The following is a 54928-nucleotide window of genomic DNA, read 5'->3' as shown; positions in this document are numbered from 1 at the left end:
GATTTTTCCGATTTTCATTGTTTGCTCCTAAATTGCGCATTAAAATCGCTTATCTCTTTGGCTAGTTTTCTAATCTCACTCTCATCCATCTTTTTAACAAGATCACGCATTAGCACATTTACCTTCTCTTTGTTTTTATAAGCGTTTATCATCTTGAAAATTTCATCCTCGCTCTTTGTTAGAAGAGATGGTCCAATGATGCCATTTGCGTAGTCGTCGTGGCAGGCTGAGCACTTTGTGATGAAGTCCTTGCTAAGTCTGCCCTTTATAAGCCTTAAATTTATAGTTTGAAGCGGGCTTTTTACCATGGCAAGCGCTCCGATCTGGCGGCTTACGTTGTTGTCTTCAAGACCAAATTTGACGCTTTTTTCGCCGTGCATATCGTATTTTATAAATTCATTTTGCTTATTTGCGCTCTCATTATTTTCACTTTTTTCGACCTTTATGCTAGCACTTGTCGCTACTTTTGCGCCTTGCTCGCTAGCAGCCTCTTGCGCTTTGTCCTCGCTCTTTTCACAGCCGACAAATATCAACGCAGCAGCTATTAAAGGTATTATTACTCTCATTTTTTCTCCTTGTAAATTTCATCATAACTCATCTTTGGGGCGATATTTATGATCTTTGCTGGGCAGACCTCAGCACAAACACCACAACCAACACAGCCATTTTTTATAAGTGGTAAATTTGCCTCGCTCATCACTATCGCGCTATCGCCAACTGGACAAAGCGTGACGCAAAGATCGCAAATTTGACCGATCTTGCCTTTTATCTTATCTTTTAGCGCCTCTTCTCTGTCATTATAGGCTTTGCGATCAAGCAGATGTTTAACGCCAGCTTCGCTTAAATTTTCTCTTTTCACGCTCAAACAGGCAGCCGTGTCGCTTAAAACTGCAACGCCCATTTTGACATCGCCCACGACCTTTGTGGCGTGATCGAGCGCCCCGCTTGGACAGGCTAGCACACATGGGAAAAGGTCGCACAAGTAGCAGCCTCGCTCTTTGGCGTCAATGTGAGCTGAGCCACTTGAGTAGCCATCTTCTATATCAAGTAAATTTATGCTGTGATAAGGGCAAACTTGCACGCACTGACCGCATTTTACGCAAAGATCATCAAAGTCATCAACAGCACCTGGCGGCCTAAGATAGAGCTTATCGCCACTACTTTTTGGCAAAAACTTGCCTATGGCGTATCCAGCCACCGCTGCGGCTGAGCCAATTATCATAAAATTTCTTCTATCCACGTTTCGCCTTTAAAGCGTTGAAATTTGAAACATCAAGCGGTTTTATCCTAGGCGAACTATCTTCAAGTAGCTTTATCGGCTCAGAAAATGGAGCGAGTTTAGCTAAGAAATTTAAGACGCTAAAGACGCTTGAGCCGTAGAAAAACTGCAAATTTGGATAGTACTGCCAGAGCTGATCGATGTATGAGAGGTGCAAAAATGGCGTGTCGCCGTAGCCATCTTTATCTCTATCAAAGCTCTCATACTCGTCATAATAATTCTTGCTCCATCTATTTAGTAGCATCTTTTCGCCTGGGGTGTCGTTTACGACGATGTCCATGTTGCCGATAAAGTCGTTGTTTTCAAAGATGCTTGTGCCTTGCGTAGCGTGAAAATAGACGCCAACTACGTTGTGTAAAATTTTATTGCCTATAAAATTTATAGTTGATCCAGGCTGAAACGGCGAGTTATCAAGCAAGATGCCACGCGCATTATAGACAAGGGTGTTATTTTCTATCGTAAAGTCAGACACGTCCTTTAGCCCGATGCCGATGCCAAAAGCGCCGTCACTATCCATAACGAGATTGTTTTTTATATTTGAGCCAGCCGAATACATAAAAAACATACCAACAGCGTTGCCGATAAATTCGTTATTTTCGACTAAATTTTGATTAGCATACATGAAGTGAAGCGAGTATCTGCTGCCAACTGCCTTGTTGCTTAGAAATTTATTGTGACTTGCGTACCATGCGACCATGTCACGGCTGTCACGGATATTGTTGTGCTCAATCAAATTTTCATGGCTATACCAAAGTCTCACCGCATCGCCTCTAAAGCCAAGGCTAGCGCCCTTTTTTGAGGTGATATTGTTTTCAGTGATCTTTGAGCTACTGCACTCTTTAAAATCGATCCCAAAAAGCACGTCGCTTATGTCGTTTTTAGAAATTTCTACGTTATTTGCCTTGTCACAGCCTATGCCAGCGTCAAGCTCGCCAAGGTCGTTGCCACTGCCACTTATCTTTAAATTTTTAAGTGTCACATTTGAAGCGATGATCTTTACGACCGTGCCTTTGCCGCTCCCTTTTATATGGGCATTTTTGCCCTCACCGATGATGCTAAGGGGCTTATTTATCGTTATGCCACCTTCATAAACGGCGTCGCCTAGCTTTATCACATCGCCAGGGCTAGCGTTATTTATCGCATCTTGAAGGACGTTTGCAAAGCCAAAAAGTGGCAAAAAGGCAAGGGCAAATTTACAAATTTTACGCATTTAGCTCTTTTTTCTTTGAAAAGACCGCAAGTATGCAAAGCACGCTCATCACCATCATCACCCAAAAACCGATAGTTGGATAAGAGTGCGTAGTAAAGTGCGCCACGCTACCATCGCCTAAAACGGTTGGCATAAATGGCTTGATTTTAAAGGCGCCCCACTCTTGCATGTTGTGTCCGTACCAGTATAGCCAGCCCACAAATGCACTCATAAATAGCACAGGTGCGATGATGGTTGGCACCATGAGAAGTGAGTTAAATTTACCGTCATAGTATAAAAACGCAAGCATGCAAAGTGTGGCGATAAGTAGATAATAAGGTGCGATCGCTCGCTCTAAATTTCCGCCATGCTCCATAGGATACATGCCGATGTAGTGGTTTATCGTATTCATCTCGTGCACATCGCCACTATATCCATCTACGTGAAAATATACTGGGATGCCATCTGGAAAGGCTGCCTTTGGATAGTTTGGCGCTTCAAGAGATACGTACCAGATAGGAAAAGATGGTGTGCCGATCTCTGCTTTTTGCTCGATCATCTTATGAAGATCACTTGCCACCTCTTTTGGTAAAAGGTGGTTTTTATACTGAAATGAGCTATAAAGATCGTAGATAGTGTAAGCATAAGATGGTAGCTCGTCGCCATTAGCTATACGCTCTTTTGCTCCGTGCCAGCCAAGAACTGGCAGAGTAAAACAAACGCTCATGATGATTAGTGCAACAATGGTATAAATTTTATATTTACTCATAATCTCTCCTTTAAATTTTAAAATTTAGCCTGCGAAAAAGTTAAATTTTAAAATTTAAAAGGGGCAAAAAATGCCCCTTAAAACTACATACCTGCGTTTTCGTCTATCCATTTTAGATACTGGATGATATTTTTGATCTCTTCGTCGTTCATGTGCTGATTTGGCATTCTAAGTTTAAAGAAATCAATCATCGCTTTAACGTAGTCGTCGTTATAGAATTTAGCAGGATCTTTTATGAAGTCTGCTACCCATTTTTCGCCGTTTTCATGTCTTAGCAAGACACCAGTTAGGTCTGGACCTGAGCTTACTTGACCGATAACGTGGCAGCCATTACATCCGCCTTTTAGATAAGCTTCTTCGCCTTTTGCAGCAGCTGGGCTCATCGGAGTTGCGATCTCTTTAGCTAGGTTATTTTTAGCTCTTAGACCAACGTCGGCAGTTTTTACCATGTATTGCCATACTTGATACTCCCAAAGGATAGCGCCATTTACGTCGCCTTTTTTGTAAGCTTCGTCAGCTTTAGCTTTTACCTCTTTGATATGGCCGTATTGATCAAGTGCGTCATCAACCAAAGCTTTTACTTTTGGATATTTCTCATAATGTTTCTCTTTTAGGTATTTAACAACCTCTTGGATAACATCATCAGTTGCTTTGTTAGTTGCGATTACTTTGTCGTACTCAGCTTTTAGAGCCTCTGGGCTTAGAGTTTTTAGCTTGCTATTTTTTGCAGATTCATATTTTTTATTTGGATCTTTAACAAGTAAGTAACCCATCATCTCTAGGTGAAGTGCTGAACAAAACTCGGTGCAGTAGTATGGGAAGACGCCTTCCATATCAGCTACGAAATTTACTGAAGCAGTTTTGCCAGGCTCAAGTGAAGCGTGGATGTTGTAAAGGTCGATGCCAAAGCCGTGAGTCTCATCTTGAGCGCGCTCTAGGTTTGTTAGGTGAATTGTTACGTTATCGCCTTTATTTACCTCGATGTGCTCTGGGTTGATGTGACTTCTGATCATTGTTGCATAGACAGTTACGTTTTTGCCGTTTCTCTCAACTCTTTCTTGACCAGCTAGAGTTACATATGGGCTTGCTTCGCCTGTTCTTGAGTTTGTACCCATGTTGTAAGTAAGCGCTGGAGTTAGCTTGCTAGCAGCTATTGAAACAACGTCGTGTGGCTCACCAAGTGGGATCGGCATATCATAGATTAGCTCCATTTTTGGACCATTGATGTCGATTAACTGGTGGTTTTGTGGGTGAAGCGGGCCAACTGGGTTGAAGCGATCGATTGAAAGTTTATCAAGAGCGATTGCATATTTGCCAACTGGTTTTGCTGATTTGCCCTCCATTGTGTCAAGGTGACCGATGTTGTAATGAACATTTACTTTATCAAGCACTTTTAAATTTTTGTAGTCCCATTTTACGATTTGACTATCAACGTAAAGTGAAGTATATACTACGCCATCTTGTGAGTCAAATGATGTATGCAGTGGTCCAAGGCCTAGTTCGACTTGTCCGTGCATTGTCTTTTCTCTATCTAAGATAGGTATGCCGTATGGGTCAGTGCCAGCGTACTCTTTTTTGTCGATTAGCTCTTTGATCTTTTTAAAGTCATAAACTGATGCGTGAGTATCAAGCTTACCGCCAACGATGATGTATCTACCATCTGGTGTTACATCACAACCGTGTGGGCTCTTTGACTCTGGGATCAAAAATAGGGCTCCAGCTTTTACAGCAGCTTCTATCGTAATCACTCTATGACCATTTATAACTTTGTAGTTTTTCTTGTCTTGTGCAAGTTTTTCTAAAATTTGCCAGTTATAAACGTGCAAGAAGTCGGTGTCATTTCTACTAGCACCTGCCTCAAATGGAGGAAGACCTTTTTCGATACCACCTGTATACATCTCAGTGTTTATTGAGTTTGTAAAGCCCCAGCCATAGCTCTCGCCCTTACCAGCGTCGCTTAGGTCTTGCCAGTATGGAGGAAGCTCAAGAGAGAAAGATGCTTTCTCGTCGATCTTGCCTTTTGGATAGTCAAATTTCCAAAATGTCACAGCGCCTCTATAAACGGCTTCGTAGTCGTCCATTGAGTGATAGTTGTCATCAAGTGGAGCTGCGTACTGGCTAGCTTCGATGACGTACTCGCTGTTTGGAGTGATGAAGCTACCGCCGTGCTCACTCTTCATGATAGGATTTACGACCATTTGAGTTGTCTCAAAGTCTTTTAAATTTATAACAGCGATCCTTGGGTTTGCCTTGTCGTTGATAAATAGATAATCACCAACATACTCACCATTTTTCTCAGTGAAATTTGGGTGGTGTGTATCGCCCCAAGTTATCTCTTTGCCCCTGATGTTGCCTTGTTTTAAAACGGCTTTTGACTCATCGTCATAGCCATATCCTTGCCAAGGCTCTGGGGTGAAAACGCCGATGTATTTGTAAATTCTCATCGACGGAACGCCATAAACTAGCACTTGACCACTCTGCCCGCCAGATGAAAAGACGATGAAATCATCTTTTTTACCGCTTGGCTGGTAAGTCTTAGCAGCTGCAAGGACATCTTTTTCGCTTAGCCCGCGCTCTTTCATGACTTTTTCAAGGTCACTACTAGCAGCACAAGCAGCAGTTAAAGATAGTCCAAGCAGTGCAGCACTTGCGACACAAAATAACTTTTGCATTTACTCTCCTTTTTAAAATGAATTTATCTCTAAACTCTTTGTCTTATTACCTAGATCCACGCCAACAAGCACGTTTTTATCTATAAAAATTTCTTTTATCTCGCCGCTAAAAAGCTCTTTTTTGCCCTTTAGCTTAAAGCTTTTGTCAAATTTATAGATCGCTCCGTCCTCGCTAGCTACTAAAACCTCATCTCCCGCGCACGCAAGAGCTGAAATTTTAGATCTTAAAACTTGTTTTTTAGCTCCACTTTTAAGATCTAAAATTTCTCCGTTTCTAAAGCCTATGAAAATTTCATCATCGCTAAATTTACAAGCACTAATGGGCGCAAAGCCAACGCTTTTTTGCTCTTTTGCGTTAAGCTTGCTATCAAGCAAAAATACCTTGCCATTAAAGCTTGTAAAAAACACTCCCTCGCCAAGCGATAAAAAGCTAGAAATTTTATAAACATTGTTAAAATTTTTTGATATAAATTTTTTAGAACTCTTGTCAAAAATAGCGATCGTTACGATATTTGCCATATCGCAAGCGACGTAAATTTTCTCTTTATCTAGCAAGATATTTGAAACCTTACAGCCAACATTTGGCAGTGCAAATAAAAATTCCTTCTCGCTAGCTACCCTTACAACCTCGTTGTTTAAATTTGCAACGTAAAAAGAGCTCTCATCAAAAGCACATCTTTGATCTTTGTAAATTTTCTCCTTTAGCCCTAGGCTTTTTGTCTCGCCATCTTTTACAAAGATGATGTTTTGACTATTTTCATCGACGAAGCAGCCCTTACTCTCAGCAAAAAGCGCTATCAAAGATAAGCTAAGACATAGCAGAAATTTCATTATCTAGGTTGCTTTCATCGTAAATTTAAAATTAACAAAAATATACATATTCATATCTTAAAAGCAAATTAGAAGTTAATTTGTTTTCTTAAGCTTTTAAAGAAAAATATCAATAATTTTTTTTAAATTTTGCTATTTACAATAAATAGACTTTGGAATTTAATGGATAGAAATATATTTTTGATAAAATTTATTATCTATAAAAATTCGTATTTTAGGCTTTTTTGCATTAAAAATTTAAATTATAAATATTTCTTTAAAAAAATTATTTAAATTATATAATTATATTAAGAAATGAAAAATTTCTCTCGCCTTTTGAACAAAGCTTAAATTTTAGATTTTTGATATTTTTTGCTTAAATTTGCTGATAACTTAAATTTGTTTAAATAGGCTATAATCCACCAAAAAAAGGAGAGATAATGCTAACACATTTAGATGAAAAAGACCGTCCAAAGATGGTCGATGTAAGCCCAAAAGATCCAACTAAAAGAGTAGCAACAGCTAGTGGGATCATCAAAATGAGCAAAGATGCCTTTACGGCGATCAAAGAAAACACAGGCAAAAAAGGCCCAGTCATCCAAACAGCCGTTGTCGCTGCGATAATGGGCGCTAAAAAGACAAGCGAGCTAATACCTATGTGCCATCCACTGGCCATTTTGGGCGTGGATTGTGACATCGAGGAGCTGCCTGAAATTTGCGCTTTTAAGCTTTTTGTAAGCGTAAAGATAGAGGGTAAAACAGGCGTCGAGATGGAGGCGCTAACAGGCGTAAGCGTGGGACTTCTTACTATTTATGATATGGTAAAAGCCATAGATAAAGGTATGGAGATCAGTAGCATCGTACTAGAGAGCAAAAAAGGAGGCAAAAGTGGCGAGTATATGCGATCTAAATAATAAAAAACCAAAGATCGACTACCCAACACACTGGGAGTACAAAGTGATCTTTGATGCGAGTGATGAGGCAGAGGCAAAGGTGAAAGATATAGTAAAAGATAGGGAATTTAAGCTAGTTTTTTCTAAATTTAGCAAGGATAAAAAGTACGCGAGCTATGATCTAACCGTGCTAGTTTTGAGCGAAGAAGAGAGGCTCGAGATATTTTCAGCCCTAAAACACGAAGCAAAATACGTTTTATAAGGTAAAAATATGGATAAACTTGAGCAAAATTTACGTGATTATAAAGATAGCGAGGGGCTACTAACTAGCATAAAGGCTCTTTGCAACGACTTTTTTAAGGACGTCTCAGACAAAGATGAAAACGCACTGCCTGATCTTTTGAAGCAAAAGATGAATGAGCTTTACAACAAGATGGACAAAGAGAGCCTCATAAATGCCAAAAATCTAAAAAGCGCGATGGAGGGGATAAATCAAGCTCTAGTTAGCGGCGAAGAGAAGGAGCTTTATGAGCTATTTGATAAAAGAGATGAGACAAATAGAGCCATCGAGGCAAAGCGTGAAGAGATAAAAAATAGGCTAAAAATTTCATTTGAAGCGGCTGAAGAGGTCGTAAAAGATAGAAATTTTGGCGAAAAAGAGGAAATTTTAGAGCTTTTAAACAATGCGATCATTAGAGAAACGAGAATGCTTGGCATCTTAAAAGAGAGCGCTCAAATCGCTTTTCTAACGACGCTTGAGGGCGCAAAGGACGTAGAAGAGACCGCTGGCGCGATAGCTAAAAATATGACCTATTCTGCGATAAGAGGTGGGGAGTTTAGCAAGGAGCGCATCCTTGAAATTTCAAAAAATATCATCAGTGCAGCGGGGAATTTAGCAAATGAGGGACACATCTTTGCAAAAGAGCTCATAAAAGGCGCGATAAATGGCACAAGAGATGGCATTTTAAGAGCTATTGAAAAGCTAAAAGATGAGGCTAAATTTGCTCCAGACGAGCTAAGGCTAAACTCACAACTTTTAAATTTAAAAAACGTAGATGAAGAGTTTATAGCGCTTCTTAAAGAGCTTGAAAACGAATTTGATGGCGTAGCTAAAAGCGAAATCGAAAGCGTGATAAATAGCGAGCTTGACACAAATCTAGCAAAATTTAAACGCATAAGCGATCAAGCGATAGAGCAGATCAGCTCAAGGCTTGAAGAGCTAAAGTCAAACGGCGTTGCAAAGCTTGTGAGCGAGGCAAATAATAAATTTGAAGCTCTAAAGCAAGAGCTAAACGACAAGAGCAAAAAGCTAAAGCTAAATTTTGACGCTAATGACAAGCTTGAAGGCCTCAAGCAAGATATCGCGGAGTTTGAGAAAAAGGCGAACGACAAGCTTGAAGATATCAAACAAATGGATATAAAAACAGAAGCTAAGAAATTTGGCGACAGAGCCTATCAAGCCGCAAAAGACTTTTTAAACGTCATAAAAAAAGATAAAAAAGATGAGTAAATTTGCCAAGCTTTTTGGCAAATTTATCATTTTGGCTAGGTCTTAGCCCAGCCATTTTACAACTTAAATTTATAAAAATAGATAGAGCAAAAACGCACCCAAGATCAAGCGGTAGATGACAAAAGGTAGCATCCTGATCCTTGAGATGATCCCCATAAATAGCTTCACGCAGATATAAGCACTAACTGCACTTATGATGACGCCAAGGGCGATGTCACTCCAAGGCAAGGCGTTTGGATCTTTTATAAGCTTGATACTCTCAAGTCCGCCAGCTAGAATGATGACTGGGATCGAAAGTAAAAATGAGAAATTTGCACTACCTTTGTGGCTAAATCCTAAAAATAAAGCTGCTGTCATCGTTATACCTGATCTTGAGACGCCAGGGATGAGCGCCACAGCCTGTGCTAAACCGATGATAAGAGCAAATTTTATGGTCATTTCGTATTCGCTTTTATTTGTCGAGCGAAGATCAGCAAAGTAAAGTGCGATGCCAAAGATGATAGTTGTAACTGCGATCACAACGCCGCTTCTTGCGTACTCTTCGATCACGTTGTTAAACAAAAGTCCAAAAATCCCCACTGGGATAGTGGCAAATCCAACGCACCAGACAAGCAGGCTATCGCCCACCATCTTTCTTTGCGCGATCGAGGCAAAAAAGTCGCGAAGTAGCTTAAAAATCGTATCTTTAAAATAAAAAAGTATCGCGCTTAGCGTACCAACATGCACTGCCACGTCAAAAGCAAGACCTTGATCTGGCCAGCCAAGTAGCTTTGGCACCAAGATGAGATGAGCCGAGCTTGATATCGGCAAAAACTCGCTTATGCCTTGCACCAAGGCCAAAACGATAACGTGAGAAATTTCCATAAAATGCCTTTTTTTGATTTTAGATTGCAGCTGGGGATTTTACTCCCCAAAGTTAAATTTTATATAAGTTCGCTAGCAAAATTTGCAAGCTTTTGCGGAGTAAATCCGAAGTGGTCAAATAGCTCGTTCGCCTTACCGCTGGCGCCAAAGCTGTTCATGCCATAAACTGCGTCAGCAAATTTATACCACTCATAGCCAGTTGCGGCCTCAACTGCGATAATGGTTGTATTTTTATCTAAAATTCTAGCCACATACTCAGCTGGCTGCTCGCAAAGTAGGTCAAAACAAGGCGCTGATACGATGTTTGCACCGATACCCTGCTCAGCTAGAAGTGCGGCTGCTTTTACGCAGAGTGAGACCTCGCTGCCGCTTGCTATAAATGTGATTTTCGCATCTTTTACCGAGCTTAGCAGATATGCGCCGTTGCTAACCTCACCAAATTCGCCTTTTGCAAGTGGGTCAAGCCCTTGGCGACTAAGCACAAATGCGCTTGGAGCGTTTAAATTTAGAGCCGCTTGCCAGCTAGCTGCGTTTTCGTTGCCATCAGCTGGACGGAAAGTGTAGAAATTTGGCATCGCTCTAAATGTGCTAAGCTGCTCGATAGGCTGATGTGTCGGACCATCTTCGCCAACGCCGATGCTATCGTGTGTGAAGACAAAAAAGTGCTTGATGCCCATTAGCGCTGCTATCCTCGCACTTGGCTTTAAATAGTCGCTGAAGATGAAAAATGTCGCTGAAAATGGCAAGAAAAGGCCGTATCTAGCGATGCCGTTGTTAATAGCTGCCATGGCATGCTCTCTGATGCCGTAGTGGATATTTTTACCATTTGGGAAGTCACCCATGCCCTTTAGCTCAGTCTTGTTTGACGGAGCAAGATCTGCGCTACCACCGATAAAGCCAGGGAGTTTTTTAGCTATCTCATTTAAGATAACGTGGTTTGTATCTCTTGTGGCTAGTTTTTTGTCGCTAAAGTCTGGAAATTCGATCTTGCTAAAGTCTGGATTAAGAAGTGAGTTTAATAAATTTTTGCCTTCAATGCTTAACGCCTCAACCTTTTTGTTCCACATCACCTCTTCAAGATCGCCCTTTTCAACTGCGCCTCTAAATCTTAAAAGCACGTCCTCGTCGATAGCAAATTTCTTCTCAGGGTCAAAGCCAGCTGCGGCCTTTGCCTTTTTGATGATCTCCTCGCCAAGCGGTGCGCCGTGGCTGTGGTGGCTGCCTTCAAGCTCCATTGCACCACGTGCTATGTGCGTGTTTGCGATGATTAGATATGGCGACTCTTTCTCGCTAGCTTGCTCTAACGCAAATTCGATCTGGTTGAAGTCATGTCCGTCGATGCGTGCGACCTCCCAGCCCTGTGCCTCAAATCTTGCCTTGACGTCCTCGCTAAATGCGATCGCTGTGTCGCCCTCGATCGTGATGTTGTTTGAGTCGTAGATGAGCACAAGGTTGTCTAGTCTTAAATTTCCTGCGATTGAACATGCCTCGTAGCTTATGCCCTCTTCAAGATCGCCGTCGCCGCAAAGGCAGTAAATTTTATGATCGATTATTTTATTATCTGGCTCATTTAGCACGTTTGCAGCGTATTTTTCTGCCATGGCTAGGCCAACTGCATTTGCTACGCCTTGACCAAGTGGGCCAGTAGCCACCTCAACGCCTGGAGTGTGAATTTCTGGGTGTCCTGGGGTGTTTGAGCCAAGCTGGCGAAATTTCTTAAGCTCATCTAGGCTTAGATCGTAGCCAGTTAGATGTAAGAAGCTATAGACCAAGCTTGATGCGTGACCACCGCTAAAAACGAGCCTATCTCTGTTTAGCCATTTTGGATTTTTAGGGTTGTGTTTTAAAAAGTTGCTTAAAACCACCATGATATCGGCTAGGCCCATAGGAGCACCTGGGTGTCCGCTGTTAGCGTTTTGCACCATATCAGCGCACAAAAATCTTATAGTATCGGCTTGTTTTTTTAGCATATGATCTCCTTTTATTGCGTCAGATTATACAAAAAAGTGATTAAAACTTGCCTTGCGTTTTTGCCCAAAATGTCTAAAAAGTGATATAAATTTACGAAATTTACGCACTATCTTAGATGCTTGTCTGTAAGCCCTAAGATCATCTTTGCAATGTTTGCATCTATCTGCTTTAGTGCCTCTTCTATCTCGCAAATAAGCTCATCTTTTTTCTTTTTTGCGCCAGATAGACCTAGTAAATTTGTAAATGAGTTTTTAGCTAGATCGTTATGCACGGGCTTTCCAGCGGCCGCTTCGTCGCTTGTAAGATCGATGATATCGTCTTGTATCTGAAAAGCAAGCCCAAGCTTTAGGCCGATATCATAAATTTTATCGCACTCTTTTTCGTCTAAATTTACTATCACAGCGCCCATTTTTAGGCTAGCAGCGATGAGCTTTGCGGTTTTGTGGATGTGTAAAAAGACTAGCTCATCAAGGCTTAGCATCTTGCCAGAGAGGCCAAATTTAGCCTTTGCTCTTTTGATGTCCTCTTTGTTTGTATTTTCAAAAAAACAATCCAGCGCCTGCCCTAGCACCATGCCGCTAACACCAGCATTCTGGCTTAAAATTTCAACGCACTTTATACGAGTGTCGGCTGGTAAATCGGCACGTGAAATTTCATAAAAAGCATGCGTATTTAGCGCATCTCCTGCAAGTATCGCAGTCGTCTCGTCGTATGTTACGTGAAGCGTTGGTGTGCCGCGCCTTAGGCTTGCGTTATCCATAGACGGCAGATCATCGTGGATGAGCGAGTATGTGTGCATCATCTCAAGCCCCAAAGCCACTCTCATCGCCTTTTGCGTGAGGCTTTTATCGACATTTTCGACCACACCAAGAAGCAAAAGCGCCCTAAAGTGCTTGCCTCCAGCCTTTAGCATAACGCCAAGTGCCTCCTCGTAGTAAGGATGAAAGCTAGGCGCCTTTGGCAAATTTGCATTTAGAAATTTTACGAAGTCCTCAAGTAGGCTCATTTTGGCACTCTTGCAAAGAACTGAAAGTCGTTTCTAGTAAATAAAAGCACGAAATTTTGCAGATCGCTTATCTTTTCTAAAAGCTCCTCGCGGCTGCTCACGCTCTCTTTGTTGTAGCCTAAAATTTTATCGCCGATCTTGATGCCAAAGATGTCGGCATTTGACTTTGGCTCGACCTTAGTAACTACTAAATTTTTATCAACCGTGATACCATAATCCACCAAAACTTTATCATCTAGCAAGCTTTCAGGCGACTTTGGCATGACATTTAAATTTGGCAGATCAAGGCTTGAAGGAGCGTCAATGTCGAGGCTTTGGTTAAATTTCACATCCCCGCTTACTGGCACTTGAAAGAGTAGCTCCTGCCTATCACGCTTCACTATGATGTCCAGTTTTGCGCCCTTTGGAGCAAAAAGCACCATCTCATTTAGCTCTCTTAGGCTCTTTGGCTTGATACCATTTACACTAACAAGCTCATCATCAACCATCATCATCTTGCCGCGGCCTAGTGGATCAACAAGACCCACAAAAAATTTATCCTCTTTTTGTAAGAATTTCACGCCGATATCGCCGTAATATACATCATCGTAAGATACAAAGTGCTTTAAATAGCGGTTTGGTATAAATTTATCAGCTCCAACAGCTATGCCTATCATCTTGCAACAAGGCGTGTTTATCTCGCCAGTCGCGTTATACTCGAAGCTTAGCGTATCAAAGTCGCCTAAATTTTGCCCCAAAGACTTGATGTGACCCATGACGGTGTTGTTTGCATCGTTTAAAATGCCAACCCAAGTGCTCTTTTTGATGCGCTCCTCGTTGGTCTCATCAGCCATCACAACAGGGCTTAGCTCCTTGCTAGAGCGCACTAAGAAAAGCTGCAAATATGGGTCAAATTTGACATATTCTCCAAGCGGGGCTCCGTCACTTTTTGGCACTGCGATCAAATTTTTAGTGATAGCCACGCCAAAGTGTTTATTTACCGAGACGATTGAGTTTTTGTTCTTTTCAAAGCAGGCGTTAAAGTCCTCTTGAGTAGGCCTAGGATCGGCGTTTAGGCAAAGTGCTGATAGCAAAAATGCAAGGGCAAATTTATATTTTAATCTCATTTTATCCCCATCGAAGCAAGGCCGCCAAGCATCCTTGAAGCGGTGTTTTTCTTATCGGCCTCAACTGATTTTAGCACGTCATTTACGGCGCTTATTAGCAAAATTTGCATACTCTCTTTATCTTCAAGCAAGCTATCATCTATGCTGATATCAAGTATCTCGCCGCTGCCGTTTGCTCTAACACTCACCAGTCCACCGCCACTTTTTGCTCCAAATTCTTTATTTTTGCTCTCTTCTTCCATCTGCTTGGCCTGCTTTTGCACATCCTCAAGCATCTGCCCCATCTTTGAAAAGTCAAATCCCTCAAACATCGCCTACTCCTTTATGATCTCGTTTTTGTTATTTACATGCACGATGGTTGGCTTAAATTTCTTAGCCTTTTTAAATTTCATACTAGCATAAGCCACGATGATGACCACGTCGCCAACGCAGACCTTTCTAGCAGCTGCGCCGTTTAGACAAATTTCGCCTTTTTTGCCCTTTATCACGTAGGTGGCAAATCTCTCGCCGTTATTTACGTCTAAAATTTCAACCTTTTGATTTTCTATCAAATTTGCAGCTTTTATAAGCTCCTCGCCGATGCTGATCGAGCCAACATAGTTTAAATTTGCGTCTGTTACGACGGCTCTGTGGATCTTACTAGCTAAAATTTCTATATTCATTTTTACCTCTTTAAAAGCTCTTTTACTACTTCTTTGTCGCTAAATGGGTGCTTGACGCCCTTTATCTCCTGATATGGCTCGTCGCCTTTGCCAAGTATGACAAGCGCCCAGCCAGGTTCTAGCTTGCTAATGGCTAGCGCGATCGCCTCTTTGCGGTTGGCGTTTCGTATCAAATTTTCATTTTGGCTCATGCCAGCGCAAATTTCATCGATTATGCTCTCTGGCTCTTCGCTTCTTGGATTATCACTTGTAACGATGCAAATTCTTGCGTATTTTTGGGCTATCGCTCCCATTTTAGGGCGCTTTGTCCTATCTCTGTCGCCGCCTGCGCCAAAGACCGCGATCAAATTTAGATGTCTAAGCGAGTTTAGCACCTTTTCGATGCCATCAGGCGTATGGGCAAAATCCACGATGACTAGCGGATCGGTGCTAACGACCTCCATCCTGCCACTCACTCCCCTAAATTTACTTATCGCCTTTGAAAGTGCGGCCGCTTCTGGGCGCTCTAGCAGGCAAACAGCTCCAAGAGCGGCGATTAGGTTATAGAGATTAAACTCGCCTTGAAGGCTTGAGTCTATCTCCACATCGCCATTTGGCGTCTTGATAACTGCGTCTATGCCGTCTTTTAGCCCATAAACTATCGGCGCAAAGCTAGCTGGCTTTTTGAGTGCGTATGTGTAGGCGTTTTTTGGGTTAAATTTAACTCCACCATCGTCAATGTTTATGAGTTTTACGCTCTCATCGTCAAAGAAGCTTGATTTTACCCTAGCGTACTCCTCCATGCTCTTGTGGTAGTCTAGGTGATCTTGCGTTAGGTTTGTAAAAATTTTAAGAGCAAAATTTAAGCTCTCTATGCGTTTTTGAGCGATCGCGTGTGAGCTAACCTCCATCACGAAGTACTCACAGCCCTGTTCGCTGGCTGCTTTGAGATATGAGAGCGTCTTTAAAATGGCACTTGTCGTAAGCGCCTTGTCATCTATCTGCTCACCCTCTATAAAAGCCCCTCTAGTGCCACTTAGCCCGCATTTTTTGCCTAACTTTCGCAGGGTCTCGTAGATAGCCGCAGCCGTTGTGGTCTTGCCATTTGTCCCTGTGATGCCAACTATCTTTAAGCTTTCATCTATTTTTAAAAGCTTTTTGCACTCTTCAAGGGTGATTATTTTAGCGCCGTTTTTTGCCGCAGCCTCTGCAAATTTCGCATTTGCAGTAGTTTGCACAAAGTATGCACCCTGTTCGCACTCGTTTGAGTCATCTGTTATGAAGCTATTTTCTACTGATATTTTCATCGTTTTGTCTTTTTTGTATCTCTTTAAAAAGCTGATCTATACGCTCGTCGCCGCCAAACATCACCGCCGCACTCTCAAGGTAGTTCATGCTCATATCGATGAAGTCATTTTTTATCAAATTTCCTAAAAATTCCAAAAAATCGTCTTTGTTTGAGATCATGACCTTCGTTGAGAACATGATGTTTTCAAAGACCTTTTTAAAGCTGCCGTCCTTATAAACAGCCCTTTTAAAGTCCTCGTAGCTGATCGCGTCTTGCTCTTCAAAATACTCGCTCTCCTCGTCTCTGGACTCTAAAATTTTTAAAATTTCCTCCATGCCCTCGTCGTCCTCGCCAGCTCTTACCTTAGCCATGTAGTAGTCAAACAAGAGCTTTGCCTCCTCGGCATTTTCCTCGCCAAGAGAGCAAATTTGTATCAAAAATAGCAAATTTTTCTCTTGCGTCTTTTCGTAGGCTAGTGAAAAGTAAAAGATCGCATCTTTAAATTTAGAGCGTTTGAAATATTTTATGCCTATTTTTTTATAATCTATCAATGTCAAATTCCTCGCCTATTGGGACATTTATGACCTCAAGCTCTGGATGAATGTCTATGCGAAGCTGCCTTTCGATGCCGTATTTTAGCGTGGTTGTGCTAGCTGCGCATCCGTGGCAATGCCCTGTGAGTCTTACATAAATTTTGCCGTTTTTTATGCCAAGTAGCTCCATGCCGCCGCCGTCATTTTCAAGCATCGGTAGCACCTTTTGCAAACTCGCAGTCACTGGTTTTAAAAGCTCTTCATCACTAAATGGGATCATATTTTTTCCTTAAATTTTTTAGCTATTATAGCAGATAAAGTGCAAACAAACGTTTTTTAGGCTTTTTCTGGGGGCATTTTGGCTTTAAATTTTGGTGGTTTTTTGTGAGAAAAAAGGGCAAATTTGCCCTTTAAATTTAGTTTAGTAGAAGTGATTTTATATCTATTTTATGCTCTATCATCTTACTTTCAAGCATAAATTCTTGCGTAGCTTCAAGCGCTTTTATATCATCAGCCGTGATCTTTGAGCTAAAGTCGTACTGAGGATACATACTCTTTACCGCCTCTATGCTAAGCCCAGTCTCTTCAGCTGTAAATTTAAGCGCCTCATCCTCGTTTGATTTGATGTAGGCCAAAATTTCATCCTGAGCCTTTTTAAATTTCTCAACTACATCTTTATGCTTTTTATAAAACTCTCCGCTTGTTGCCGTGACGATGACTGGTGTGATGACGCCTTTGCCAGTTGTCACTACATTTAGGCCTGATTTTTGAGCGTTGTAGGCCGCTGGTCCTGCAAGAAGCGCTGCATCGACGCTGCCGTTTTCAAGTGCAGCTTGCGCAGCTGGGATACCCATAGAGATGAACTCTACGTCGTTTATGCTAAGTCCGCCAAGAGCTAGGTATCTCACCAAAAGCTCGTTTAAGATGGTGCCTTTTGGGCCTGCTACTTTTTTGCCTTTTAGATCTTTTGGCGACTTGATGTTTTTATCTTTAGAAAATATAACAAAGGCCTCTGGTGCCCTTGAATAGGCGCTTATGATCTTTATATCAGCCTTATTTGCCGCTGCAAGTATGACCGAAGTGCCGCCAACGCAGTTTAAAAACTGGAGCGAATTTGAAGCGAGCGCTTGCGTTTGCTTAGCACCCGAGGTGATTTCGGAGTATTCGACCAGCATGCCAAAAGACTTTGCGTAAAAGCCTTTAAATTTATCGACGATCGATGGGACGTTTAGCGGCGATTTGACGTAGGTCATGCCGATCTTATCTAAGCCCTCGCTTGCGTTTGCAACTAGACAAAGCAAAGAGGCCGCGCACAAAACCTTAAAAAACTTTCTCATACTTGCTCCTTTTAAAAATTTTCAAGATTATATAATCTTTTGCTTCATTTTGGTTTTAATTATCATTTTATTTGCCTAAATTTCACTCAAAATTTTGCGTTTTATCGCTATTAGCTCCTCGCTTAGCAGATCTCTTGGCCTTGCTAAATTTGATAGCTCGTAGCTTGACTTTATCCCGCCCTTTTCAAGCAAGATGATCTCATCAGCCAAAAATAGCGCCTCGTCGATGTTATGAGTGACAAAAAGGATGGTTTTGCCAGCTTGTATTTTTAGGATTTCAGCTTGCATGCTAGCTCTCGTAAATGCATCAAGCGCGGCAAATGGCTCGTCCATTAGGATCAAATTTGCCTCATATGCAAGCACCCTTGCAAGCGAAACACGCGAGCTCATACCGCCAGAGAGCTGCGAAACTGCGGCAAATTTAAAGTCGCTAAGCCCTATCATCGATATCAAGCTATCTATCTTTTCAGCCTCGATATCCTGCTTTTTAAGAGGAAAAACGATGTTTTCATATACGTTTAAAAACGGCATGAGACGGGGCTCTTGAAAGACAAAGCCGATCTTTGCTTGCTCTTTAAATTTTATCTCGCCCTGACTTACGCTCTCAATACCAGCAACAAGCCTTAAAAGCGTAGTTTTGCCACAACCGCTTCTGCCAAGTATGACAGTGATCTTATCTTTTTTTATGCTCAAATTTAGCTCTTTTAAGACATCGATACGCTTTTCGCCTATAAAAAAATGCTTGGATAAATTTGAAATTTCTATCATTTCTCACCTCGTAAAAGGCTAAATTTCGCTATCAAAAGCAAAAAGAGCCTATCTATGAGCACGCCGCAAATGCCGATCGTAAAAATGCCCACAAATATCCTATCCGCATGTGAGAGCTCCTCTGCATCAAGGATTAAGTAGCCTAGCCCGCTTGAAGCCGCTATCATCTCCGCTCCGATGATCGCGCGCATGGCGTAGCCAAAGCCTATTCGTATGCCGACAAAGATATCTTTTAGCGCGCTTTTTAAGATGATCTTGTAAAAAATTTCAAATTTGCTAAAACCAAAAATTTTACCGACTTCGATGAGCTTCACGTCGCAGCTCGTTAGCCCCTTTTGGATGCTTAGAAACATCGGGAAAAACGAGGCTAGGATGATAATGATGATCTTTGGCGTCTCGTTTATACCAAACCAAAGCACCAAAATGGCGATCAAACTAAGCGGCGGGATATTTCTAAAAAACTCCAGTATCCACTCGTAATAAACACTGATCTTTGGCAAAAGTGCCGCTATACCGCCAAGCACGAGCGCTAGGGCAAACGAGAGAGCATATCCTGCAAATATACGCTTAAAGCTGATGATCGTATGCGTAGCAAGCTCGCCGCTTAGGCTCATGCTATACATCGTCTTTAGCGTAGATAGCGGACTTGGCAAGATATACGGCGTGAAAATTTCTAGCTCGCAAACGACCTGCCAGATGGCAAAGATCACTAGGATCAAAACACTCTTTTTAAAAATCTCCCTCACAGCCCATCTCCGTTGTGACAGCCGTTTTCGCAGTATAAAAGCTCGATGATCTGGTAGTTTTTAAGCTCGCTAAATTTATATGAAAGGGCGTTTTCTATCCTTTCTTTGCTGCTAAGACTTAGTGTTTTTACGCCCAAATTTGTAAAAAAGCCCGGCGGTATCGGACTTTTCTCGATGTTGCGCATCTTTAAATTTATGGCGTTTTGCTCCCTAAAGCTTCTCCACGTCAAAAATGTGGTTCGCGCTAAATTTAGCCCTCTGCCAAGCTCTGCCAAGTCCTCGCAGGGCGTCGTCATGTAAAGCCACTCGTCCTCTTTTAGCTTTGCGCTAAGCTCAAGCGCGCTTTCTATTAAAATGGGGTTTAAATTTGAGATGAGATCGGCCTGCTCTTTGAAATTTGCCCTGATGAAATTTACAGCTCTCGGACAGCGACTATCGTAAATAAGCTCACTTTGCGCAAGAGCGTTTTTGTATGCGTTTTTTACGCTTTTAACGTGGTCCTTTTCGCACTCTACTACGCTAAAGCCTTTGTCTTGCAAAATTTCTTTAAGTGCAGCAAAGTCGTAGATGTTTTTTACAACAGGATTTAACCAAACCACTTTTTTCATAAGAGCTCCCGTTAAATTTAAAGCAAAATGTAATAATTAAAATCAAAATTGTATCACTTGAAAGTAAAAAGATGGCTTTGGAGGTTAAATTGATAAGAAAATAGCTAGACTCTTACGTCTAAATTTCGCTTTTTCTGGCTTTTCTCCATCAGTTTTAGTATGTCTATGCCGCTTTTTTCAAGGCGCATTAGCTCCTTAAGGTAGGCAAATTTCTCATCTTTATTGATATCGTAGGTCGCTAGTTTCTCGCTTCGACCGATCACCGAGGCATAGACCTTGTTGCCATCAAGCTTGTCCGTGTTTTGCACATTATAAAGCGACAGCACGCCCTCTATCACCTCTTTAAATTTCGCGCCGCTCTTCATGCCAGCCTTCATCAGCGTCAAAAATCTCTGCCTGCTCTCATCGTCAGTGAAATTTATACTTTGCATTGTCTCATATTCGATCGGTGGCTTGTTCGTGCTGGTTAGCATTGAGATAGCCTTCTTGCCTATCGTAATACTCTCCACGCCGACCCTCTCGCCAAGATATTGCCTCAGCGCATAATCCAGCCACCTATCCTTAAATTCTTCTACGCTCATGTCCTTATCAAGTATCTCAAAGCCCTCCACGTGGCTCTTGTGTCTAAGTCCAAGCAAGGTGCCGTTATCATCTTTTGACGTGTACTCTTTCGCAAAGAGATCGACGTTTGTTGGATAGTATCCGATGATCGATTCGTAAAGTCTTCCAAAGCCAAGCGCCTCGGTCTGACTAACAAAGCTTTTAAGCTCGTTTATCTCATCTTGTCTCATTTGCTTGTCGTATCCCATGAGCTTGCCCCAGATACTTATCTTGCCATTAGCGGCCATGCCTGTGAGTGAGTTATCTCTAGCAAATTTTAGTGGCTCATCATCTTTGCTAAATTTGCTCTCGCTCGTGCGACTTAAATTTATCTGCTCACTGCTTTGGTTGGTCTTTTTGGTTAAATTCTGAGATGAGAAATTTAAGGAATTTTCGTCTGAAGTTGGTTTAATATGGCTAGCGCCTTGCTCTCTAATGTTTTGAAAGCCACTGTATAAATTTACATTAGCTCCATTTACACCACCTATCATCTCAAGTCCTTTGTAAGATAGTTAAAACAAATATCGTCTCTTTCAGAGTAAAATTTAGAAATTTGTAGAGTTTGACTTGTAAATTTAGGCTGGCTTGAGACTGGATAAATTTGGATATTTTAGAAGGCTGGAATTTAGAATTTACTTTGTAGAATTTGCATCTATCGGTTTTTGATTGTATCTGGTTCATATATTTTGGTTTAGTTTTATCGTATCTAGTCTATATATTTGGTTGTTAATTTACCATATACAACTCCGCATATTTGTCATATCATAGGCTATTTCAGATCAAATTTATGTCATCTTCTTGGTCACCCTAGTTACATTGGCCAAGCCCTTTTTGTAGTCTATCAAAATTTAGAATTTTGCAACTTTTTGGATTATAAATTTTAAATTTGTTTTTTTGAATAATTTAAATTTGAGATAGTTTATCTGGATAATTTACCCTGCTTTTGGTTTTGCATCTTAAATATATAGTCCCTAATCCTAAAACATCGCAAAATAGCTTATAGATTTAACCTAGAAACACTCAAAATAGAAATAACCCGCCCAAAGCAAATATCACAAAAAATCACCGAAGTAAAATTTAAAAACTACTAGATCTAAATTTAGAAATTTATGGCGTTGGCTTTAAAATTTAATAGATAAGTTGAGCTAGAAATTTAAAACCTCATTTTGAAAGTTTTTGGCATAAATTAAAGAGTGTCTGCTTGCGTTTTTTGTGCTTACAAACCGCTATAAATTTACTTACACCAACTATTTTAACCTATCACAGCAGCTCATCTAAAAGCCACGAAATAAAAATTTATAATGCTCCGACTTGTAAATTTGCCATAGACTAAAATGGATAAATTTAAAACAAAATTTTTAAAAAATAAACGTAAAAAGAAAAATTTAGAAAGAAAAGAGAGCCAGATAGGCTCTCTGGGGATTATTCAGCTACTAGCTCTATATAAGCCATCTCAGCCGCATCGCCTCTGCGAACGCGAGTTTTGATGATTCTTGTATAGCCACCGTTGCGCTCTTTAAATTTTGGAGCTACTTCAGTAACTAGCTTATTTGTAGTCTCTTTGTCTTGCAATGAAGCAAATACTGCTCTGTGAGCGTTAGAGTCGCCCTTTCTAGCTCTTGTGATAAGCTTTTCAACATAGCTTCTAAGCTCTTTTGCTTTTGGTAAAGTTGTCTCTATCTTTTCGCTTTTGATGATAGCTATCGCTAAATTCTTAAGCAATGCAGATCTATGAGATGACGTTCTACCAAGTTTGCGATATCCGTGTTTATGTCTCATCTATTGTCCTTTTATTCTTTTGCACTCATTTGTGATTTTAGCTCGGTTATTTTCTTTCTGAGTTGCTCTTTGCTATCTTTTAACACATCGACACCAACTGGATAGCCTATCTCTTCCATAACCGCTTTTATCTCTTCAAGAGATTTTTTACCTAAATTTTTAAGCTCTTTAAGCTCATTTTCGTCCATCAACGCAAGCTCACCGATAAATCTAATATCGGCTTTGTCAAGGCAGTTAAAACTTCTAGCGCTTAAATTTAGATCTTCTACACTAGAAAGTAGCTTTGAGAACTCGCCGCTTGCACTTGAACTAGCAACTGGGGCGCTAACATCAATATCTAAAATTCCTTTAAATACTGACATTTGTTGATACATAGCTTCTAAACAATTTTTAAAAGCTTCTACTGGACCAACTTGACCATCTGTTGTAATCGTAAATACGATTTTCTCGTAGTCTGGGTCATCTTCAACCAAGACGTTTTGTATATCGTAAACTGCTTTTTTAACTGGTGTAAAGAAAGCGTCAAGTGCGATAAAGTCGTCTTCGATCTCTTCTCTGATCTCTTCACTAGGAACATATCCGATACCTTTTTGGATGATAACTGAGAAATTTAACTCAGCATCTTCGTTGATAGTCGCAAGATATGCATCTGGATTAACGATCTCAACTAGGTCGTTATTTAGGTCAGCGCCAGTTATCTCTTTTGGTCCTTTAAAGCTATACTCTATAACTTCACGCTCACTGCTGCTTTTTAATTTAAATCTGATCTTCTTCAAATTTATAATAAAAAATGCTACGTCTTCAAGCATGCCGCGCATACTATCAAATTCGTGGCTAACGCCTTTTATCTTTACACCAATAGGGGCAAAACCTACCGTACTTGTGTAAAGAAGGCGGCGAAGCGGGTGAGCCAAAGTAACAGCATAACCTGCTTCAAAAGGATATGCTGTGATGTTAGCTACATTTTCGCTAACACTTTTAACTTCAATTTCAGTTGGCATATAAGCTGATGTAGTAATCTTTCTCATCTTTATACCCTCTATTATTTCGAATAAAGCTCTACTATAAATCTTTCCTCAACAGGAATGATAACCTCTTCTCTTTCTGGATTTCTAGTGAAAATTCCAAATTTTTTCTCTTTTTCCACATCTACCCATGCAACGATGCCAGTTTGAGCTGTAAGATCGATCGCACGAACGATTTGTGGATTGTTTTTAGATTTCTCAGCAACTTCTACTTTAGAGCCTGGCTCCACTCTGTAAGATGGGATATCCACTCTCTTGCCATTTACTAAAATATGTCCATGAGTTACAAGCTGGCGAGCAAAACGACGAGTCGTTGCAAAGCCCATTCTGTAAACAACATTGTCTAATCTCTGCTCTAGTAGTTGAACCAAAAGAGCACCAGTGTTGCCCTCGCGGCGTGCTGCTTCTTGGAACAATCTTCTAAATTGTTTCTCTGAAACGCCATACATAAATTTAGCTTTTTGCTTCTCGCGAAGTTGTAAGCCATATTCGCTTATTTTTGCTCTTCTTTGTCCGTGTTGTCCTGGTGCATAAGGTCTTTTTTCTAAAGCACTTTTACCAGCAAGTCTTCTTTCGCCTTTTAACGCAAGAGACACACCAAGACGTCTTTCTAATTTTTCAACAGGTCCTGTATATCTAGCCATAATAATTTCTCCTAATTTTCTCTAATTATACGCGGCGGCGTTTTGGCGGTCTGCAACCATTGTGTGGTAAAGGTGTGATATCTTTGAAGAAAGTTACTTTTATACCTTCAACACCACCTACACTCTTAACAGCCGTTTCACGTCCGCTACCTGGACCTTGAACCTTAATGCCAACTTCTTTAATGCCGTGCTCTTTTGCTTTATTTAAAGCATCTTCTACGGCTTGTTGAGCTGCATAAGGAGTTGATTTTTTACTACCTTTAAAGCCTAAGCCACCTGCACTACTCCATGCAATAGCATTTCCCATCTCATCAGTTACAGTTACCATAGTATTGTTAAATGTTGCACTGATATAAACGATACCTTTGGCTATACTTTTTCTAACTACTTTTTTCTTAACAATTTTTCTTTTCGCCATTTATTATCCTTTAACCCTTGCCTTACTTAGTAGCCGCACCGACAGTTTTACGTCTGCCTTTTCTGGTTCTAGCATTAGTTTTAGTCTTTTGACCACGAACAGGAAGACCTTTTCTGTGGCGAAGACCTCTATAACTTCCAAGATCCATAAGAGCTTTGATATCCATAGCAACTTGTTTTCTCAAGTCACCCTCAACGACGTGGTGCTCTTGAATTTCTTTACGGATAGCTGCTGCTTCGTCTTCGCTAAGCTCATAAACTCTCTTGTCGTAAGAAATTCCAGCTGCGTCAAGAATTTGACGAGATTTATAAAGACCTATACCATAGATATAAGTCAAACCATACTCAATTCTCTTTTTGTTTGGTAAATCTACACCTGCAATACGTGCCATGCCTTATCCTTGTCTTTGTTTATGTTTTGGATTTTCGCAGATAACACGAATTATGCCACTACGTTTGACAATTTTACATTTGTCACACATCTTCTTTACAGAAGGACGAACTTTCATTTTAGTCTCCTAAAAATTTATTCCACTTTTTTAGGGGCTGCATCAGGTCTAAAGAAAGAATTTAAACCAACTATTTTCAAAATAAGTGGGGAACTTTGAAAATAATTCTTCATACAGCTTTTCGCAAAGCTTGGATTTTACCCAAAACCAGCTTTAAATTTACTTAGCATATTTGCCAAGAGCCTAAATTTACTTATATCTATAAGTGATCCTGCCCTTGTCTAGGCTATATGGCGTAAGTTCTACTTTTACGCGGTCGCCAGGCATTATCTTTATATAATGCATTCTCATCTTTCCAGCGATATGACATAAAATTATATGTTTGTTGTCAAGCTCAACTTTAAAAGTTGCATTTGGCAGTGCTTCAACAACATTTCCATCAATCTCAATGACATCGTCTTTTGCCACAAACTCTCCTTTCTTTAAATTTTTTTGCTATAAATTTTACGCTTGGCTTAAAATTTCGGCTTTGCCATTAACTATCGCCATGCAATGCTCATAATGGCTAGTTCTCAAACCATCTTTTGAGGTTACTTTCCAGTTATCGCTTCCTAAAACTGGCGTGCCATCTTTTTGGCAGATCATCGGCTCTATACAAAAAACCATCCCCTCTTTTATCTTTGGTCCAGCTTTTGGATTGTTCCCTTCAAGATAATTTGGAATTTCTGGCTCTTCATGTGGCCTTTTGCCTATGCCATGACCGCAATATCCGCGCAAAGGTACATATCCTCTACCAAGAATAAATTTCTCAAGCTCGTAGCTAATCTCTTTAAAATGCATACCAGCTCTTATAAAATCAATCGCATAATATAGCGCGTCTTTTGAGCAAGCGATCAAAGCTTCGTCTTCTTTTGAAATTTTACCAACTCCAAATGTCCTAGCTGAATCACCAAAATAACCATCTAAATTTGAGCCAATATCTACACTAACGATATCACCCTCTTTTAGTTTGTACTCGTTTGGAATTCCGTGGATCACCACTTCATTGACGCTTATGCAAGCTGCATTTGGAAAGCCGTAAAGCCCTTTAAAAGCAGGTTTTGCTCCAGCGGCTCTTATCATATCTTCACAAATTTTATCTATCTCAAGAAGTGAAATTCCAGGTTTTATGATCGTAGAAACATGATCAAGTGTTCGAGCGACGATCTTATTCGCCGCTCTCATTTTCTCTATTTCAGCTGGTCTTTTTAGCGTGATAGCCATTTTATAGACCTACTGCACTTAGAGTTTGATATTTGTTTGTATAAGACTGAGCTTCTATACGTCTCATCGTATCAAGTGCTACTGAAACCACGATAAGAACTGATGTACCACCAAAATAAAATGGTACGCCCATAGTCTTTACAAGTACCCAAGGTAATGTTGAAATGATACCCAAGTATAAAGCACCACCTAAAGTTAGCCTGCCAGCTACTTCATTTAGATAGCTAGCTGTACTCTCGCCTGGTCTAACGCCTGGGATAAATCCGCCTTGTTTCTTTAAATTTTCACTTATATCTTTTGTATTAAACACGATAGATGCGTAGAAAAACGCAAAGAAGATGATAAATAAAAATGTCAAAACGTTAAACATATAGCCATTTGGACTTAAAAAGTCGTTGATAGCCTGGATTACTGGATTTGTGCTAGCCTGCAAAATAGTGCTTGGAAACATCAAAATCGCACTAGCAAATATCGGTGGAATAACGCCACTTAAATTTACTTTGATCGGTATATAGTTCATTATACGTTTGTTTTGATTTTCCATTATTACTTTTCTTGAGTAAGAAATAGGGATACGTCTTTCGCCCATCTCGACAAAGATAATAGCACCAATAGTCGCTAAAATGATCACCAAAATAGCGATGACTGTTAAGAAATTCATCTCAGAAGTATTTACCAAATTTACAGTTCCGCCGATCGCACTAGGTATGCCAGAGACGATGCCCGCAAAGATGATAAGACTTATACCATTGCCTATACCGCGCTGTGTGATCTGCTCACCTATCCACATAAGTAGCATAGTGCCAGTTAGCATAGACACAGCAGAGATCGCGATAAATAAATTCATATCTATCATGATAGCTTGCTCGCCACCACGACCGCTTAAGCTTTGAAGTCCGATAGAGACGCCGATTGATTGTACAAGAGTGATAACGATGGTTGCATAACGTATGATTTGCATATATTTTTGCATACCGTCGCGCTCTTTTTTCATCTGACCTAACTTTGGAAATGTCGCTGCTAGAAGCTCCATGATGATCGAAGCTGTGATATAAGGCATGATACCTAGAGATATGATACTTAAACGCTCAGCGGCCTTACCACTAAACATATTAAATAGACCCAAGGCGTTGCTATTGTTTGAATTGAAAAATTCTTTAATTACGTCGACATTAACACCAGGAACTGGCACATAAGCCAGTATCCTGTATGCGAACAAAAATGCCAACGTGATCAAAATCTTGTTGGTCAGTGTTTTATCCATTATTTTGTTCCGCTAACGCTAACGTTCTCGTCTTTGATCTTTGAAGCAAGAGCTTTTGCGCTTGCACCGATTAGTTTTATCTTAGTAACGCTCTTTGAAATTTTATGAACGCTAGCTATTGTTGCGATTGAAATTTCCGCAAGTTCTTTTATAGCTGCGATCTTTTCAACATTGATAACATAAGGTTTTTCAAATTTAGAAGCAAAGCCTACCTTTGGAAGACGTCTTTGAAGTGGTTGTTGTCCGCCCTCAAAACCTCTTTTTTCATTATAGCCTTTTCTTGCTCTTTGACCTTTGTTGCCTTTGCCAGCAGTTTTGCCATTGCCACTGCCTTGACCACGACCTATTCTTTTAGTTGCATGAGTTGAACCTGCAGCAGGTGTTAATTTTTCTAATGCCATCTTAACTCCTTTCTCTTAGCTTTTTAGCAAACTAAGTGCTTTTATAGTAGCACGAACGACGTTTGCTGAGTTGTTTGAGCCAAGTGATTTAGTAAGGATATCCTTAATACCTGCAAGCTCGATAATAGGACGTGCACTACCACCAGCGATAACACCAGTACCTTCGCTAGCTGGGCGAAGTAACATTCTACTTGCGTTATATTTTACCTCTACATCGTGAGGGATAGTTGTGCCCTTGATCTTAACGTGGATAATATTTTTAAATGCGTCGTCAATCGCTTTTCTCATCGCATCTGGCACCTCTTTGGCTTTGCCATATCCAAAGCCAACTAGGCCATTTCTATTACCAACAACAACTAAAGCTGTAAATCTAAATCTACGACCACCTTTAACAACCTTTGTAACCCGACCGATATCGACGATTACTTCTTCAAATTCTTCTCTATTATATTTTTCCATCGATTTTCCTTTGGGTTATAGCTTGATGCCATTTTCTCTTAAAGCTTCAGCAAATGCTGCGATAACGCCATGGTATAGATAACCATTTCTATCAAAAACTGCAACATCTATCTTCTTAGCTTTTAAAGCCTTAGCAAATTCTTTAGCTAAAGTGACCGCACCTTCTTTGTTTGCTTTTATGCCTAGTTTTCTACCATCAACCGCAGCTAGTGTAGTAGCTGTAACGTCGTCAATCGCTTGAACGTAGATAGTTCTATTTGATTTGAAAATAGAAACTCTTGGGCAAGTTGCAACACCAGAAATTTTACCTCTGATTCTTCTTTTTCTCTTAATTCTAAGAGCGATTTTTCTTTTTAGTACTTTTGCTGTCATTTACCGCTCCTTACTTCTTAGATGTCTTGCCCGCTTTGCGGATGATACGTTCTTCTAGATATTTAACGCCCTTGCCTTTGTATGGCTCAGGTGGTCTAAATCCTCTAACTTGTGCAGCCACTTGACCTACTACTTGTTTGTCGTCACCTTTGATAGTAATAACGTTTTTATCAACGCTAGCTTCAACGCCTGCTGGTAGCTCATAGTTGATAAGGTGTGAAAAACCAAGAGATAGCTCTAAAATTTTACCTTTTGCAGCTGCTTTGTAACCAACGCCGTTGATCTCAAGCTGGCGAGTAAAGCCATGAGTGATACCAGTTACGATGTTGTTAGCAAGTGCTCTATATGTTCCCCAGTAAGCTCTGCTTTGGCGATCTTCGCCCTTTGGAGCAAAAACTATATGACCATTTTCTATCTTGACATCAACGTGACCTTTTGTGTCAAGCTCTTTTAAGTGATTGCCCTTTTTAAATTTTAGGACATTATTTTCAACGCTAACGTCTACACCACTTGGGATAGCGATAGGCTGTTTTCCAATACGTGACATTTTTTTCCTTTACTTGTCTAGGGTGTTCCTACATTTACGAATAAACACCACAATGCCGTAAATTTGATCGTCAAATTTGACGAAACCTTCATTTGAATTTCAAAATTTAGCTTTGGCGAAATATAAAATTTCACCTAGCTAAAGTTAAATTTCTAAATTTAAAACAACGCCAAAATGCTGCTTTACTATTACCAAACGGTACAAAGAACCTCGCCGCCAACGCCAGCTTTACTTGCCTCAATACCGCTCATAACGCCTTTGCTTGTGCTAACGATAACTGTTCCGTAACCATTTTTAAAACGCTTAATGTCGTCTTTACCTTGATAAACACGGCGACCAGGTTTTGAAACCCTTTTAAGCTCGTTTATAACGCTTCTGCCGTATTCATCATACTTTAAAACTACGTTTATAAATTTCTTGTTACCTTCTTCAATAACGTTGTAGCTCTCTACATAGCCTTTTGCTGCAAGGATAGAAAGAGTAGCCTCAACAACCTTAGAATGAAGCAATTTCGCAGTCTCAAGTCTTCTCATACTTGCATTTCTAATGCGTGTTAATCCATCTGATATTAAATCGTTCAACATTTCTCTTCCTTACCAACTTGCTTTTTTAAGACCAGGTATTAGGCCTTCGTTAGCCATTTTTCTTAGGCAAACACGGCAAATTCCAAAATCTTTATAAACAGAGTGCGGACGACCGCAAATTTGGCATCTAGTATAGCCGCGAACCGCAAATTTTGGCTTGCGTGCAGCTTTTGCTATCATTGATTTCTTTGCCATTTTACTTTCCTTTTGCAAACGGCACACCAAATAGCTCTAGCAATTTGAATGCCTCTTTATCGTTTTTAGCCGTAGTAGCAATCGTAATATTCATACCATGAGTTCGTAAAATTTTATCATACTCAACCTCTGGAAACATTAGCTGCTCGCTAAGACCGAAGTTATAGTTTCCACGTCCATCAAAGCCATTTTTTGGAAGACCACGGAAGTCTTTAACTCTTGGAAGAGCAACACTGATTAGCTTATCTAAGAAAGCATACATTTGCTCTTTTCTCAAAGTTACTTTGATACCAACAGGGAAACCTTCGCGAACTTTAAAACCAGCAACTGATTTTTTAGCATCAGTGATAACTGCTTTTTGTCCAGCGATAAGTGAAATGGTATCAGCCATATTTTGAAGCACTTTTTGATCTTTCGCAGAGTCTCCAGCACCTACACTGATCACGATCTTCTCGAGCGCAGGGATAAGCATTGGATTTTTGATGTCAAATTCTTTTACGAGAGCTGGCTTGATAGTTTCGTTAAATTTATCTTTTAATCTACTCATATCTCTTATCCTTCAACTTTCGCGACGTTTGATATGTCAATTGGCATCTCTTTATTTACGTGACCACCATTTGGAGTTTTTTCGCTTGGTTTGATAGCTTTTTTAGCTACTTTGCATCCCTCAACTATAACCTGACCTTTTTTTGCAAGAACTGCTAAAATTTTACCAGTTTTGCCTTTATCGTCACCAGCGATGATCTTTACAGTATCGCCTTTTTTGACTTTAAATTTTACATTAGCCATTATAAAACCTCCGGAGCTAGCGAAACAATCTTCATAAAGTTAGCATATCTAACTTCACGTCCAACTGGTCCAAAAATACGAGTGCCGACTGGCTCTTTTTTGCTATCAAGTATAACAGCTGCGTTCTCGTCAAAGCGGATTAGCGAACCATTATCTCTTTGAACCTCTCTTTTAGTTCTTACAACAACAGCTTTTACAACCTGTCCTTTTTTGATCTTGCCATTTGGAAGAGCTTTTTTAACAGAGCAAACTATGATATCGCCAAGTGTAGCGTATCTTCTTTTGCTGCCGCCAAGAACTTTTATACACATTAACTCTTTTGCGCCGCTGTTATCAGCAACTGCAAGTCTTGTAAAACTTTGAATCATTACTCAACTCCCTTTGCCAATACAGCTTTTAAGCGAAAATTCTTGCGAGCTGAAAGTGGTCTGCACTCAACTGCAACAACTGTATCGCCTGCTCTTGTCTCATTTTTCTCATCATGAACTAAATACTTTTTAAAGCGTTTTACAAATTTATGGTATCTTGGGTGCATAACGCGTCTTTCTACCAAAATAGTAGCTGTTTTATCTCCAGCTTTTTGTAAAACAACACCTTGAATTTCTCTTTTTAATGCCATTTTACGCCCCTTGTCTTGTTGCACTAATTGCAGTGTTGATCTGAGCTATCTCTTTGCGAACAGCACTAATCTCATTAGGGTTGCTTAACTGCATAGTTTTTAGCTTTTGTCTCAATGTAAATAAAAGCACCTTTTTCTCTTTTAGCAACGCGTTTAATTCTGCAACGCTCTTATCTTTTAACTCAGTATATTTCATTTTCACTCTCTCGCGTTACAAATTTTGATTTGAAAGGAAGTTTGTGTAGAGCCAAAGTTAAAGCTTCACGAGCCAACTCTTCATCAACACCAGCCATTTCAAATATTATACGACCAGGTTTAATGTTCATAACCCACTCTTCAACTCCTGCCTTACCTTTACCCATACGAGTTTGTAGAGGTTTTTTAGTAAGTGGCTTGTCAGGGAAAACCCTAATCCAAATTTTAGCCTGTCTCTTTACGTGACGAGTTAGAGCTTGACGAGCAGCTTCTATTTGGCGTGAATTTACTCTACCAGCCTCAACAGCTTTAAGTGCAAATTCGCCAGTTGCTAAAGATGCTCCGCGAGTCGCATAACCACGGTTGCGACCTTTCATTTGCTTACGAAATTTCGTTCTTTTAGGCATCAACATAATTATTTACCTCTTCTTGCTCTACGTGTTTTCTTAGGCGCCTCTTCTTCAGTTTTCTCAGGTTGAACACCTTTTTGAAGAACCTCACCTTTAAAAATCCATACTTTAATACCTATGTTTCCATAAGTTGTATGAGCCTCAGCTACACCGTAATCTATCTTTGCTCTAAGAGTATGAAGCGGAACACGACCTTCTAGATACCACTCGGTTCTTGCCATCTCAGCGCCACCTAAACGACCAGCAACTGAAATTTTGATACCTTTAGCGCCTGATTTTTGAGCACCTTGGATAACTTTTTTCATAGCACGTCTAAATGCGACACGCTTTTCAAGTTGCATAGCTACGTTTTCAGCAGCAAGTTGAGCTGAAGCTTGAGCTTTTCTTTCTTCTTTGATATTTACATTTACTTCTTTGCCGATAAGTTTGCTAACTTCGTTCTTTAGGTTTTCAACATCTTGGCCTTTTTTGCCAATGATGATACCAGGACGAGCTGCAACTACGGTTACACGAAGTTTTTTAGCCGTTCTTTCGATTAAAATTTGGCTAATTCCTGCATAGTAAAGTTTTTTCTTTAAAAATGCACGAATTTTGTAATCTTCACCGATATTTTCAGGAAGACTTTGTTTGGTTGGAAACCATCTAGATTCCCAGTTGCGGTTAATTCCTAGTCTAAGACCTATTGGATTTACTTTTTGTCCCATATTATGCTTCCTTCTTTTCAGGTTTAGATACTTCTACCATTACATGAGAAGTAGGTTTGCGAATTTTGCTCGCTGTTCCTCTTGCTCTTGGTCTAAATCTCTTTAATACAGGACCAGCGTCAACGCGGCAACTAGTTACTACAACCTCTTCTGGCTCAAATCCGCCATTTGCTACTGCTGAGCTAATAGCGTTTGCTATAAATTTAGCACCACGATTTGGCATAAATTGCAAGCTTGCAAGTGCTAGCTCGGCATTCATACCTTGAACTTCTCTTGCTATAAGTCTTGCTTTTGTAGGAGAAAGTCTTACGAATTTTATAATTGCTTTACTCATATTATTATCTCCCCTTACTTGCCGATTTTCTTTTGCACTGAGCCTTTGTGACCCTTAAATGTGCGTGTTGGAGCAAATTCGCCAAGTTTATAGCCTATATGATTTTCTGTAACATATACAGGAATAAAGCTCTTGCCATTATGAACGTTAAATGTTAGTCCAATCATTTCAGGTACAATCGTGCTACGTCTTGACCAAGTCTTGATTGGTTTGTTATCGTTTGCATTTTTTGCGGCAATAACTTTTTTCATTACATGATCATCTACGAAAGGACCTTTTTTGAGTGATCTTGCCATCTCTATTTTCCTTTCCTTCTTGAAATTATAAGCTTATCGCTAGCTTTTTTACGGCGAGTCTTAGCACCTTTAGTTGGTTTACCCCATGGAGTAACTGGGTGACGGCCTGAATTTTTCTTACCTTCACCACCGCCGTGTGGGTGATCAACTGGGTTCATAGCAGAACCACGTGTTTGTGGGCGGATACCGCGGTAGCGATTACGTCCAGCTTTACCTATAGTGATGTTAGCCCAGTCTTCGTTGCCAACTACACCGATACTTGCCATACACTCAGCTAGTACTTGTCTCATCTCGCCACTTGGCATTCTTAAGATAACATACTTCTCTTCTTTACCCATTAGCTGAGCATAACCACCAGCTGAACGAGCTATCTGAGCGCCTTTGCCAGGTTTTAGCTCTACGTTATGAACGATAGTACCAACTGGGATAAATCTTAATTTCATAGCGTTGCCTGGTTTAATATCTAGTGAGCCCTCATCGATAGATGCGATAACGTCGCCAACATTTAGGCCATTTGGTCTAATGATATAGCGTTTTTCGCCATCTTTGTAAGCTATAAGAGCGATACGGCAGTTTCTGTTTGGATCGTACTCGATCGCTTCAACTTTACCTTCTATACCAAATTTGCGACGTTTAAAGTCGATGATACGATAAAGTTTTTTTGCACCTGCTTCTTTATGTCTTGAAGTTATACGACCATTGTTGTTTCTACCGCCAGTTGCAGGTAGTTTAACAAGCAAGCTTCTAACGCTTGGTTTAGCTGTTATATCTTCAGAGCTTAGTCCAGTCATATATCTACGACTAGGTGTATATGGTTTATATGATTTTATAGCCATCTTACGCCTCCGTATTTTCTAGGCTTACGCCTTCAGGTAACTTAACGTAGAATTTCTTTATCTCGTCACGTTGGCCTGCTCTTCCTCTAAAACGCTTAACCTTGCCGCTAATTCTAAGTGAATTTACGCGAACAGGCGTTACTCCAAAATACTCTTGTAAAACCGCTTTTAAGCTGTTTTTTGTAACTCTTGGTGAAGTTTGGATAACAACAACGCCTTGTTCTTGAAGGCCTAGAGTTTTTTCTGTATAAATAATTGTTTTGATATCAGTTATATCCGCCATTTTAGCCCTCTTTTGTTATAGTTTTTAGTGCAGCTTTTTCAATGATAACCGAACTAAATGTAGAGACAAGATAAGCATTTACCTCATTTGCATCTACTACATAGCAGTTTGCTAAATTTCTAAAAGCAAGTAGTGTTTTATCGTCTAGTAAATCTTTAACGATAAGTGCGTCTTTTACTTTTAAATTTTTGATGATATTAGCTGCATCTTTTGTCTTTCCAGACTCGATTGAGATGCTATCTACTGCGAAAATTTTACCATCTTGTGCTTTTACTGCCAAAGCGTACTCAAGAGCTAGTCTTTTTTGTTTTTTATTGACTTTTTGAAAATAGTTTTTCTCGTTTGTTGGACCAAATGCAACTGCACCGCCTACCCAAACGTTAGTTCTAGTTGAACCCGCTCTTGCACCACCACGTCCTTTTTGTCTCCATGGTTTTTTACCACCACCGCTTACAAAAGCACGGCTTTTAGTATGAGCCGAATTTGCTCTTATACCAGCAAGGTAAGATTTTACATAAAGATATAGGTTGTGCGGATTTACTTCAGCGTAGCTTGCAGGAAGCTCTAACTCGCCTGAATTTTCAAATTTATCGTTTAATACGTGAATTTTACTCATTTTACAATCCTTATTTTACCCATTGCACCATTGTGACCAGGAACGCAACCTTTTACAACTACGATGCCATTTTGAGCGTCAAAGCTTATTAGCTCGTTTTTAACAGTAACTTTCTCATTGCCCATGTGTCCTGCCATTTTCATACCTGGTTGAACACGACCTGGCCATTCGCAGTTACCAATTGATCCGTGGCGTCTGTGGAAACGTGAGCCGTGGCTTTTTGGACCACCACCGAAACCATGTCTTTTTACCACACCTTGGTAGCCTCTACCTTTTGAGTTAAAGCTAACTTTTAAAATTTTAGCCTCATTTAATGGTGTAAAGTCTAGGTTTCCAACTTCGCTATTAGCTACTTCAAGCGTAGCAAATTTGTTAAATTCTGCTGTCAGATTGTATTTCTTTTGCTGACCAGCGATAGCTTTGTTGTTTGCTTTAGTGTGGGCATACGCTACGATAGCACGTTTGTTTTCGTCGATCTCACATACTTTAGCTTCAACTAGCTTAAGTAGTGTAACTGGCGTACTCTTCGTGGCAATCGTTCTACTCATGCCTATTTTTTCTACAATATATTCCATACTCTTATCCTTTTGTCCGCTTATTTCATCGCACGAACTTCGACATTAACTTCTGGAGCTAGGTCGAGTTTTGTTAGGCTATCTACAGTTTCTGGAGTAGCAGCTACGATGTCAAGCATACGAGCGTGTATTCTCATCTCAAACTGCTCACGTGAGTCTTTGTTAATGTGTGGAGATTTTAAGACTGTATAGCGTTTGATCTTTGTAGGCATTGGTACCGGGCCACGAACGTCGGCACCTGTTCGTTTGACAGCTTCTACGATTGCTGCAACAGTGCGGTCTAGAACTCTATGGTCGTAAGCTTTTAGCTTTAACCTGATTCTTTCCATGTGTTTTCCTTTAAAAAGAACTTGTCGCAAACTCGCGACCTCTTTACATCAAAATAACTCGCATAGGATCAAGCGATCGTACGAGCAAGACATAGGTCTTTCGTAAAGAGATAGGGATTTTACAAAAAAGCTATTATAGTTGTCAAGAAAAACGCTATTTTTTGTTGAATTTTAATTAATTATTTCCTTTTGATAAGGAAGGTATCTTGTAAATGGTGAATTGATTTTTAAAAAATTTTATAAATTTCTAGTCTAAAATTTTATTTTTTATTTCTAAATTTTGTTCATTTTTTAAAATTTAACACAATATTTTCCTTTTTAAAAGGAAGTGGCTATAATTTCAAAAAGCCAAAAAGGTCAAATTTGAAAAGTTTAGAAACGCTCTATCAAGCACCCATTAAAAATGCAAAATTTATCCCTAGAAAATATGAGATCATCTCGCCAAAAACGCTTATCATTGGTGCTATTTCAAGTGGCAAAACAGCCCTTGTTTATGAGTTTTTGAGCCATTATAAAAGCGAGGAGAGGCTTTATATAAATTTAGACGATATAAGGATAGATAGAGCCTTGCTTTTAGCGAATTTAAAAGAGTTTTTAGAAAAAAATGCCCAGATAAAGGTGCTCGCAGTTGAAAATTTGCAAGGCGCTGATCTTGCAAATTTAGACTTTTTAAAGGACGCTGCACTTGAAAACATCATCCTTACAAGCAAGGAATTTTCACTCTCGCTTGATGGCTTTGCACGCATAAATTTAAACTATCTCGACTACGAGGAATTTATACTATTTTTTAAGAAAAATTTAGACCAAGACCTGCTTTTTAGCTACTTTTTGGCCCATGGCAACGAGATAGCAAGCGCCTTTTTGGACTCCAGTGAGGTCACAGCTCACTTGCAGCAGCTCTTAAGAGCAAATTTAAACGAGCAAAACATCGCTATCTTAAAAGAGTGCGCGACAAAGTGCCACGACACCATAAGCGCCTTTGGGATTTATAAAAACCTAAAAGAGCAGATGAAAATTTCAAAAGATAGCGTTTATAGCGCGATAAGCTGGCTAAATGAGAGCGGATACGTGGAGTTTGTGCCAAATTTAGATGAGAGCAGCACGAGTAAGAAAATTTACTTTACAAATTTCGCACTTCGCAATGCCTTGTGCCTAAAAAAGGACTTTTTGGCAGTCTTTGCAAATGTCGTTTTTTGCGAACTGCTTAAATTTAAAGATGAAATTTACTACACAAAAGAGATCGATTTTTTCCTTGCCAAAAAGAAGCTTGCGATTATCTGCGTGCCATTTTCTGCGCCTGAGATCGTCTTTTTAAAATTTAAAAAACTCCACGCGAGCCTAAAAGAGCTAGGCGTTAGCAAACTTCAAATCATCAGCGTCGCAAACCAAGCCGAGCAAAGCATCGAGGGGATAAAGTGCGAGATCTTGCCATTTTCTAGGTGGAGCCTAGGTTTATAAATTTAAACTCTTTGTTTGATTATCATTTTAAAAGTCTAGGGATAAAATAGTTATAATCAAAAAAACTATAAAGGACAGACATGAGAGCATTTTTTGGGATCTTATTCATCGCTGCAAGCCTTTTTGGCTATGAGATAAACCACGAAAACTGGGCTAAATTTTATAAATTTAGTGGCGATGCAAATGGTGTGAAATTTGAAGTTTATATGAACTATTTTAAAGATGAATTTGAAAATTTCAAACAAAGTAAGAGCTTTAAGGTCCCAGCCAAGATAAGCGGTCACATCTTTTTTGACGGCGCTAAATACGACTATGAAAAAGGCTCTTTTGAACAAAATGGCAGTGAAATTTCTTCATTAAATGCAGTCTCAGATAAGATAAATTTAGACGTTAAAAACGAAAACGGCGAGCTAAAAGGCAAGATAATCGTCAAAAACAAAGCCTACAACGCCACCGTAAAAGAAGAAAAAGAGTATGAGATCCTAAATATCGGCATCCAAATGACCGAGGCAAACGGCACAAGATATGAGGCGATCACCAACGACATCTTCGCTAAAGACTCCGCTAAAAAATACAAAAACAAGCTTCTTGCAGAGTTTTACGACCTAAAAAGCGAGCGCAAAAAATGGCCAAACAACCAGTATGAGAGTCTAAAAGAGATCTACTACATCAACGACAAGATAAAGAGTGTTTGCACCTATAAAAACGAAAAAACAAACTGCGAAGTGATCTCGCTTGAAACAAATAAAAAGCTAAAGCTAAAACAAATTTTTAAAGATATAAACGACAGCCACCTAAAAGCGATCCTTGCAAACGCTGGCGTGAGCGATAACTTCGTTCTTTCGCCACTTGGGATTACATTTTTAAACGAGGAGCAAATCAACGTGCCACTTGAGGAGCTTAGACCTTACTTTAGCGATGAAGTCGGGCTGTAATGGCTAAAATTTGCGGTATCGACGAGGCTGGGCGTGGGGCGCTGGCTGGGCCACTAAGCGTGGCTGCTTGCGTGCTAAATAGCGAAATTTCTGGCCTAAACGACTCCAAAAAACTAACCGCAAAAAGGCGCGAAGAGCTCTTTAAAGAGATCACAAAGAGCTCAAATTTTCTCATCGCTTACTTCTCAAACTCCCAGATAGACGAGCTTGGGCTAAGTGAGTGCCTAAGGCGTGCGCTCAAACTTTTTAAGGCGCATTTTGAGAGCTTTGAGATCATTTACGATGGAAATTTAGACTACGGCGTTGGCATCACAACGATGATAAAGGCCGACGGCAAGGTCGCTGTGGTAAGCGCTGCTAGCATCCTAGCAAAAGTAAGCCGTGACCGCTTGATGAGCGGCTGGGATAAATTTTACCCAGCATACGGCTTTGCAGGGCACAAAGGATATGGCACAAAGTCGCACCTAGATGCCATAGCTAAATTTGGCTACTCTGACCTTCATAGAAAAAGCTTTGTCATAAAGCCAAAACTCACGCAGGGCTCGCTATTTTAGCTGCATATTTCATTATCTTTGCTTGCAAGAGTCTTTTAACTCTTGCAAGTTTTTTTCAAGGCAAGTTTAGATTATTTTTTAGATGCAGGACCATCTTTGGCAAAAGCTTGCAAGTATCTAAGAATTCTTGCTTTTTCCTCATCGTTTATTTTTGCAAAAGATTGCATAGCCGAAAGATATGCTTCCCACTCGTGCATTGAGTGTTCTTTTGGCTTATGTGCAGCATGGCATGAACTGCATGTATCATAGTAAAAAAGGTCTACTTCGTCCCAAGCTTCGACTTTATTATCACTAAGCTCACTAGTTTTTACCCAAAATTTCATCTTAGGCTTTGCTGTATCATCTTTTAAACTAAGTAATGTCAAAAGTGGCTCTTTTTTATAAGCTAGAACCTTAGGGTTATTTGCAGCAACTTCTCCACTAACCTCGACAAGGCTTAAATCGCCTTTCTTCTCCAAAACTTTAACTTTCGAACCTTCATAAATTTCACCAACTATCTGATTGTTTGTTGTATCAAAAAGATCAGTTTTTATATCAGATACGAAAGCATCTTTTGCGAATATAAAATTCGCCAAAATTGCCATAATTATAACTATTCGCATATTTTAAGCCTCAATAATTTTAGGTGGTTTTATGCCTTTGTACTCTCCGGCATCACTTTTTCTAATACCTACCAAGCATGTATCTACACTAGTAGCTTGTGCCATACTAGATGTTGGAATGCTACTTGTTAATATATTTGCATTACCAGCTTGGCAAACTCCATTCTCATCAAGATCTACCCAGGCACCTTCTTGTAAAGCAACTACTCCACGCATTATATTTTTAGTTACAACAGCTCCTGCTAGGATTTTACCCCTTGAGTTAAAGACTTCGACTGTATCACCATCTTTTATACCAAGAATTGCTGCATCTTCATCATTTATAGTTATAGGTTCACGATTACCAACTTTATAAATCTTGCGGATAAAATTACTATTGTCTGCTTGCGAGTGGATCCTATAAAGTGGGTGTGGACTTAAAAAGTGGAATGGAAATTTAGCAGTTAATTTTTTGTTACCTAACCATTCTGCTGGCTCAATCCATACTGGGTGACCTTTAAAATCATCAAGTTTATAATCAGCAAATTTTTGGCAGAAAATTTGGATCTTTCCACTTTTTGTAGCTAATCTATTCTTAACTGGATCTGCTCTAAAATCAGCATGACGAGTAAAATTCTTCGCCTCTTCACTAGGCTCAAACTTCATAAATCCTTTCTCCCAGAATTCGTCAAAACTCATATGATCCGGGCAATCACTTCTTTCATAAAGTTTTTTAATATGCTCAAATTTATCCTTACCACTGCTAAATTTCCTAAATGCCTTATCTGAAACCATTTTAGCCATATCCGCAAAGATATCATAGTCACATTTTGACTCATAAAGTGGCTCTATAACCTTCTTCATCGCATACAGATAATCTTGCGAAAATGATCCTCCATAAGTGATGTCATCACGCTCTAGCTGGGTTGCAGCAGGTAGTACAATGTCAGCATATTTTGATGTAGGAGTCCACCAAGGATCTTGTGATATAACAGTATCAAGAGTCCTTAAAGCTTTAATCATCTCATTTGCATTAGGATGATGCCCTAATACATTTGCACCAGTTGCATAAAGAACCTTTATTTTAGGGTATTTAATCTTTTCGCCTTTAAATTTAATCTCTTTACCTGGATTTAGAATTGCTTCACTTATTCTTGAGGCAGGGATCACTTCTTCAACCTCATTTTTACCTTGAGGTAAGCCGGCAGGAAGCTTAACGTCGCAAGCGGCTTGACCATTACCAGAATAGTGCATAGAAAGACCAAGACCACCGCCTACAAGACCAATTTGTCCGATCATAGAAGCAAGCACAATAAGTGCCCATTGAGCTTGTTCTCCATGGTGAGCGCGCTGAATAGACCAACTGCCAGCGATGAAACTACGATTAGATACAAGCGTATCAGCAAGAGATTTTATAGCCTCCTCATCAACGCCAGTTATTTTAGAAGCCCAGTTTGGAGTTTTTTCTATCTTGTCCATAGTTTTGCCTAGCAAATAAGGAACAAATTTGTCAAAGCCATCTGTATATTTTGCAATAAATTCTTTATCGTATTTCTTTGATGTGTATAGATAATGCATCATACCAAGCATCAATGCAACATCAGTATTTGGGCGAATTTTTATCCATTGTGCATTAAATTTTTTAGCAATAGGGGTGTATTGTGGTTCGATAGTTATAAATTTAATACCAGCCTTTACGTACTCATCATAAATTTCATTGTTTGCACGGTTTGCAACTTTATAATCTACTTGATTGCATTTAAAAATATCTGCACCCCAGAGTACATAAACTTTTGTATTTTCCAAAATAGTCTTATGTGAACTTTGAAGTGAATAAACTTCTAAATCACCTATAATATCGCCATTTACACGACTTGCTGCACCAGTAGAATAATCACCATCAGTGATAACAGATCCGCCAAAAACTGTATTAAAAAATCTACCTGGCAATGAAACGCAGTTATGAAGTAGTCCTGGGTGGCTCCAGCCATCATAAGCGGCGTTAAAAATTTCATTAGGCTTTACACTTTTTAGTTTATTGACTATCAGTTCATATGCCTTGTCCCAACTCACGCGAACAAATTCTTCTTTACCTCGAAGCTCTCTTTTGTCTTTACCTTCCAAATAGCTCTTTCTAACACAAGGAAATTTTATGCGAGTATCGCTATAAACACGCTCTATCCAAGCATCATTTAGTGGGTATTTTGGATCTTTATCAGACTCTTGTGGGTGAATTTTGATGATCTTGCCAGACTCATCTAAATCTGCATAAAACGCACCAAATCCGCTTGCATTTGGAACGCTTTTAGCTACTTTTTCTTCTGCAAATACTGGAGTTGAGCCAAAGGCTGCAGCAGCTATTGCACTTGATTTTAAAAAATCTCGTCTTGAAATTTTCAATTTTACTCCCTTTCAAAAGAATTTACTGTAATTTTACATTGCAATTTCATAAAAAGATCATTATTAATATTATATTTTACTTAAACTATATAAAATCAGATCATGAGAAATATATTAGAAAAACTAAATATAGCTGTGATATTAAAAGATAAAAAAACTGAAAAATTAGTTATTGATAAACGCAAGTATTTTAACAACATATATATTTGGAATACAGAAAATTTCGTAAGCTCATTTTGTAATTGCTGTATGAGAATAGATGCAATAATACTTGATTTAGATACATTTTATGAAAGTAGTGAGCTTATAGAGTTTGAAAAAATACTCGCACTATCAGAGCACCAGCATTTTATTTTTTTAGCCAAAAATCGTAGAATTTATTTAAAAATGCTCTCAAATTTTAATGGCGGGGATTCGATTATTTTATTTAAACCCATAAAACTTGCTGCCATCTTAGACAACTTAAAAATATTAGTCCCTATGCCTGAAATAAATTTAGTAAAAATTACTAAATCATTAAGTGTAGATATACAAAATGAGACAATCTATTTAAATAATGAAGCCATTTTTTTACCAAAAAAATTACATAAGTTGGCTTTGCTTCTTAGTTCTAATTTAGAACAATTAATACCTTTTGAGGAGATTGACGACATTGTCTTTGACGGGGGAGCGGAATCAAATGCTGTAATATCAAATCTAGTAGGTACTCTAAAAAATAGATTAACACTAAACATCAAAAATATTCGTTCACGTGGATATGTCTTGTATAAAGATACTTAAAAACTATGACTAAATTCAAATTGTTTTAAAACATAATTTTAGCCACATTACATGGCTAAAAAGTGAGGGTTTAGAAATTTGCAAGGGCAAATTTCTAAGTAAATTTAGATTTTTAAAAGCTCGGCTTCTTTCTCTTTTACGAGAGTGTCGATCTTTGCGGTGTAGGCGTCAGTTATCTTTTGAACCTCATCTTGACCCTTTTTGCTCTCGTCTTCTGTTATAGCTTTGTCTTTTTCAAGCTTTTTGACCTCGTCGTTTGCATCTTTTCTTACGTTTCTGATGCTAACTTTTGCCTTTTCGCCCATAGCTTTTGCGTGTTTTGCATTTTCTTGGCGTTGCTCGACTGTCATCGGTGGGAAAAATAGCTTAACGCTCTCGCCGTCGCTGTTTGGATTGACGCCGATGTTTGCAGCTTGGATGGCTGATGAGATCGCTTTTATCATGCTCTTTTCCCAAGGAGTGATAGCGATAGTAGAAGCGTCGCTTGTAAGCACGGTGGCTACTTGATTAAGCGGAGTTGGCGAGCCGTAATAATCAACCATAACGTTATCTAAGATGTTGATATTTACTTTGCCAGTTCTTAGCGTTGTAAAATCGCGCTTTAAAGAAGCGATCGCCTTTTCGCAACCCTCTTTTTGGGTATCGTAAATTTTATTTAGCATTGGTGTCCTTTATTAGAAGTTTTGTGCTTCTGTGATGATCTACTTTTAGCGACATTAACACTTTGCGTTTATCAAGCGGTGGGTTAAATTTACACTCAAAAACGCCATTTGTCATAGGTACTTTTCTAAAGCCGTCAAAGCCAGTCATGAAAAAACTGCCCTCACTTGCGTTTGTGTCGGTCTTGATGATGAGTTTGTCGATCGCATTGTTTTGCGGATAGCCCTCTGGAAATATCCACTGGGCATTTAAAAATTTGCTATTAAAAGTTAGTGCTATCTTTGTGCCATTCATCACTGGCGTTCTGTAAAGATCGAAAACATCGCTTTTATCTGAAACTGCGCCTGAGTTTTGATTTAAAAGTGCTAAAAAGCCAAATTCTTTTGCCAAAGAGACAACCCTACTATCGATCTCGCCGTAAGGGACTGCGAAGTATTTTGGCTTATAGCCCATGTGCTTTTCAAAGGTCTCAACGCCCTTTTGAAAGTCCTCTCTTAAGGCCTCATCACTAAGTTTAGTCATCCTTGGATGAGCGTATGAGTGGTAGCCGATCTCGCCGTAAGCTTCTAGCTCTTTGATCTGATCAAAGTCTAGATAATCACCATATTTGTTCGCGCTTGCCTCTACATAAACCATCAAAGCAAATGGGTAGTTATACTCTTTAAAAAGCTCAAGAGCATTATTGTAAAAGCTTTTGTATCCATCATCAACGGTGATAACGATCCAGTTATCAGGAATCGGCTCGCCAGCATTTACCGCATCGACAAGCCTTGATAGCTTGACAACTTCGTAGCCATTATTTTTGAAATATTCAAACTGAGCTCTTAAATTTTGAATAGAAATATCTGTGCTAACGTGCCTTGGATCGTCAAAGCGGTGATAAACTAGGATGTGAGCGTCTGCCAAAGCAAACGTTAGCGTCAAAAGTGACGCTAAAAACGTTTTTATCATTGTTATTTTGCTGGATTTTGTGGTGCGCTAGGAGCCGCTGGCACGTCGTTTGATTTTGGTATGACTAGAGATTTGCTATCGACGCTATCAACGATAGAGCGTTTTAGATCTTTGTTGTAAAAATATCCAAGTGCAAGTGTGTTTAGGATAAATAAAACGCCTACCACAAAGGTAAATTTAGCTAAAAATCCAGCTGGTCCTTTTGCTCCAAAAAGACTCTCGTTGCTTCCACTGTATGCTCCAAGACCGATAGATGAGCTCTTTTGGAGTAAAACTGCGATCGTGATAACGACAGCTAGAACAAATTGTAAGATTAAAAATATTAAACTCACGAAATTTCCTTTAAATTTTTTAAATAGTTTGCGATTATACAAGAAAAGATTTAAATTTTTAGTTAAAGTTCTTTTTCAAGCTCATAAAGCTCGTATCTTATGCTTTTAAAAAGCTCGGCTCGCTCTAAATTTATAAGCTTAAAGCACTCTTCAAGCACGCGAGCACTCTCCTGAGCACGCTTGAAATTTGCAGTGATGATCTCGTCTAAATTTGATCTTTCTTGCTCGCTTTTTGTGCTGGTTTTAAGGACGTCGTTTTGAGAATTTCTAAATTTTAAAAATTCTTTTTGTGGGATCTTTGCCTTGTGGCGGAGAGATTTTATCTTATAGGCGAGCTTAGCGTCATCAAAGACATATCTTTTTATATCTTCAACGACGCGAAGCCCTTCTTTTAGCCTATTTAAATTCGCATCTATCACTCGGTAGATGCGCTCGTCATTAGTCATTTCTGTTAAAAATGCCTAAAATTTGTAGTAATGATGTAAATAAATTTACAAAATCAAGATACAAAGCAACTGCACCCTCAACTGGTGTCTCGTAGTTGCCACGGATGATATTTTGTGTATCAAAAAGTATGTAAGCACTAAATAAGATCGAAGCGATGCTTGAGATAACTAGTTGAAACATCGTGCTTTTAACGAAAATATTGATGATCGCTGCCACAACGATAACTATCAAAGTTATAAATAGCATCTTGCCCATCGTTGTGAAGTCGCGTTTTGTATTCATCGCAAAGACGCTTAGAGCACCAAATGCAACTGTCGTCAAGCCAAATGCTTGAGCCACGATACTAGCACCACTTGGCATAGCGAGGATCGCTGAAAGTAGCGGAGTTAGCGTAAGACCGCTTACAAATGTAAATGCAAAAAGAAGTATTAAATTTAATCCCTCTTTGCGTTTAGCCGCCATTAGTCCAAAAAGTAGAACAAACTCAAGTATCACAAGTCCCCAAAACAAAAATCTATTTGCCGCAAAAACGCCAGCGATACTAATGCCTACATAAGCGCCAGCAGTAGCTGAAAGTAGTGATGCTGCAAAAAGTTGATAAGTCTGTTTTATAAAAGTGCTTAGTGAGCTTTGAGAATACGCAAGCTCTTCTTGATTTTGCTTAACGTAGTTTCTATCATACAAACTCATTTTTTCTCCTTGAAAATTTTTGGGCTAAATTTAGCCAAACTTTGTTAAACAATGTATAAAAAGTAGTTTAATAAATAATATTAATTTAGGGTTTTTTATTTTCGCTTCGTTTTTTTGATTAAATAAAAGTTGCTATAATCGCGATAAAAATATAAAAATGGAGATAAATTTTATGGATGATTCAATACTTGAAGGTGCAGTAAAATTTATGGAAGATGGTTTTTTAGAGCATGAAGAGCTCTTTAAAAGTCTGCAACACAAACAAGATCCGCACACGCTTTTCATATCATGCGTGGATTCAAGGGTCGTGCCAAATTTGATAACAAACTGCCTACCAGGCGAGCTTTTCATGGTGCGCAATATCGCAAACATCGTGCCACCATATAGAGTGAGCGAAGAGTTTTTGGCGACCACTTCGGCGATCGAGTATGCGCTTGAAGTTTTAAACATCAAAAACATCATCATCTGCGGACACTCTGACTGTGGTGGATGCGCGGCACTTTATGTTGATGAAAAGAAGCTAAAAAATACTCCAAACGTTAGAAACTGGATCAGGCTAATAGAGCCTATCAAGCGAGAAGTGCTTAAATTTACAAGCGATGATCCAGCCAAAATGGCGTGGCTAACCGAGAGGCTAAACGTTATAAATTCGATCGAAAACATAATGACATATCCAAATGTAAAAGAGGAGTATGAAAGTGGTAAGCTTCAAATTTATGGCTGGCACTACATCATAGAAACTGGCGAAATTTTTAGCTACGATTTAAAAGAGGGCACGTTTAAACTTCTAGCGGACAAAAGAGGCGAAAATGCGTAAATTTCTAATCATCATCCTGCTTTCTTTCATAACTCTTTTTGGCGCTGATAACAACGTAACGCAAGAAGACGATATCATCAGCATAACAAATCAAATTCAAACCCTAAACAGCCAGATAAATATCATAAAATCTCAGCAAAAAGACCTAAACGCTTCAAGGGTTGATAACTCAAATTTGATCACTCTTCAAAAGAAAAAGAACGCTCTTTTAGAGAAAATTCCGACCTATGTTATGCAGATCGAAGTCACACAAAGCGATATCAATAAATATAATCTGCAAAAAGAGGCGCTAGAGAAAAAGGTAGCTAGGCTAGAGAAGCAGTCAAACAAGGATGCCTACATTCAAAGTGCTATCGAGCTTGAGAAGATGAAGGTTGATTACGCTTACTACTCAGCGCTTATTAGTCTTGAAGAGATCTTTAAAAAGGGTGCTAAGGCAAATTCTATAAAAGAAGTGATAGATAATGGACTTTTAAATTTACAGACAAATTCTTATGTAAGTATAAAAGATCTAAAAGACTCACTAAATGACACTTCAGGCTCTTACGACAGCGCCTTTTTTGACCTTGAGCTGAAAAAAGAGAGTGAAGAAGAAATTTTAATCTATCTTAAAAATAACGCCGATCTTCTAAGCTCAAGCATGCTCTTGTCTGAGTTAAATTTAGTCGATGCAGTCGAGTATATAAACAAAACAACAGCCATAAATTCAAGCAAATTTAACATCGGCAAGATCGTTGTTATCGTTGCAATATTTTTATTTTTCGTCTCGCTAACTAGAATTTTAGCCAAGCTCACCTATTGGGTGATGTCACTCGTCGCTTCAGGCGAAGGGGTAAAAGAGGTTAAAAATCAGATCGTTGATATCATCAAAAAGCCAATCTCAGCACTTCTTATCATCTATGCGCTAAACATCTGTATCGGCATTGGATTTTATCCAGTGCCAGTGCCTCTAACGGTAGCAAATATCTTTTCTATCATATATATAGTCGCATTTTCATGGCTTGTCCTAACCATACTAAATGGCTACGGCATCGCTATACTCGACAAGATCGCGCAAAAAAGCAAGCGTAAAGAGGTGATAAACCTAGCACTAAAAGTGATCTACGTGATCGTGCTGATCATCACACTTTTACTGATCCTTCAAAAGCTTGGCTTTGATATCTCAGCACTCATCGCCTCACTTGGTATCGGTGGTCTTGCTGTTGCCTTCGCTGCTAAAGACATCATCGCAAACTTCTTTGCATCTGTTATGATGCTCTTTGACAACTCATTTTCACAAGGCGACTGGATAGTTTGTGGCGACATCGAGGGCACGGTCGTTGAGATAGGATTTAGAAAAACAACAGTTAGAAGCTTTGATAATGCCCTTATCTTCGTGCCAAACTCAAAGCTAGCGAGCGATCCTGTTAGAAACTGGACCAGAAGAAAGGTCGGCAGACGCATAAGAATGGTTATTGGCATCGAGTATGGACCAACTACAGAAGAGATCAAAAAATGTGTAAATGACATCAAAAATATGCTGATAAATCACCCTGATATCGCTAAAAGCGAAGATATCGCAGCTAATAAAAGAGGACTAAAATATAGACAAAACATAGTCTCAGTTGATGACTACGCTGGATATAAGTCAAATTTATTTGTCGTGGTTGATGACTTTGCTGATAGCTCGATAAATATCCTAGTTTATTGTTTCGCCAAAACTATCGTTTGGGGAGAGTTTTTAGATGTAAAACAAGATGTAATGCTAAAAATTATGGATATTTTAAAGCAAAATGGTCTAAATTTTGCATTCCCAAGCCAAAGCTTGTATATAGAAAATATCAAAGATAAAATTTAAGGAGAGAAAAATGAGTGATGATTTTGACTACGAAGAGGTAGAAGAAGACTACTCTGAATTTAACGATGAGGATGAGGATAGTAGCGATAGCTATGACTATAACTACGACGAAAATGACTACAACTATGAAGATAGCGATGAGGATGAGGATAGTTACGACTCGTATTAAAATGGTCTAATTAAATTTAATGGATGAAATTAACGGAGAGAATGCTTGATACAGGAATTTATAGAGCAAGATAGCTATAAGGCTATCGATGACATTTACAAAACGATATTAAACGTAGCAATAGTAAGTAACGCCTTTGTCTTGATCGCGCTTTGCAGTTTTTACTTTGACTTAACGATCATTTTTATCTGTTTTTTATTTCTTTCTATTAGCACTGCTTTAAGGATTAGATTTAATATCAAATACAGATTTTTAATCTCTGCCATCTTTCAACTAAATGTCATCACCGCAGTTATCGCTGGCGTTGTTGGCATGGGCTGGAGCTCTAATATATGGATAACACTCCTTGGCGTTATCTTTATAAACTACTTTTTGGCTTTTAATCAAAGACTTCTTACCTACTCTGTCTGCCTTCTTGAGCTATTTGTCCTTTTGTGGCTATATCTTACATATAAGGATAAAGTAGTTGGGATAGACTCCATGGTACAAATAGGCTCAACCTGTATAAGCGTTTTCTTTACTTTTTACTTGGTCTTTAGACTTTCTTTTTTCTCTGATGCGATCACATCTAGTGGCTACAAACAGATCAGCGAAGAGAAAGAGGAGATAGAGAGAATTTCTAAGTATGATTTTTTAACAGGTCTTTTAAATAGACGCTCTATCGAAAGAACGCTTAGATATGAGCTAAAAGAGCTTAGAGAAAAAAGCAGTGACGCAAATTTAGTCGTTATGCTAGGAGATATAGACAACTTCAAAAAAATAAATGACACCTACGGACACGACTGGGGCGACAAGGTCTTAAAAGAGATCGCAAGGGCTTTGCAAGATACTTTTAGAGAAAATGACCACATTTGTAGATGGGGTGGAGAGGAATTTCTAGTTATCTTGCCTGAAGTTAAAACCGAAGACGTAAAAAAGGTTGAAACCAGACTTGGCACAAGGATAGCGCAGGTAAAGTTGCCTGATAAGAGCTCAGTAACCATGACCTTTGGTCTAGTCCTTTGCGCAAATGGCGTTATAACTGATATCGACACAGTCATAAACAAAGCTGATAAAAAGCTATATGAGGGCAAGAAAAATGGCAAAGACCGCATCGAGTATGAGATCATGAAGGCAAATAAGGACAAAGACAATGCCTAAAATTTCACTTTATATCTCACAAAAGATCATCGTCTTTTCACTTCTAGCTGTACATACTTTTTACCTAGTTATGTTCTGCCTCATAGGCGAAGAAATTTTGGCTGTGGCAAACATCCTATCTGTTAGCATATATCTTTTTGCACTAAAGATACTCTTTGATAGCGAAGAGAACAACAAGATCGTGATGCTCATCTTGCAAGTAGAAATTTTACTCCACGCCTCACTTTGCGTCTTTATCCTTGGACTGGGCTGGGGCTTTGAAATTTTATTTTTAACATCGACAATTAGCCTCTTTTTCTTATCAGTTAGCTTTAAAATGTTAAGCAGAATTATCTCTTTGCTAGATATCGCGGCATTTTTACTTTTTTATCTAGTGATAGATCTACCAGCAAAGGACGATCCTTTATACAAAGAGATATTTTTTGTATTTAACCTAACCGCATCTTGTGTGTTTGCTGTCTTAACCTCATTTTTGTTAGAGAGCTCAAATTTATTTATATTCTTAGGCATCTTAGAAGAGAAAGAGTCTGCTAAGGCTGTCTTTAACCACGACCCACTAACTGGGCTTTTAAATCGCGCTTCTATGCAACAAATTTTTAGACAAAAGAATTTATTTGACGGTAATGACTTTGCTATCGTGATGTGCGACATCGATAACTTTAAAAAGATAAATGATACCTACGGACACGGAGCAGGCGATGAAGTGCTAAAGAGCCTTTCTAAAATTTTCAAAAATGCTTTTAGAAATGAAGATAGGGTTGCAAGATTTGGCGGAGAGGAATTTCTAGCTGTTATCTTTGATGTTAAAAAGGCAAAAGCAGTTAGCATCTTAGAGCGTATCAGAGAGACGCTTAATCAAAATGTCGTTGAATTTGAAAACAATAGGATCATAGCGACGATGACATTTGGTGTCGTGGCACATAGTGGCAACACTGAGGTAAATATCGAGCGCATGATCAAGCAAGCTGACGAGCTACTTTACGTTGGTAAGCGAAATGGTAAAAATATCGTTATGAGTGCGGATTATGATCCAAGAGGATAAATTTAGAGGCCTAGGCCTCTAAATTTTAATGTCCATACATTATGTTTGGTAGCCAAAGTGAAATTTGTGGTATATAAGTAACCAAGATAAGACCAAAGAACAAGGTTAGCGTCCATGGCAAGCACGCCATGATGACCTCTTTTAAGTTCATATTTGTAAGACCGCTTGCGACAAATAAATTTAGTCCAACAGGCGGAGTGACCATACCTATCTCCATATTTACAACCAAGATGATACCAAAGTGAATAGGATCAACACCAAGCTGCGTAGCTATCGGAAGCAAAAGTGGCACCATGATCATGATAACGCTTGAAGGCTCCATAAACTGACCCATGATAAAGAGCAAGATATTTACAAATATCAAAAATCCTATCATGCCGATATTTGCGTCAAGTATCATCGAAGCGATCGCTTGCGGGATCTGCTCGCTAGTTAGCAAATATGCAAAAACAACGGCGTTTGCGATGATGAAAAATATCATAGCTGTTGTAAGGGCTGAGTCTAGGCAGATATCCCAAAGGTCTCTTATCTTTATATCTCTATAGATAAAAAGTGAGATAAATAGCGCATAGACCGCACTTGCCGCAGCAGCTTCAGTCGGAGTGAAAATGCCTCCATAAATTCCGCCAATAACCACAACGACGATCAAAAGAGCCCAAAATGCTTTTGCAAATTTCTGCACTCTTACTTTAAATGGCTCAGCCTTAGTCGCTTTAAATCCAAGCTTTTTTGCGCCAACGTAGGTTTGCACAAGCATCATGCCACCAAGCATAAGGCCTGGCACAACGCCTGCCATAAAGAGCTTACCGATACTAACCTCTGCCGTTACGCCATAAACTATCATAACAACTGAAGGCGGGATCAAAATTCCAAGCGAGCCAGCCGTAGTTATGCCACCCACTGCGTACTCTTTTGGATAGCCAGCCTCTTTTATCGCTGCAAACATTATTGAGCCAATAGCCACAACCGTCGCAGGTGAGCTTCCAGAAACTGCTGCAAAGATGATGCAGGCAAATATCGCACTCATAGGCAAGCCACCTGGTAAGTGTCCGACCATAGACTTTGCAAAGTCGATGATACGTCTTGCTGAGCCGCCTTTACTTAGTAAATTTCCAGCCAAAATAAACATCGGTATCGCCATTAGCGAAAATTTATTGATACCATCAAAAATTAGCTGCGGGATCGTAGCGATGTCGATATCTGTAAAAAATATCATCGTTAAAACAGTACTTGTACCTAGCGAAACCGCCACTGGCACGCCTATTAGCATCAGTGCAAAAAGCAGGATAAATAAAAATGCTATTGTCATCTTCTTTCTCCTTAGTCTTTGACTACGCTACCATGAGCTAGCTCGTGCGCTTCGTTGCTTACGACCTTTGCTGCTGGAGTTAGAGCTACTTTGATAGCCTTTTCAGCCGAGCGGTAGCTAGCTGTGACAAAGGCTATTGGAAGCACTAGCATAGGGACCCATTGAGGTATGCCAAGGTCTATTATCATCTGCTCGATCTCGTGCAAAATTTTAAGATAATCAACCGAATAAACCACGATAAATATCAAAAAGACGGTCGTTAAGATGTGCGAAAAGAGCAGGCATGCCTTCGCGAGCGCTGGTGGAAATTTCTCCACCAAGATAGTTACGCTCACGTGGATGCCCTTGTTAAAGCCGTATGCTGCTGCAAAAAACGCCGACCAAATGAATAAGTAGTTTGATAGCTCGCTCGCCCATGACCAGCTTTTGTCAAAAAAGTATCTGGCCACGACGTTAGCAAAGGCTAGTAGCGTTCCACTAGCTAGCCCTAAAACGGCGATAGTCTTATTGAGCGAGACTATCAATATATCAAGAGCGTTAATGAAATTTTTCATTATTTTGTCTCGATTGTTTTTTCTATAAGCTCTTTGCCGATGACGTCGTAAAATTTAGGATAGATAGCCTGCATAGTCTTCTCCCACTCAGCTTTTTGTGCATCATCGATCTTGAAAATTTCTAGCTTTTTAGTCTCTGCTATATATTTTTCAAGCTCGGCTATGACGTGAGCGTCCTCTTTAGCTGTCTCTTCTCTCTCGTAAGCTGTAGCCTCGCTTAGAGCTTGTTTTACATTTGCTTTTAGATCATCTGGTAGTTTGTTCCAAAATTTATCACTCATAACGACTAGATAGCCTAGATATCCGTGGTGAGAGAGTGTGAGCGAGCTTTGAACCTCGTGAAATTTAGAGTTATAGAAATTTGATAGTGGGTTTTCAGTCGCATCAACTACGCCTTGTTGAAGCGCAGAATAAACCTCTGAAAATGGCAGAACTTGTGGGTTGCCACCGATCGCTTTGATCTGCTCTTCAAGCACTTTTGAGCTTTGGATTCTAAATTTTTGTCCTTTTGCATCTTCTGGCACAAGGATCGGTTTTTTGCTTGAGCTAAAGTGCTTAAATCCAGCATCCCAGTAATCAAGCGCCACAAAGCCCTTCTTAGTCACAAGACCTTTTAGCTCCTCACCAACTGCGCCATCTTGAACCTTGTGAAGGTGGTCTGCATCTTTAAAGATGAAAGGTAGGTCAAATAGCTGAAACTGCGGCACGATAGGCGTAAATTTAGAAAAGCTTGGAGCTGCCATTTGAACGTTACCAAGTTTTAACGCGCCAAAAACTCTATCATCATCAAGTAGCTGAGCTGATGGGAAGACTTGAACTTTTATCTTGCCGCCACTTAGCTCCTCAGCACGCTTTGCAAAAAAGTCAGCTGCCTTGCCCTTTGGCGTAGAAGCTGCAACAACGTGAGCAAATTTGATCGTATAGACCTTATCCGCACCAAATGCTAAGCCACTGATGGCACATGTAAAAAGTAAAGCTTGTAAGAATTTCATCTTTCATCCTTTGTAATAGTTTTGATAGGTGCATTATAAATTTCAAAAATAAAAATTTAGAAATTTTGTTTCATAAATTCACATATCTTTATTTTTATATGTGTATTTTTGTAACATTTTTGATCTAAAATGGATAGTTTTTGCTTTGTAAATTTAACGTAAAAATTTATTTATCATTTTTATAGTCCATTTTCGTTACGTTTCTACACATATTTTTATATTATTTTTTACATTTAGAGAAATTTAAATTTACTTTTCTCTCTTTTGCAAAGCCAAATTTGCTCTTTTAGGATATAAATTTTCACTCTTTAACCATAAATTTTTAAAGTAAATTCACTCATCTTTTAAAAATAAAAAAATTAGCTTTTATAAAAACGCCCTATTTTTGGCTTAAATTTTAAAAGATTTTGTTTGTTAATCTTTTGTGGCTATAATGCGAAATAACAAATTTTATTATTAAGGAATTATTATGTTTGAACTAAGAAAACTTCCGTTTGACGCAAACAACAACGCAGTAGTAAGTGCTAAAACCTGTGAATACCACTACGGCAAGCACCACGCAACCTATGTTGCAAATCTAAACAATCTCATAAAAGATACAAAATTTGCTAACGCTTCATTTTACGAGATCCTAAGAAATAGCGAAGGCGGCCTTTACAACAACGTCGCTCAAGTCTATAACCACGACTTTTACTGGGACTGCATCGCTAAAAAAAGCGGGATGTCAAGCGAGTTAAAAGCTGCGATCGAGGCAAATTTCGCAAATTTTAAAGAGGAGTTTTTAAAAGCAGCTACAACGCTTTTTGGTTCAGGCTGGGCGTGGCTTGTATTTGACCCAAGCAGCAAAAAGCTAGAGATCGTACAAACTAGCAACGCAAAAACTCCAGTGAGCGACGGCAAAGTGCCACTTCTAGTCGTTGATGTTTGGGAGCACGCTTACTACATCGACAACTTCAACGCTCGCCCAAAATACCTAGAGACATTTTATGAGAACATAAACTGGGAATTTGTAAGCCAAGCTTACGAGTGGGCGCTAAAAGAGGGTCTTGGCTCAGTTGAGTTTTACACAAAAGAACTACATAAATAATATCTGGCGGGAGCTCCCCGCCTTTAAATTTCTGCTTTTTACTCAAATTTAACTATCAAATTTACCATTTTATAAAGAGAGCGCAAACACTTGTTTTGACAAACGGTCTTTTTATAAATTTAAAATCAGCATGAGCTAGCTCATCTTTAAATTTCTATTTTCTAAATTTTAAAATCATCAATTTTTTCAGCAAAATCACTTTTTGAAAGATAATACGA

Annotated in this window: 73 protein-coding genes (1 of these 73 cut by a window edge); 13 read left to right on the top strand and 60 right to left on the bottom strand. The window is 39.3% G+C overall.

Annotation, left to right across the window (positions count from 1 at the left end; genetic code table 11):
* The 7 genes from CYP84_RS06675 to CYP84_RS06645 form a co-directional block, all read right to left on the bottom strand.
* Positions 1-18: the 5' portion of a c-type cytochrome gene (locus tag CYP84_RS06675; protein WP_103637037.1), read on the bottom strand. Its footprint begins 444 nt before the window's first position; the window shows 18 of its 462 coding nt (coding positions 1-18); its start codon is at positions 16-18; the stop codon falls past the left edge of the window.
* A complete protein-coding gene (locus CYP84_RS06670; protein WP_103637036.1) occupies positions 15-566 on the bottom strand; it encodes a c-type cytochrome in 552 nt (183 codons plus the stop codon). Before CYP84_RS06670 ends, CYP84_RS06675 begins: the two co-directional genes overlap by 4 nt.
* Positions 563-1240, bottom strand: a complete 678-nt coding sequence (locus CYP84_RS06665; RefSeq protein WP_103637035.1) for a 4Fe-4S dicluster domain-containing protein — start codon at positions 1238-1240, stop codon at positions 563-565. Before CYP84_RS06665 ends, CYP84_RS06670 begins: the two co-directional genes overlap by 4 nt.
* Complete coding sequence (locus tag CYP84_RS06660) at positions 1233-2489, bottom strand: nitrous oxide reductase family maturation protein NosD (protein ID WP_103637034.1); 1257 nt, start codon at positions 2487-2489, stop codon at positions 1233-1235. Before CYP84_RS06660 ends, CYP84_RS06665 begins: the two co-directional genes overlap by 8 nt.
* Positions 2482-3237 (bottom strand): hypothetical protein, encoded by a 756-nt coding sequence (locus tag CYP84_RS06655; protein ID WP_021086571.1) that lies wholly within the window; start codon positions 3235-3237, stop codon positions 2482-2484. The genes CYP84_RS06660 and CYP84_RS06655 overlap by 8 nt, the downstream gene beginning before the upstream one ends.
* An 83-nt stretch (positions 3238-3320) precedes the next feature.
* Positions 3321-5909, bottom strand: coding sequence for a Sec-dependent nitrous-oxide reductase (gene nosZ, locus CYP84_RS06650; protein ID WP_103637033.1), 2589 nt, complete (start codon positions 5907-5909; stop codon positions 3321-3323).
* A gap of 12 nt (positions 5910-5921) precedes the next feature.
* Positions 5922-6740 carry an ATP-dependent protease gene (locus CYP84_RS06645; protein ID WP_103637032.1) on the bottom strand — a complete coding sequence of 273 codons (819 nt, stop codon included), beginning with the start codon at positions 6738-6740 and terminating at the stop codon, positions 5922-5924.
* Positions 6741-7156: 416 nt separating this feature from the next.
* Between CYP84_RS06645 and moaC the strand changes: the two genes are divergently transcribed.
* From moaC to CYP84_RS06630, 3 genes are read left to right on the top strand one after another with little or no spacing between them, the layout of a single operon-like run.
* The gene (gene moaC / locus CYP84_RS06640; RefSeq protein ID WP_180996395.1) at positions 7157-7633 is read left to right on the top strand and encodes a cyclic pyranopterin monophosphate synthase MoaC; all 477 of its coding nucleotides are present in this window, start codon (positions 7157-7159) and stop codon (positions 7631-7633) included.
* Entirely contained in the window at positions 7608-7874 is a 267-nt protein-coding gene (locus tag CYP84_RS06635) for an HP0495 family protein (RefSeq protein WP_103607085.1), read from the top strand. Before moaC ends, CYP84_RS06635 begins: the two co-directional genes overlap by 26 nt.
* Before the next feature lie 9 nt (positions 7875-7883).
* On the top strand, positions 7884-9122 hold the full coding sequence (locus CYP84_RS06630) for a hypothetical protein (protein WP_103637030.1): 1239 nt from the start codon (positions 7884-7886) through the stop codon (positions 9120-9122).
* A gap of 69 nt (positions 9123-9191) precedes the next feature.
* Here the strand turns inward: CYP84_RS06630 and CYP84_RS06625 are convergent, their stop codons facing one another.
* The 43 genes from CYP84_RS06625 to rpsJ all read right to left on the bottom strand — a co-directional run bounded on the left by CYP84_RS06625 (position 9192) and on the right by rpsJ (position 35975).
* Positions 9192-9986: an undecaprenyl-diphosphate phosphatase gene (locus tag CYP84_RS06625; RefSeq protein WP_002941660.1), complete on the bottom strand. Its 795-nt coding sequence runs from the start codon at positions 9984-9986 to the stop codon at positions 9192-9194.
* 59 nt (positions 9987-10045) lie between these two features.
* Complete coding sequence (gene tkt / locus CYP84_RS06620) at positions 10046-11956, bottom strand: transketolase (RefSeq protein ID WP_103637029.1); 1911 nt, start codon at positions 11954-11956, stop codon at positions 10046-10048.
* Between the two features lie 107 nt (positions 11957-12063).
* Positions 12064-12963 carry a polyprenyl synthetase family protein gene (locus CYP84_RS06615; RefSeq protein ID WP_012140543.1) on the bottom strand — a complete coding sequence of 300 codons (900 nt, stop codon included), beginning with the start codon at positions 12961-12963 and terminating at the stop codon, positions 12064-12066.
* Positions 12960-14069, bottom strand: a complete 1110-nt coding sequence (locus CYP84_RS06610) for a DUF7488 domain-containing protein (protein WP_103637028.1) — start codon at positions 14067-14069, stop codon at positions 12960-12962. The genes CYP84_RS06615 and CYP84_RS06610 overlap by 4 nt, the downstream gene beginning before the upstream one ends.
* Positions 14066-14380, bottom strand: a complete 315-nt coding sequence (locus tag CYP84_RS06605) for a YbaB/EbfC family nucleoid-associated protein (RefSeq protein WP_002941513.1) — start codon at positions 14378-14380, stop codon at positions 14066-14068. Before CYP84_RS06605 ends, CYP84_RS06610 begins: the two co-directional genes overlap by 4 nt.
* 3 nt (positions 14381-14383) lie before the next feature.
* Complete coding sequence (gene panD, locus CYP84_RS06600) at positions 14384-14731, bottom strand: aspartate 1-decarboxylase (RefSeq protein WP_002941539.1); 348 nt, start codon at positions 14729-14731, stop codon at positions 14384-14386.
* Positions 14732-14733: 2 nt separating this feature from the next.
* Positions 14734-16017, bottom strand: coding sequence for a UDP-N-acetylmuramoyl-L-alanyl-D-glutamate--2,6-diaminopimelate ligase (locus CYP84_RS06595; RefSeq protein ID WP_103598704.1), 1284 nt, complete (start codon positions 16015-16017; stop codon positions 14734-14736).
* A complete protein-coding gene (locus CYP84_RS06590) occupies positions 15995-16549 on the bottom strand; it encodes a histidine kinase (RefSeq protein ID WP_103598711.1) in 555 nt (184 codons plus the stop codon). Before CYP84_RS06590 ends, CYP84_RS06595 begins: the two co-directional genes overlap by 23 nt.
* A complete protein-coding gene (locus tag CYP84_RS06585) occupies positions 16536-16811 on the bottom strand; it encodes a NifU family protein (RefSeq protein WP_009295267.1) in 276 nt (91 codons plus the stop codon). The genes CYP84_RS06590 and CYP84_RS06585 overlap by 14 nt, the downstream gene beginning before the upstream one ends.
* 136 nt (positions 16812-16947) lie before the next feature.
* Positions 16948-17868: an ABC transporter substrate-binding protein gene (locus CYP84_RS06580; protein ID WP_103637027.1), complete on the bottom strand. Its 921-nt coding sequence runs from the start codon at positions 17866-17868 to the stop codon at positions 16948-16950.
* A gap of 75 nt (positions 17869-17943) precedes the next feature.
* The gene (locus CYP84_RS06575) at positions 17944-18636 is read right to left on the bottom strand and encodes an ABC transporter ATP-binding protein (protein WP_103637026.1); all 693 of its coding nucleotides are present in this window, start codon (positions 18634-18636) and stop codon (positions 17944-17946) included.
* Positions 18633-19382, bottom strand: a complete 750-nt coding sequence (locus CYP84_RS06570) for an ABC transporter permease (protein WP_103637025.1) — start codon at positions 19380-19382, stop codon at positions 18633-18635. The genes CYP84_RS06575 and CYP84_RS06570 overlap by 4 nt, the downstream gene beginning before the upstream one ends.
* Positions 19379-19990, bottom strand: a complete 612-nt coding sequence (locus CYP84_RS06565) for a hypothetical protein (RefSeq protein WP_103637024.1) — start codon at positions 19988-19990, stop codon at positions 19379-19381. The genes CYP84_RS06570 and CYP84_RS06565 overlap by 4 nt, the downstream gene beginning before the upstream one ends.
* A gap of 104 nt (positions 19991-20094) precedes the next feature.
* On the bottom strand, positions 20095-21081 hold the full coding sequence (locus CYP84_RS06560; protein ID WP_103637023.1) for a hypothetical protein: 987 nt from the start codon (positions 21079-21081) through the stop codon (positions 20095-20097).
* Between the two features lie 931 nt (positions 21082-22012).
* Positions 22013-22369: a 50S ribosomal protein L17 gene (rplQ, locus tag CYP84_RS06555; RefSeq protein ID WP_002941584.1), complete on the bottom strand. Its 357-nt coding sequence runs from the start codon at positions 22367-22369 to the stop codon at positions 22013-22015.
* An 11-nt stretch (positions 22370-22380) separates the two neighbouring features.
* Positions 22381-23397: a DNA-directed RNA polymerase subunit alpha gene (locus tag CYP84_RS06550; RefSeq protein WP_103637022.1), complete on the bottom strand. Its 1017-nt coding sequence runs from the start codon at positions 23395-23397 to the stop codon at positions 22381-22383.
* A gap of 14 nt (positions 23398-23411) precedes the next feature.
* Complete coding sequence (rpsD, locus tag CYP84_RS06545; RefSeq protein ID WP_002941501.1) at positions 23412-24038, bottom strand: 30S ribosomal protein S4; 627 nt, start codon at positions 24036-24038, stop codon at positions 23412-23414.
* A 25-nt stretch (positions 24039-24063) separates the two neighbouring features.
* Entirely contained in the window at positions 24064-24456 is a 393-nt protein-coding gene (rpsK, locus tag CYP84_RS06540; protein WP_002941551.1) for a 30S ribosomal protein S11, read from the bottom strand.
* 22 nt (positions 24457-24478) lie between these two features.
* Positions 24479-24847 carry a 30S ribosomal protein S13 gene (gene rpsM, locus CYP84_RS06535; protein WP_012140556.1) on the bottom strand — a complete coding sequence of 123 codons (369 nt, stop codon included), beginning with the start codon at positions 24845-24847 and terminating at the stop codon, positions 24479-24481.
* 3 nt (positions 24848-24850) lie between these two features.
* On the bottom strand, positions 24851-24964 hold the full coding sequence (rpmJ, locus tag CYP84_RS06530) for a 50S ribosomal protein L36 (protein WP_002941545.1): 114 nt from the start codon (positions 24962-24964) through the stop codon (positions 24851-24853).
* 189 nt (positions 24965-25153) lie between these two features.
* Positions 25154-25372 carry a translation initiation factor IF-1 gene (gene infA / locus CYP84_RS06525; protein ID WP_002848031.1) on the bottom strand — a complete coding sequence of 73 codons (219 nt, stop codon included), beginning with the start codon at positions 25370-25372 and terminating at the stop codon, positions 25154-25156.
* A gap of 36 nt (positions 25373-25408) precedes the next feature.
* Entirely contained in the window at positions 25409-26167 is a 759-nt protein-coding gene (map, locus tag CYP84_RS06520; protein ID WP_103637021.1) for a type I methionyl aminopeptidase, read from the bottom strand.
* A 1-nt stretch (position 26168) separates the two neighbouring features.
* Entirely contained in the window at positions 26169-27431 is a 1263-nt protein-coding gene (gene secY / locus CYP84_RS06515; RefSeq protein WP_009295263.1) for a preprotein translocase subunit SecY, read from the bottom strand.
* Positions 27431-27832 (bottom strand): 50S ribosomal protein L15, encoded by a 402-nt coding sequence (gene rplO, locus CYP84_RS06510; RefSeq protein WP_002941506.1) that lies wholly within the window; start codon positions 27830-27832, stop codon positions 27431-27433. Before rplO ends, secY begins: the two co-directional genes overlap by 1 nt.
* Positions 27833-27847: 15 nt before the next feature.
* Positions 27848-28291, bottom strand: a complete 444-nt coding sequence (gene rpsE / locus CYP84_RS06505; RefSeq protein WP_002941646.1) for a 30S ribosomal protein S5 — start codon at positions 28289-28291, stop codon at positions 27848-27850.
* A gap of 15 nt (positions 28292-28306) precedes the next feature.
* Positions 28307-28663, bottom strand: a complete 357-nt coding sequence (gene rplR / locus CYP84_RS06500) for a 50S ribosomal protein L18 (protein ID WP_103593890.1) — start codon at positions 28661-28663, stop codon at positions 28307-28309.
* A gap of 10 nt (positions 28664-28673) precedes the next feature.
* A complete protein-coding gene (gene rplF, locus CYP84_RS06495; protein WP_002941606.1) occupies positions 28674-29210 on the bottom strand; it encodes a 50S ribosomal protein L6 in 537 nt (178 codons plus the stop codon).
* A gap of 188 nt (positions 29211-29398) precedes the next feature.
* Entirely contained in the window at positions 29399-29794 is a 396-nt protein-coding gene (gene rpsH / locus CYP84_RS06490) for a 30S ribosomal protein S8 (protein ID WP_009295261.1), read from the bottom strand.
* Positions 29795-29803: 9 nt separating this feature from the next.
* Complete coding sequence (locus CYP84_RS06485) at positions 29804-29989, bottom strand: type Z 30S ribosomal protein S14 (protein ID WP_002941532.1); 186 nt, start codon at positions 29987-29989, stop codon at positions 29804-29806.
* Position 29990: 1 nt separating this feature from the next.
* Entirely contained in the window at positions 29991-30536 is a 546-nt protein-coding gene (rplE, locus tag CYP84_RS06480) for a 50S ribosomal protein L5 (RefSeq protein WP_002941643.1), read from the bottom strand.
* Between the two features lie 5 nt (positions 30537-30541).
* Complete coding sequence (gene rplX / locus CYP84_RS06475; RefSeq protein WP_009295260.1) at positions 30542-30778, bottom strand: 50S ribosomal protein L24; 237 nt, start codon at positions 30776-30778, stop codon at positions 30542-30544.
* Positions 30778-31146, bottom strand: a complete 369-nt coding sequence (rplN, locus tag CYP84_RS06470; protein ID WP_002941516.1) for a 50S ribosomal protein L14 — start codon at positions 31144-31146, stop codon at positions 30778-30780. The genes rplX and rplN overlap by 1 nt, the downstream gene beginning before the upstream one ends.
* A complete protein-coding gene (gene rpsQ / locus CYP84_RS06465; protein WP_002941511.1) occupies positions 31146-31397 on the bottom strand; it encodes a 30S ribosomal protein S17 in 252 nt (83 codons plus the stop codon). Before rpsQ ends, rplN begins: the two co-directional genes overlap by 1 nt.
* A gap of 1 nt (position 31398) precedes the next feature.
* Entirely contained in the window at positions 31399-31593 is a 195-nt protein-coding gene (gene rpmC, locus CYP84_RS06460) for a 50S ribosomal protein L29 (RefSeq protein WP_002941625.1), read from the bottom strand.
* A complete protein-coding gene (gene rplP / locus CYP84_RS06455) occupies positions 31580-32005 on the bottom strand; it encodes a 50S ribosomal protein L16 (protein ID WP_002941572.1) in 426 nt (141 codons plus the stop codon). The genes rpmC and rplP overlap by 14 nt, the downstream gene beginning before the upstream one ends.
* A gap of 2 nt (positions 32006-32007) precedes the next feature.
* Positions 32008-32706, bottom strand: coding sequence for a 30S ribosomal protein S3 (gene rpsC / locus CYP84_RS06450; protein WP_002941650.1), 699 nt, complete (start codon positions 32704-32706; stop codon positions 32008-32010).
* 1 nt (position 32707) lies between these two features.
* Positions 32708-33040, bottom strand: a complete 333-nt coding sequence (rplV, locus tag CYP84_RS06445; protein ID WP_009295259.1) for a 50S ribosomal protein L22 — start codon at positions 33038-33040, stop codon at positions 32708-32710.
* 14 nt (positions 33041-33054) lie between these two features.
* The gene (gene rpsS, locus CYP84_RS06440) at positions 33055-33336 is read right to left on the bottom strand and encodes a 30S ribosomal protein S19 (RefSeq protein WP_002941639.1); all 282 of its coding nucleotides are present in this window, start codon (positions 33334-33336) and stop codon (positions 33055-33057) included.
* Between the two features lie 2 nt (positions 33337-33338).
* The gene (rplB, locus tag CYP84_RS06435; RefSeq protein ID WP_002941522.1) at positions 33339-34172 is read right to left on the bottom strand and encodes a 50S ribosomal protein L2; all 834 of its coding nucleotides are present in this window, start codon (positions 34170-34172) and stop codon (positions 33339-33341) included.
* 1 nt (position 34173) lies between these two features.
* Positions 34174-34455, bottom strand: coding sequence for a 50S ribosomal protein L23 (locus CYP84_RS06430; RefSeq protein WP_002941535.1), 282 nt, complete (start codon positions 34453-34455; stop codon positions 34174-34176).
* 1 nt (position 34456) lies between these two features.
* The gene (gene rplD, locus CYP84_RS06425) at positions 34457-35071 is read right to left on the bottom strand and encodes a 50S ribosomal protein L4 (RefSeq protein ID WP_012140561.1); all 615 of its coding nucleotides are present in this window, start codon (positions 35069-35071) and stop codon (positions 34457-34459) included.
* Entirely contained in the window at positions 35068-35646 is a 579-nt protein-coding gene (gene rplC / locus CYP84_RS06420; RefSeq protein ID WP_002941563.1) for a 50S ribosomal protein L3, read from the bottom strand. The genes rplD and rplC overlap by 4 nt, the downstream gene beginning before the upstream one ends.
* 20 nt (positions 35647-35666) lie before the next feature.
* A complete protein-coding gene (rpsJ, locus tag CYP84_RS06415) occupies positions 35667-35975 on the bottom strand; it encodes a 30S ribosomal protein S10 (protein WP_009295257.1) in 309 nt (102 codons plus the stop codon).
* Positions 35976-36338: 363 nt separating this feature from the next.
* On the opposite strand from rpsJ, the gene CYP84_RS06410 reads away from it, so the two are divergent.
* From CYP84_RS06410 to CYP84_RS06400, 3 genes are all read left to right on the top strand, one after another.
* Entirely contained in the window at positions 36339-37433 is a 1095-nt protein-coding gene (locus CYP84_RS06410) for an ATP-binding protein (RefSeq protein ID WP_103637020.1), read from the top strand.
* 80 nt (positions 37434-37513) lie between these two features.
* Positions 37514-38368: an S-adenosylmethionine tRNA ribosyltransferase gene (locus tag CYP84_RS06405; protein ID WP_103637019.1), complete on the top strand. Its 855-nt coding sequence runs from the start codon at positions 37514-37516 to the stop codon at positions 38366-38368.
* Positions 38368-38922: a ribonuclease HII gene (locus tag CYP84_RS06400; protein ID WP_103637018.1), complete on the top strand. Its 555-nt coding sequence runs from the start codon at positions 38368-38370 to the stop codon at positions 38920-38922. Before CYP84_RS06405 ends, CYP84_RS06400 begins: the two co-directional genes overlap by 1 nt.
* A 71-nt stretch (positions 38923-38993) precedes the next feature.
* On the opposite strand, the gene CYP84_RS06395 is transcribed toward CYP84_RS06400, so the two are convergent.
* Together CYP84_RS06395 and CYP84_RS06390 are read right to left on the bottom strand one after the other, a co-directional pair.
* The gene (locus CYP84_RS06395) at positions 38994-39506 is read right to left on the bottom strand and encodes a hypothetical protein (RefSeq protein WP_223231520.1); all 513 of its coding nucleotides are present in this window, start codon (positions 39504-39506) and stop codon (positions 38994-38996) included.
* 21 nt (positions 39507-39527) lie between these two features.
* Positions 39528-41903: a molybdopterin-dependent oxidoreductase gene (locus CYP84_RS06390; protein WP_103637017.1), complete on the bottom strand. Its 2376-nt coding sequence runs from the start codon at positions 41901-41903 to the stop codon at positions 39528-39530.
* 102 nt (positions 41904-42005) lie between these two features.
* On the opposite strand from CYP84_RS06390, the gene CYP84_RS06385 reads away from it, so the two are divergent.
* Positions 42006-42683, top strand: a complete 678-nt coding sequence (locus tag CYP84_RS06385) for a hypothetical protein (protein WP_103611387.1) — start codon at positions 42006-42008, stop codon at positions 42681-42683.
* Between the two features lie 104 nt (positions 42684-42787).
* On the opposite strand, the gene frr is transcribed toward CYP84_RS06385, so the two are convergent.
* From frr to CYP84_RS06360, 5 genes are all read right to left on the bottom strand, one after another.
* Complete coding sequence (frr, locus tag CYP84_RS06380; RefSeq protein ID WP_087581160.1) at positions 42788-43345, bottom strand: ribosome recycling factor; 558 nt, start codon at positions 43343-43345, stop codon at positions 42788-42790.
* On the bottom strand, positions 43335-44294 hold the full coding sequence (locus CYP84_RS06375; RefSeq protein WP_103615311.1) for a polysaccharide deacetylase family protein: 960 nt from the start codon (positions 44292-44294) through the stop codon (positions 43335-43337). The genes frr and CYP84_RS06375 overlap by 11 nt, the downstream gene beginning before the upstream one ends.
* A gap of 2 nt (positions 44295-44296) precedes the next feature.
* Positions 44297-44626: a preprotein translocase subunit SecG gene (gene secG / locus CYP84_RS06370; RefSeq protein WP_002941549.1), complete on the bottom strand. Its 330-nt coding sequence runs from the start codon at positions 44624-44626 to the stop codon at positions 44297-44299.
* Positions 44627-44688: 62 nt separating this feature from the next.
* Positions 44689-45072: a hypothetical protein gene (locus CYP84_RS06365; protein WP_002941503.1), complete on the bottom strand. Its 384-nt coding sequence runs from the start codon at positions 45070-45072 to the stop codon at positions 44689-44691.
* Entirely contained in the window at positions 45065-45763 is a 699-nt protein-coding gene (locus CYP84_RS06360; protein ID WP_103637016.1) for a Bax inhibitor-1/YccA family protein, read from the bottom strand. Before CYP84_RS06360 ends, CYP84_RS06365 begins: the two co-directional genes overlap by 8 nt.
* A gap of 172 nt (positions 45764-45935) precedes the next feature.
* Between CYP84_RS06360 and CYP84_RS06355 the strand changes: the two genes are divergently transcribed.
* From CYP84_RS06355 to CYP84_RS06340, 5 genes are read left to right on the top strand one after another with little or no spacing between them, the layout of a single operon-like run.
* Entirely contained in the window at positions 45936-46580 is a 645-nt protein-coding gene (locus CYP84_RS06355; RefSeq protein WP_021086289.1) for a carbonic anhydrase, read from the top strand.
* The gene (locus tag CYP84_RS06350; protein ID WP_103637015.1) at positions 46573-48417 is read left to right on the top strand and encodes a mechanosensitive ion channel domain-containing protein; all 1845 of its coding nucleotides are present in this window, start codon (positions 46573-46575) and stop codon (positions 48415-48417) included. Before CYP84_RS06355 ends, CYP84_RS06350 begins: the two co-directional genes overlap by 8 nt.
* Before the next feature lie 10 nt (positions 48418-48427).
* Positions 48428-48586: a hypothetical protein gene (locus CYP84_RS10770; RefSeq protein WP_002941615.1), complete on the top strand. Its 159-nt coding sequence runs from the start codon at positions 48428-48430 to the stop codon at positions 48584-48586.
* A gap of 45 nt (positions 48587-48631) precedes the next feature.
* Positions 48632-49726: a GGDEF domain-containing protein gene (locus CYP84_RS06345; RefSeq protein ID WP_103637014.1), complete on the top strand. Its 1095-nt coding sequence runs from the start codon at positions 48632-48634 to the stop codon at positions 49724-49726.
* On the top strand, positions 49719-50768 hold the full coding sequence (locus CYP84_RS06340) for a GGDEF domain-containing protein (protein WP_103637013.1): 1050 nt from the start codon (positions 49719-49721) through the stop codon (positions 50766-50768). Before CYP84_RS06345 ends, CYP84_RS06340 begins: the two co-directional genes overlap by 8 nt.
* Positions 50769-50793: 25 nt before the next feature.
* Here CYP84_RS06340 and CYP84_RS06335 read toward each other — a convergent pair whose 3' ends face one another.
* Genes CYP84_RS06335 through CYP84_RS06325 form a run of 3 tightly spaced genes read right to left on the bottom strand, consistent with a single transcriptional unit; the run spans position 50794 to position 53623 of the window.
* Complete coding sequence (locus CYP84_RS06335) at positions 50794-52077, bottom strand: TRAP transporter large permease (RefSeq protein ID WP_103607279.1); 1284 nt, start codon at positions 52075-52077, stop codon at positions 50794-50796.
* Between the two features lie 11 nt (positions 52078-52088).
* The gene (locus CYP84_RS06330; RefSeq protein WP_103637012.1) at positions 52089-52631 is read right to left on the bottom strand and encodes a TRAP transporter small permease; all 543 of its coding nucleotides are present in this window, start codon (positions 52629-52631) and stop codon (positions 52089-52091) included.
* On the bottom strand, positions 52631-53623 hold the full coding sequence (locus CYP84_RS06325; protein ID WP_002941552.1) for a DctP family TRAP transporter solute-binding subunit: 993 nt from the start codon (positions 53621-53623) through the stop codon (positions 52631-52633). The genes CYP84_RS06330 and CYP84_RS06325 overlap by 1 nt, the downstream gene beginning before the upstream one ends.
* 469 nt (positions 53624-54092) lie before the next feature.
* Between CYP84_RS06325 and sodB the strand changes: the two genes are divergently transcribed.
* The gene (gene sodB / locus CYP84_RS06320; protein WP_103599099.1) at positions 54093-54710 is read left to right on the top strand and encodes a superoxide dismutase [Fe]; all 618 of its coding nucleotides are present in this window, start codon (positions 54093-54095) and stop codon (positions 54708-54710) included.
* The last annotated feature ends 218 nt before the right edge of the window (positions 54711-54928 follow it).

The organism is Campylobacter concisus, from assembly GCF_002912425.1.
Lineage (GTDB): Bacteria > Campylobacterota > Campylobacteria > Campylobacterales > Campylobacteraceae > Campylobacter_A > Campylobacter_A concisus_AH.
This window is presented reverse-complemented; position numbering and strand designations above follow the sequence as displayed.

Bases quoted from the DNA above. Each gene is read 5' to 3' on its own strand.
- CYP84_RS06670 (WP_103637036.1), bottom strand. From the start codon at position 566: ATGAGAGTAATAATACCTTTAATAGCTGCTGCGTTGATATTTGTCGGC.
- CYP84_RS06660 (WP_103637034.1), bottom strand. From the start codon at position 2,489: ATGCGTAAAATTTGTAAATTTGCCCTTGCCTTTTTGCCACTTTTTGGC.
- CYP84_RS06655 (WP_021086571.1), bottom strand. From the start codon at position 3,237: ATGAGTAAATATAAAATTTATACCATTGTTGCACTAATCATCATGAGC.
- nosZ (WP_103637033.1), bottom strand. From the start codon at position 5,909: ATGCAAAAGTTATTTTGTGTCGCAAGTGCTGCACTGCTTGGACTATCT.
- CYP84_RS06645 (WP_103637032.1), bottom strand. From the start codon at position 6,740: ATGAAATTTCTGCTATGTCTTAGCTTATCTTTGATAGCGCTTTTTGCT.
- CYP84_RS06630 (WP_103637030.1), top strand. From the start codon at position 7,884: ATGGATAAACTTGAGCAAAATTTACGTGATTATAAAGATAGCGAGGGG.
- CYP84_RS06625 (WP_002941660.1), bottom strand. From the start codon at position 9,986: ATGGAAATTTCTCACGTTATCGTTTTGGCCTTGGTGCAAGGCATAAGC.
- tkt (WP_103637029.1), bottom strand. From the start codon at position 11,956: ATGCTAAAAAAACAAGCCGATACTATAAGATTTTTGTGCGCTGATATG.
- CYP84_RS06615 (WP_012140543.1), bottom strand. From the start codon at position 12,963: ATGAGCCTACTTGAGGACTTCGTAAAATTTCTAAATGCAAATTTGCCA.
- CYP84_RS06610 (WP_103637028.1), bottom strand. From the start codon at position 14,069: ATGAGATTAAAATATAAATTTGCCCTTGCATTTTTGCTATCAGCACTT.
- CYP84_RS06605 (WP_002941513.1), bottom strand. From the start codon at position 14,380: ATGTTTGAGGGATTTGACTTTTCAAAGATGGGGCAGATGCTTGAGGAT.
- panD (WP_002941539.1), bottom strand. From the start codon at position 14,731: ATGAATATAGAAATTTTAGCTAGTAAGATCCACAGAGCCGTCGTAACA.
- CYP84_RS06595 (WP_103598704.1), bottom strand. From the start codon at position 16,017: ATGAAAATATCAGTAGAAAATAGCTTCATAACAGATGACTCAAACGAG.
- CYP84_RS06585 (WP_009295267.1), bottom strand. From the start codon at position 16,811: ATGATCCCATTTAGTGATGAAGAGCTTTTAAAACCAGTGACTGCGAGT.
- CYP84_RS06580 (WP_103637027.1), bottom strand. From the start codon at position 17,868: ATGAGAAAGTTTTTTAAGGTTTTGTGCGCGGCCTCTTTGCTTTGTCTA.
- CYP84_RS06575 (WP_103637026.1), bottom strand. From the start codon at position 18,636: ATGATAGAAATTTCAAATTTATCCAAGCATTTTTTTATAGGCGAAAAG.
- CYP84_RS06565 (WP_103637024.1), bottom strand. From the start codon at position 19,990: ATGAAAAAAGTGGTTTGGTTAAATCCTGTTGTAAAAAACATCTACGAC.
- CYP84_RS06560 (WP_103637023.1), bottom strand. From the start codon at position 21,081: ATGATAGGTGGTGTAAATGGAGCTAATGTAAATTTATACAGTGGCTTT.
- rplQ (WP_002941584.1), bottom strand. From the start codon at position 22,369: ATGAGACATAAACACGGATATCGCAAACTTGGTAGAACGTCATCTCAT.
- CYP84_RS06550 (WP_103637022.1), bottom strand. From the start codon at position 23,397: ATGAGAAAGATTACTACATCAGCTTATATGCCAACTGAAATTGAAGTT.
- rpsD (WP_002941501.1), bottom strand. From the start codon at position 24,038: ATGGCTAGATATACAGGACCTGTTGAAAAATTAGAAAGACGTCTTGGT.
- rpsK (WP_002941551.1), bottom strand. From the start codon at position 24,456: ATGGCGAAAAGAAAAATTGTTAAGAAAAAAGTAGTTAGAAAAAGTATA.
- rpsM (WP_012140556.1), bottom strand. From the start codon at position 24,847: ATGGCACGTATTGCAGGTGTAGATTTACCAAACAAAAAGAGAATTGAG.
- rpmJ (WP_002941545.1), bottom strand. From the start codon at position 24,964: ATGAAAGTTCGTCCTTCTGTAAAGAAGATGTGTGACAAATGTAAAATT.
- map (WP_103637021.1), bottom strand. From the start codon at position 26,167: ATGGCTATCACGCTAAAAAGACCAGCTGAAATAGAGAAAATGAGAGCG.
- secY (WP_009295263.1), bottom strand. From the start codon at position 27,431: ATGGATAAAACACTGACCAACAAGATTTTGATCACGTTGGCATTTTTG.
- rplO (WP_002941506.1), bottom strand. From the start codon at position 27,832: ATGGCATTAGAAAAATTAACACCTGCTGCAGGTTCAACTCATGCAACT.
- rpsE (WP_002941646.1), bottom strand. From the start codon at position 28,291: ATGGAAAAATATAATAGAGAAGAATTTGAAGAAGTAATCGTCGATATC.
- rplR (WP_103593890.1), bottom strand. From the start codon at position 28,663: ATGACAGCAAAAGTACTAAAAAGAAAAATCGCTCTTAGAATTAAGAGA.
- rplF (WP_002941606.1), bottom strand. From the start codon at position 29,210: ATGTCACGTATTGGAAAACAGCCTATCGCTATCCCAAGTGGTGTAGAC.
- rpsH (WP_009295261.1), bottom strand. From the start codon at position 29,794: ATGTTGAACGATTTAATATCAGATGGATTAACACGCATTAGAAATGCA.
- CYP84_RS06485 (WP_002941532.1), bottom strand. From the start codon at position 29,989: ATGGCAAAGAAATCAATGATAGCAAAAGCTGCACGCAAGCCAAAATTT.
- rplE (WP_002941643.1), bottom strand. From the start codon at position 30,536: ATGAGTAGATTAAAAGATAAATTTAACGAAACTATCAAGCCAGCTCTC.
- rplX (WP_009295260.1), bottom strand. From the start codon at position 30,778: ATGGCTAATGTAAAATTTAAAGTCAAAAAAGGCGATACTGTAAAGATC.
- rplN (WP_002941516.1), bottom strand. From the start codon at position 31,146: ATGATTCAAAGTTTTACAAGACTTGCAGTTGCTGATAACAGCGGCGCA.
- rpsQ (WP_002941511.1), bottom strand. From the start codon at position 31,397: ATGGCATTAAAAAGAGAAATTCAAGGTGTTGTTTTACAAAAAGCTGGA.
- rpmC (WP_002941625.1), bottom strand. From the start codon at position 31,593: ATGAAATATACTGAGTTAAAAGATAAGAGCGTTGCAGAATTAAACGCG.
- rplP (WP_002941572.1), bottom strand. From the start codon at position 32,005: ATGTTGATGCCTAAAAGAACGAAATTTCGTAAGCAAATGAAAGGTCGC.
- rpsC (WP_002941650.1), bottom strand. From the start codon at position 32,706: ATGGGACAAAAAGTAAATCCAATAGGTCTTAGACTAGGAATTAACCGC.
- rplV (WP_009295259.1), bottom strand. From the start codon at position 33,040: ATGAGTAAAGCAATTATAAAATTCGTAAGACTTTCTCCTACAAAAGCA.
- rpsS (WP_002941639.1), bottom strand. From the start codon at position 33,336: ATGGCAAGATCACTCAAAAAAGGTCCTTTCGTAGATGATCATGTAATG.
- rplB (WP_002941522.1), bottom strand. From the start codon at position 34,172: ATGGCTATAAAATCATATAAACCATATACACCTAGTCGTAGATATATG.
- CYP84_RS06430 (WP_002941535.1), bottom strand. From the start codon at position 34,455: ATGGCGGATATAACTGATATCAAAACAATTATTTATACAGAAAAAACT.
- rplD (WP_012140561.1), bottom strand. From the start codon at position 35,071: ATGAGTAAAATTCACGTATTAAACGATAAATTTGAAAATTCAGGCGAG.
- rplC (WP_002941563.1), bottom strand. From the start codon at position 35,646: ATGGAATATATTGTAGAAAAAATAGGCATGAGTAGAACGATTGCCACG.
- rpsJ (WP_009295257.1), bottom strand. From the start codon at position 35,975: ATGGAAAGAATCAGGTTAAAGCTAAAAGCTTACGACCATAGAGTTCTA.
- CYP84_RS06405 (WP_103637019.1), top strand. From the start codon at position 37,514: ATGAGAGCATTTTTTGGGATCTTATTCATCGCTGCAAGCCTTTTTGGC.
- CYP84_RS06400 (WP_103637018.1), top strand. From the start codon at position 38,368: ATGGCTAAAATTTGCGGTATCGACGAGGCTGGGCGTGGGGCGCTGGCT.
- CYP84_RS06395 (WP_223231520.1), bottom strand. From the start codon at position 39,506: ATGGCAATTTTGGCGAATTTTATATTCGCAAAAGATGCTTTCGTATCT.
- CYP84_RS06385 (WP_103611387.1), top strand. From the start codon at position 42,006: ATGAGAAATATATTAGAAAAACTAAATATAGCTGTGATATTAAAAGAT.
- frr (WP_087581160.1), bottom strand. From the start codon at position 43,345: ATGCTAAATAAAATTTACGATACCCAAAAAGAGGGTTGCGAAAAGGCG.
- CYP84_RS06375 (WP_103615311.1), bottom strand. From the start codon at position 44,294: ATGATAAAAACGTTTTTAGCGTCACTTTTGACGCTAACGTTTGCTTTG.
- CYP84_RS06365 (WP_002941503.1), bottom strand. From the start codon at position 45,072: ATGACTAATGACGAGCGCATCTACCGAGTGATAGATGCGAATTTAAAT.
- CYP84_RS06360 (WP_103637016.1), bottom strand. From the start codon at position 45,763: ATGAGTTTGTATGATAGAAACTACGTTAAGCAAAATCAAGAAGAGCTT.
- CYP84_RS06355 (WP_021086289.1), top strand. From the start codon at position 45,936: ATGGATGATTCAATACTTGAAGGTGCAGTAAAATTTATGGAAGATGGT.
- CYP84_RS06350 (WP_103637015.1), top strand. From the start codon at position 46,573: ATGCGTAAATTTCTAATCATCATCCTGCTTTCTTTCATAACTCTTTTT.
- CYP84_RS10770 (WP_002941615.1), top strand. From the start codon at position 48,428: ATGAGTGATGATTTTGACTACGAAGAGGTAGAAGAAGACTACTCTGAA.
- CYP84_RS06340 (WP_103637013.1), top strand. From the start codon at position 49,719: ATGCCTAAAATTTCACTTTATATCTCACAAAAGATCATCGTCTTTTCA.
- CYP84_RS06335 (WP_103607279.1), bottom strand. From the start codon at position 52,077: ATGACAATAGCATTTTTATTTATCCTGCTTTTTGCACTGATGCTAATA.
- CYP84_RS06330 (WP_103637012.1), bottom strand. From the start codon at position 52,631: ATGAAAAATTTCATTAACGCTCTTGATATATTGATAGTCTCGCTCAAT.
- CYP84_RS06325 (WP_002941552.1), bottom strand. From the start codon at position 53,623: ATGAAATTCTTACAAGCTTTACTTTTTACATGTGCCATCAGTGGCTTA.
- sodB (WP_103599099.1), top strand. From the start codon at position 54,093: ATGTTTGAACTAAGAAAACTTCCGTTTGACGCAAACAACAACGCAGTA.